Annotated in this window: 48 protein-coding genes and 2 pseudogenes (1 of these 50 running past the window's edge); 27 read left to right on the top strand and 23 right to left on the bottom strand. The window is 68.1% G+C overall.

From position 1 onward, the window contains the following. Positions 1-263 precede the first annotated feature (263 nt). Both HV742_RS26975 and HV742_RS26980 read right to left on the bottom strand, forming a co-directional pair. Positions 264-1,601: a sigma-54-dependent transcriptional regulator gene (locus HV742_RS26975; RefSeq protein WP_175146836.1), complete on the bottom strand. Its 1,338-nt coding sequence runs from the start codon at positions 1,599-1,601 to the stop codon at positions 264-266. Further along, positions 1,586-2,962 carry a sensor histidine kinase gene (locus HV742_RS26980; RefSeq protein WP_254601268.1) on the bottom strand — a complete coding sequence of 459 codons (1,377 nt, stop codon included), beginning with the start codon at positions 2,960-2,962 and terminating at the stop codon, positions 1,586-1,588. The genes HV742_RS26975 and HV742_RS26980 overlap by 16 nt, the downstream gene beginning before the upstream one ends. A gap of 77 nt (positions 2,963-3,039) precedes the next feature. On the opposite strand from HV742_RS26980, the gene HV742_RS26985 reads away from it, so the two are divergent. Further along, on the top strand, positions 3,040-3,408 hold the full coding sequence (locus tag HV742_RS26985) for a VOC family protein (protein ID WP_049076044.1): 369 nt from the start codon (positions 3,040-3,042) through the stop codon (positions 3,406-3,408). 47 nt (positions 3,409-3,455) lie between these two features. Here the strand turns inward: HV742_RS26985 and HV742_RS26990 are convergent, their stop codons facing one another. The 4 genes from HV742_RS26990 to HV742_RS27005 are packed head-to-tail and all read right to left on the bottom strand — an operon-like array spanning position 3,456 to position 7,559. Beyond that, positions 3,456-4,595 carry an acyltransferase family protein gene (locus HV742_RS26990; RefSeq protein ID WP_175146837.1) on the bottom strand — a complete coding sequence of 380 codons (1,140 nt, stop codon included), beginning with the start codon at positions 4,593-4,595 and terminating at the stop codon, positions 3,456-3,458. Positions 4,596-4,608: 13 nt separating this feature from the next. Next, the gene (gene blaOXA / locus HV742_RS26995; RefSeq protein ID WP_059272547.1) at positions 4,609-5,433 is read right to left on the bottom strand and encodes an OXA-258 family carbapenem-hydrolyzing class D beta-lactamase; all 825 of its coding nucleotides are present in this window, start codon (positions 5,431-5,433) and stop codon (positions 4,609-4,611) included. A 36-nt stretch (positions 5,434-5,469) separates the two neighbouring features. Continuing rightward, the gene (locus HV742_RS27000) at positions 5,470-7,173 is read right to left on the bottom strand and encodes a M56 family metallopeptidase (protein ID WP_175146838.1); all 1,704 of its coding nucleotides are present in this window, start codon (positions 7,171-7,173) and stop codon (positions 5,470-5,472) included. Further along, positions 7,170-7,559: a BlaI/MecI/CopY family transcriptional regulator gene (locus HV742_RS27005; RefSeq protein WP_054415121.1), complete on the bottom strand. Its 390-nt coding sequence runs from the start codon at positions 7,557-7,559 to the stop codon at positions 7,170-7,172. The genes HV742_RS27000 and HV742_RS27005 overlap by 4 nt, the downstream gene beginning before the upstream one ends. A 205-nt stretch (positions 7,560-7,764) precedes the next feature. Here HV742_RS27005 and HV742_RS27010 point away from each other — a divergent pair, with 205 nt between their 5' ends. Further along, complete coding sequence (locus tag HV742_RS27010; protein WP_175146839.1) at positions 7,765-11,037, top strand: hypothetical protein; 3,273 nt, start codon at positions 7,765-7,767, stop codon at positions 11,035-11,037. Positions 11,038-11,095: 58 nt separating this feature from the next. Here the strand turns inward: HV742_RS27010 and HV742_RS27015 are convergent, their stop codons facing one another. Together HV742_RS27015 and HV742_RS27020 are read right to left on the bottom strand one after the other, a co-directional pair. Beyond that, positions 11,096-11,677, bottom strand: coding sequence for a hypothetical protein (locus HV742_RS27015; RefSeq protein ID WP_059272550.1), 582 nt, complete (start codon positions 11,675-11,677; stop codon positions 11,096-11,098). A gap of 168 nt (positions 11,678-11,845) precedes the next feature. Further along, entirely contained in the window at positions 11,846-12,496 is a 651-nt protein-coding gene (locus HV742_RS27020) for an imm11 family protein (protein WP_254601269.1), read from the bottom strand. Positions 12,497-12,801: 305 nt separating this feature from the next. Between HV742_RS27020 and HV742_RS27025 the strand changes: the two genes are divergently transcribed. Beyond that, positions 12,802-13,617, top strand: coding sequence for a hypothetical protein (locus HV742_RS27025; RefSeq protein ID WP_175146841.1), 816 nt, complete (start codon positions 12,802-12,804; stop codon positions 13,615-13,617). Here HV742_RS27025 and HV742_RS32395 read toward each other — a convergent pair. The 6 genes and pseudogenes from HV742_RS32395 to pgi all read right to left on the bottom strand — a co-directional run. Further along, positions 13,592-13,810 (bottom strand): annotated as a pseudogene (locus HV742_RS32395) (DUF2000 family protein); the annotation flags it as partial. The gene HV742_RS27025 and the pseudogene HV742_RS32395 sit on opposite strands and share 26 nt — an antisense overlap. Before the next feature lie 109 nt (positions 13,811-13,919). Next, a pseudogene (locus HV742_RS32555) lies at positions 13,920-14,087 on the bottom strand (HipA N-terminal domain-containing protein); the annotation flags it as partial. Positions 14,088-14,098: 11 nt separating this feature from the next. Further along, positions 14,099-14,845, bottom strand: a complete 747-nt coding sequence (locus HV742_RS27040; RefSeq protein ID WP_254601270.1) for a Crp/Fnr family transcriptional regulator — start codon at positions 14,843-14,845, stop codon at positions 14,099-14,101. 20 nt (positions 14,846-14,865) lie between these two features. Beyond that, positions 14,866-15,594, bottom strand: coding sequence for a Crp/Fnr family transcriptional regulator (locus tag HV742_RS27045; protein WP_175146844.1), 729 nt, complete (start codon positions 15,592-15,594; stop codon positions 14,866-14,868). A gap of 175 nt (positions 15,595-15,769) precedes the next feature. Continuing rightward, positions 15,770-16,057: a BON domain-containing protein gene (locus HV742_RS27050; protein ID WP_175146845.1), complete on the bottom strand. Its 288-nt coding sequence runs from the start codon at positions 16,055-16,057 to the stop codon at positions 15,770-15,772. A gap of 112 nt (positions 16,058-16,169) precedes the next feature. Beyond that, complete coding sequence (gene pgi / locus HV742_RS27055; protein WP_175146846.1) at positions 16,170-17,846, bottom strand: glucose-6-phosphate isomerase; 1,677 nt, start codon at positions 17,844-17,846, stop codon at positions 16,170-16,172. A gap of 246 nt (positions 17,847-18,092) precedes the next feature. On the opposite strand from pgi, the gene HV742_RS27060 reads away from it, so the two are divergent. Beyond that, positions 18,093-26,708 carry a glycoside hydrolase family 94 protein gene (locus HV742_RS27060; protein ID WP_254601272.1) on the top strand — a complete coding sequence of 2,872 codons (8,616 nt, stop codon included), beginning with the start codon at positions 18,093-18,095 and terminating at the stop codon, positions 26,706-26,708. Positions 26,709-27,258: 550 nt separating this feature from the next. Here HV742_RS27060 and HV742_RS32485 read toward each other — a convergent pair. Further along, positions 27,259-27,393, bottom strand: a complete 135-nt coding sequence (locus HV742_RS32485; RefSeq protein ID WP_302478818.1) for a hypothetical protein — start codon at positions 27,391-27,393, stop codon at positions 27,259-27,261. A 311-nt stretch (positions 27,394-27,704) separates the two neighbouring features. On the opposite strand from HV742_RS32485, the gene groES reads away from it, so the two are divergent. The 3 genes from groES to HV742_RS27075 all read left to right on the top strand — a co-directional run bounded on the left by groES (position 27,705) and on the right by HV742_RS27075 (position 30,927). Continuing rightward, the gene (gene groES, locus HV742_RS27065) at positions 27,705-27,992 is read left to right on the top strand and encodes a co-chaperone GroES (RefSeq protein ID WP_006221616.1); all 288 of its coding nucleotides are present in this window, start codon (positions 27,705-27,707) and stop codon (positions 27,990-27,992) included. 38 nt (positions 27,993-28,030) lie between these two features. Continuing rightward, the gene (groL, locus tag HV742_RS27070) at positions 28,031-29,671 is read left to right on the top strand and encodes a chaperonin GroEL (RefSeq protein WP_006391317.1); all 1,641 of its coding nucleotides are present in this window, start codon (positions 28,031-28,033) and stop codon (positions 29,669-29,671) included. Positions 29,672-29,928: 257 nt separating this feature from the next. Then, entirely contained in the window at positions 29,929-30,927 is a 999-nt protein-coding gene (locus tag HV742_RS27075) for a YihY/virulence factor BrkB family protein (protein ID WP_049076086.1), read from the top strand. 60 nt (positions 30,928-30,987) lie between these two features. Here HV742_RS27075 and HV742_RS27080 read toward each other — a convergent pair whose 3' ends face one another. Further along, a complete protein-coding gene (locus HV742_RS27080) occupies positions 30,988-31,473 on the bottom strand; it encodes a MarR family winged helix-turn-helix transcriptional regulator (RefSeq protein ID WP_254601274.1) in 486 nt (161 codons plus the stop codon). 232 nt (positions 31,474-31,705) lie between these two features. Between HV742_RS27080 and HV742_RS27085 the strand changes: the two genes are divergently transcribed. The 10 genes from HV742_RS27085 to HV742_RS27130 all read left to right on the top strand — a co-directional run bounded on the left by HV742_RS27085 (position 31,706) and on the right by HV742_RS27130 (position 41,076). Continuing rightward, positions 31,706-33,163, top strand: a complete 1,458-nt coding sequence (locus HV742_RS27085) for a 2-hydroxymuconic semialdehyde dehydrogenase (RefSeq protein ID WP_175146849.1) — start codon at positions 31,706-31,708, stop codon at positions 33,161-33,163. A gap of 26 nt (positions 33,164-33,189) precedes the next feature. Then, a complete protein-coding gene (locus HV742_RS27090) occupies positions 33,190-33,621 on the top strand; it encodes a RidA family protein (RefSeq protein WP_059273102.1) in 432 nt (143 codons plus the stop codon). 84 nt (positions 33,622-33,705) lie between these two features. Continuing rightward, a complete protein-coding gene (locus HV742_RS27095) occupies positions 33,706-34,671 on the top strand; it encodes a LysR substrate-binding domain-containing protein (protein ID WP_054415108.1) in 966 nt (321 codons plus the stop codon). Between the two features lie 152 nt (positions 34,672-34,823). Next, positions 34,824-35,375 (top strand): 3-hydroxyanthranilate 3,4-dioxygenase, encoded by a 552-nt coding sequence (locus HV742_RS27100; protein ID WP_054428910.1) that lies wholly within the window; start codon positions 34,824-34,826, stop codon positions 35,373-35,375. 28 nt (positions 35,376-35,403) lie between these two features. Further along, positions 35,404-36,405 carry an amidohydrolase family protein gene (locus HV742_RS27105; RefSeq protein WP_175146850.1) on the top strand — a complete coding sequence of 334 codons (1,002 nt, stop codon included), beginning with the start codon at positions 35,404-35,406 and terminating at the stop codon, positions 36,403-36,405. 50 nt (positions 36,406-36,455) lie between these two features. After that, a complete protein-coding gene (locus HV742_RS27110) occupies positions 36,456-37,631 on the top strand; it encodes an ABC transporter substrate-binding protein (RefSeq protein ID WP_054500721.1) in 1,176 nt (391 codons plus the stop codon). A 35-nt stretch (positions 37,632-37,666) separates the two neighbouring features. Further along, positions 37,667-38,587, top strand: a complete 921-nt coding sequence (locus tag HV742_RS27115; RefSeq protein ID WP_049076096.1) for a branched-chain amino acid ABC transporter permease — start codon at positions 37,667-37,669, stop codon at positions 38,585-38,587. A 19-nt stretch (positions 38,588-38,606) separates the two neighbouring features. After that, positions 38,607-39,593 (top strand): branched-chain amino acid ABC transporter permease, encoded by a 987-nt coding sequence (locus HV742_RS27120; RefSeq protein WP_059272557.1) that lies wholly within the window; start codon positions 38,607-38,609, stop codon positions 39,591-39,593. Then, complete coding sequence (locus HV742_RS27125) at positions 39,590-40,369, top strand: ABC transporter ATP-binding protein (protein WP_175146851.1); 780 nt, start codon at positions 39,590-39,592, stop codon at positions 40,367-40,369. The genes HV742_RS27120 and HV742_RS27125 overlap by 4 nt, the downstream gene beginning before the upstream one ends. Beyond that, positions 40,366-41,076, top strand: a complete 711-nt coding sequence (locus HV742_RS27130; protein ID WP_175146852.1) for an ABC transporter ATP-binding protein — start codon at positions 40,366-40,368, stop codon at positions 41,074-41,076. Before HV742_RS27125 ends, HV742_RS27130 begins: the two co-directional genes overlap by 4 nt. A 25-nt stretch (positions 41,077-41,101) precedes the next feature. On the opposite strand, the gene HV742_RS27135 is transcribed toward HV742_RS27130, so the two are convergent. Then, positions 41,102-42,730 (bottom strand): mannitol dehydrogenase family protein, encoded by a 1,629-nt coding sequence (locus HV742_RS27135; protein ID WP_175146853.1) that lies wholly within the window; start codon positions 42,728-42,730, stop codon positions 41,102-41,104. Positions 42,731-42,998: 268 nt separating this feature from the next. Here HV742_RS27135 and HV742_RS27140 point away from each other — a divergent pair, with 268 nt between their 5' ends. The 3 genes from HV742_RS27140 to pyrF are packed head-to-tail and all read left to right on the top strand — an operon-like array spanning position 42,999 to position 45,597. After that, entirely contained in the window at positions 42,999-43,397 is a 399-nt protein-coding gene (locus tag HV742_RS27140; RefSeq protein ID WP_006385962.1) for a diacylglycerol kinase, read from the top strand. A 53-nt stretch (positions 43,398-43,450) separates the two neighbouring features. Continuing rightward, the gene (locus HV742_RS27145) at positions 43,451-44,770 is read left to right on the top strand and encodes an NAD(P)/FAD-dependent oxidoreductase (protein ID WP_059272561.1); all 1,320 of its coding nucleotides are present in this window, start codon (positions 43,451-43,453) and stop codon (positions 44,768-44,770) included. Positions 44,771-44,778: 8 nt separating this feature from the next. Then, complete coding sequence (gene pyrF / locus HV742_RS27150; protein WP_175146854.1) at positions 44,779-45,597, top strand: orotidine-5'-phosphate decarboxylase; 819 nt, start codon at positions 44,779-44,781, stop codon at positions 45,595-45,597. Positions 45,598-45,666: 69 nt separating this feature from the next. On the opposite strand, the gene HV742_RS27155 is transcribed toward pyrF, so the two are convergent. The 6 genes from HV742_RS27155 to ribBA form a co-directional block, all read right to left on the bottom strand. Further along, a complete protein-coding gene (locus HV742_RS27155) occupies positions 45,667-46,233 on the bottom strand; it encodes a CinA family protein (RefSeq protein ID WP_059272562.1) in 567 nt (188 codons plus the stop codon). Then, positions 46,230-46,736 (bottom strand): phosphatidylglycerophosphatase A family protein, encoded by a 507-nt coding sequence (locus HV742_RS27160; protein WP_049076110.1) that lies wholly within the window; start codon positions 46,734-46,736, stop codon positions 46,230-46,232. The genes HV742_RS27155 and HV742_RS27160 overlap by 4 nt, the downstream gene beginning before the upstream one ends. A gap of 145 nt (positions 46,737-46,881) precedes the next feature. Beyond that, entirely contained in the window at positions 46,882-47,847 is a 966-nt protein-coding gene (thiL, locus tag HV742_RS27165; protein ID WP_175146855.1) for a thiamine-phosphate kinase, read from the bottom strand. Positions 47,848-48,085: 238 nt separating this feature from the next. Further along, entirely contained in the window at positions 48,086-48,577 is a 492-nt protein-coding gene (gene nusB / locus HV742_RS27170; RefSeq protein ID WP_049076116.1) for a transcription antitermination factor NusB, read from the bottom strand. After that, a complete protein-coding gene (gene ribH / locus HV742_RS27175; protein WP_006391339.1) occupies positions 48,546-49,076 on the bottom strand; it encodes a 6,7-dimethyl-8-ribityllumazine synthase in 531 nt (176 codons plus the stop codon). Before ribH ends, nusB begins: the two co-directional genes overlap by 32 nt. 10 nt (positions 49,077-49,086) lie before the next feature. Then, positions 49,087-50,262 (bottom strand): bifunctional 3,4-dihydroxy-2-butanone-4-phosphate synthase/GTP cyclohydrolase II, encoded by a 1,176-nt coding sequence (gene ribBA / locus HV742_RS27180; protein WP_049076118.1) that lies wholly within the window; start codon positions 50,260-50,262, stop codon positions 49,087-49,089. Between the two features lie 146 nt (positions 50,263-50,408). Here ribBA and HV742_RS27185 point away from each other — a divergent pair, with 146 nt between their 5' ends. The 7 genes from HV742_RS27185 to HV742_RS27215 all read left to right on the top strand — a co-directional run. After that, positions 50,409-51,215: an HAD-IIB family hydrolase gene (locus HV742_RS27185; protein ID WP_049076120.1), complete on the top strand. Its 807-nt coding sequence runs from the start codon at positions 50,409-50,411 to the stop codon at positions 51,213-51,215. 10 nt (positions 51,216-51,225) lie between these two features. Then, positions 51,226-52,041 carry an IclR family transcriptional regulator gene (locus tag HV742_RS27190; RefSeq protein WP_049076122.1) on the top strand — a complete coding sequence of 272 codons (816 nt, stop codon included), beginning with the start codon at positions 51,226-51,228 and terminating at the stop codon, positions 52,039-52,041. Positions 52,042-52,254: 213 nt separating this feature from the next. Further along, a complete protein-coding gene (phnD, locus tag HV742_RS27195) occupies positions 52,255-53,262 on the top strand; it encodes a phosphate/phosphite/phosphonate ABC transporter substrate-binding protein (RefSeq protein ID WP_049076124.1) in 1,008 nt (335 codons plus the stop codon). A gap of 5 nt (positions 53,263-53,267) precedes the next feature. Beyond that, complete coding sequence (phnC, locus tag HV742_RS27200) at positions 53,268-54,038, top strand: phosphonate ABC transporter ATP-binding protein (RefSeq protein ID WP_175146856.1); 771 nt, start codon at positions 53,268-53,270, stop codon at positions 54,036-54,038. Next, on the top strand, positions 54,038-54,937 hold the full coding sequence (phnE, locus tag HV742_RS27205; protein ID WP_175146857.1) for a phosphonate ABC transporter, permease protein PhnE: 900 nt from the start codon (positions 54,038-54,040) through the stop codon (positions 54,935-54,937). Before phnC ends, phnE (HV742_RS27205) begins: the two co-directional genes overlap by 1 nt. Further along, entirely contained in the window at positions 54,934-55,758 is an 825-nt protein-coding gene (gene phnE / locus HV742_RS27210; protein ID WP_049076129.1) for a phosphonate ABC transporter, permease protein PhnE, read from the top strand. Before phnE (HV742_RS27205) ends, phnE (HV742_RS27210) begins: the two co-directional genes overlap by 4 nt. Before the next feature lie 349 nt (positions 55,759-56,107). After that, on the top strand, positions 56,108-57,671 hold the 5' portion of the coding sequence (locus HV742_RS27215) for a CYTH and CHAD domain-containing protein (RefSeq protein WP_175146858.1). Its footprint extends 95 nt past the window's final position; the window shows 1,564 of its 1,659 coding nt (coding positions 1-1,564); its start codon is at positions 56,108-56,110; its stop codon lies beyond the right edge, outside the window.

A 57,671-nucleotide genomic window follows, 5' to 3' on the forward strand; every position in this document is an offset into this window, starting at 1 on the left:
ACCGCGCCGGCAGGGGTCGGGGGCTCCGCGGCGGCGGGCGGCGGCACGGCGCGGGCCGCGCCCGCGGCCAGGGCAAGCGCGATGGCAAGCACGGAAGACGTGTATCGGGACATGATGGACTCCTTGAGCCGTCGGTGAACACATCAGGCTTGGACGCAAACCGTGTGCCAACCAGGAGTTCCCGAAAAAACAAGGGCTTGCGCGGTCCGGCGGCGCACCGGTGTCCGATCCGGCGACACGCGGGCGTCACCGGATCGGACACCTCATTGCAGACCGTGCTCGGCCAGCTTGCGATACAGCTGTTGGCGCGACAGCCCAAGGCGGCGGGCGGCCTCGGCGCGGTTGCCGGCCGTGGCCGCCAACGCGCGACGGATCATGGCGCGTTCCAGCGCGGCCACCGCCTCGGCCAGCGGTCCGTCCAGCGTAATCCCGCCTCCGGCCGCGTGGGCGGCGTCGGTGGACCGCAGACCGACGTGCCCCGGCTCGATGGTCATGCCATGGCAAAGCACCGCCGCGCGCTCCATGGCATTGCGCAGCTCGCGCACGTTGCCGGGCCAGTCGTGCGCCAGCAACTGCTGCGCGGCCGCAGGGGAAAGGCGCTTGGGCGCGCCGCCGCCGATGCGCCGCAGGAAATGCTCGGCCAGCAGCACCACATCGCCCAACCGCTCGCGCAGGGGCGGCAATACGATCGGCACCACCTGCAGGCGATACCACAGGTCTTCGCGGAACCTGCCCGCCGCCACCGCCGCCGGCAGGTCGCGATGCGTCGCCGCGACGATACGCACGTTCACCGGCACCACGCGGCCGGCGCCCACCGGCGTGATTTCCCGTTCCTGCAGCGCGCGCAGGATCTTGGCCTGCGTCGCCAGCGGCATATCGCCGATCTCGTCCAGGAACAGGGTTCCGCCCTCGGCCTCGCGCCAGCGCCCGGCGCGGTCGCTGGTGGCGCCGGTAAACGCGCCCTTGACGTGGCCGAACAGTTCACTTTCCATCAACTCGGCGGGAATCGCGGCGCAATTGACCGCGACGAAGGGCCGCGCCGCGCGCGCGCTGCTGCGATGCAGGGCGCGGGCCACCAGTTCCTTGCCGGTGCCGGTTTCGCCCAGGATCAACACCGTGGCATCGCCGCGCGCCGCCATGCCGATGCGCTTGAAGACATCGCGCATGGCCTCGCTGGCGCTGACCAGTTCGAAATCGTCGACCGGCCCGGCGTCGGGACTGGCGGCGGCGTCGCCCCCCGCCATGACGCTGCTCAGCGCCCGCTCCAGCGTCTCCACCAGGGCGGCGCGCGCCACCGGCTTGGTCAGATGATCGAAGGCCCCCAGGCGCATGGCGTCGATGGTGTTGCCGCCGCTCGCATAGGCGGTCAGCATGATGCACGGAACGGCGGACACTTCGGCCGCCTTGCGCAGGAACACCAGGCCATCGTCGCCCGGCATGCGCAGATCGACGATGGCCAGGTCCACCGGCTCGGTGCGCAGGCGGTTCAGGCCCGCGCTGGTCGAGGCGGCCTGCAACACGGCATGGCCCAGGTCCTGCAGCGTTTCCGTCAGGCTGTCACGAAATGCCGCGTCGTCGTCGACGATCAGGATGCGGGCCATGGCAGCTCCATTTCGATGCGGGCGCCGCGCGCGGTGGGCGCCAGCCTGACCTGCCCGGCGTGCGCCTGGATGATTTCCCGCACCAGGGCGAGCCCCAGTCCGGACCCGCCTGTGCGCGCTGTCGCGAACGGTTCGAACAGGGTGTCGCGCAATCCGTCCGGCACGCCGGCGCCATCGTCAGCGACCCATAGCAGCAAGGCGCCACGGGGGCCACGGGCCGCGCCCAGTTCCACCGCGCCGCCATTGCCGGTATGCGCCAGCGCGTTCAATAGCAGGTTGTCGAACACCCGCGCCATCTGTGCCGGATCGAACCATGCACGCGCACCCGCCATGTCGGGCGCGGTCACCGTCAGCCGGACTCCCGCCTTTTGCGCGGCAGCCGCGTGCGCCTGCACCCGTTCCTCCAGGAAAGCGGGCAGATCGAGCGATTGGCGCTCGACGCGGAATGGCTGCGTCAGGGCCAGCAGGCTCGACACCAGGGACTCGAGCCGCTCGGTCTGCGCCAGGACGGCCTCCAGGGCGCCGGCCACCCGCGCCTGGCGCACGGGCTCGGGCGCGGCCAGCGCGTTCTCGACTTTCATGCGCATGGTGCCCAGGGGGTTGCGGATTTCATGGGCCAGGCCCGCGGACATGCGCCCCAGGGTCGCCAGCCGTTCGGCCTGTTGCAGCTGCCGCTGCATGTCTTCCGATTGCCGGCGCCAACGGGTGAAAGTGCGGCCAAGCCAGAGGCCGGAAACCACCACCATGGCCAGCAGCAGGCTGATCGCCAGGATCAGCGCATTGATCACGTCGCCGCCGATCAGCGGCACGCGCGTCAGGGTCCAGGCCGCGAGCGGGCGGTTCCCGATCTCGGCGGGACACGCGGCGAATACCACGGCTTCGCGCAGGCCCGGCCGCATGTCGGTGACCAGCCCGGCCCCGTCCAGGGCGCGCTGGGCGGTGGCGCCAATGCGCTCCAGCTCCGCGCTGGGCGGGTCGCGCTTGATGCCGGTGCCGTCATAGGTGGGAAAGGCATAAGCCACCACGCCCGCGCCCGGCTGCCAGAACCCGCCTTCCATGCCGACGCGATCACGCAAGACAAGATCGAGAATCGCCTGGGCGCCGGGCAGTTCGGCGGCTGGCGCGCGCGGGCCGGGCGGGGCGACCCGTGGCAGGCGCGCCGCCCCGGCGCGCAAGGCCTCGCAACTGACCGCCGCCAGGTCACGCGCGCGGGCCACCTGGGCCCCGGCGCCTTGCCGGCTGAGCGTGACCAGCAGCCCGGCCAGCACCAGCGCGACGATGGCGATCCAGAACCAGAGGATCGCCAGGTCTCGACGAATCGATTTCTGCGGTGACAGGATCGCGCTCCTTCGCGGGTACACGCCGGCAGGATACCCGATCGCGCCGCGCGATCGATAGTGTTAAAACCGGATGCTCACCGTAGCGTCGGAGACACCGCATGTTCGATCACATTGGCTTTGGCGTCAGCGACATCGACCTCAGCCGCGAGTTCTTTCTCAAGGCGCTCGCGCCCCTGGGCGTGAGCCTGGCCATGCAAGGCCCGGCCAGTATCGGCCTGGGCCGGCAGGGGAAGCCTTCGCTGTGGCTCTATCCACAAGCCCGTGTCGCCGGGCCCTTGCACATCGCCATCGCGGCGGACACCCACGCCCAAGTGGACGCGTTCCACGCCGCCGCGCTCGCCGCCGGCGGCAAGGACAATGGCCCGCCCGGCCTGCGCCCCCACTACCATCCCCACTACTACGCCGCGTTCGTCATCGGCCCCGATGGCCACAACGTGGAAGCGGTGTGCCATCGGCCGCAGGCGTAATGGCCTGTCCCGCGCGGCGGCGGCCCCGCCCTGACGGCACGGCTGCATTACCCGTTCCGGGCGGGCCCCAAGGACGCATCGGCCGTCCGCGTCAGGCCCAGCGATTGCCTCAGGCCGCGGTTCAACGGCGTGGAATACGCCCGCGACACCAGCGCGCCCAGCAGGCACGCGCCAACGACACTGGCCAGCAGCAAACCGAGCCTGGCGTCGCCCACATATTGCGCGGGCGGCAGCCAGGTGCGCAACAGGCCCAGCACCAGCAGGTGCAGCAGGTAGATCTCGTAGCAGTCGCGGCCGCAGCGTCCGAGCAGGCGTCGCGCCAGGCCGGGTGAAGACGGGACGATGGCGGGCCGACCAAGCAGCAGCAGCGCCGCGCCCAGCGCCATTGCACTGACGCCCAGCACATTGCTCTGGCTGATCGGCCATGCCAGGTAGAGCACGGCCATGCCAAGACCCGCAAGCCTGCGCACGCCGGGCCGCCGTACCGCCGGCCACGCCTGGCGCCGCGCCAGCACCGCGGCGCAGCAGCCGATGGCGATCGCGTCGAAACAGGCGAGATAGCCGTACAGCCAGGCCTCGCCATCGCCCTGGTTCGCCAGCCGGTAGAGCGGCCCCGCAACGATCAGCAGCGCGGCCAGCGCCCGCAGCCAGGCGCCACGGAGCAGCACGCAGGCCAGCGGAAACAGCAGGTAGAAGGCCATCTCGACCGACAGGGACCACATCACGCCCAGCGCATAGTTGATCCATCCCTCGCGGATGACCAGCACGTTCATCCAGGCGCCCAGCGCGGCGGCGTTGGCGGTCCAGAGCGACACCCCGCTGCCCGCGCGGTTGCCGAACAGCGGCAGGCCGGCCAGCGCCAGCGCGTCGACAGCCGCCAGTGTCAGCGCCAGCGTGGGCAGGATACGCGCCAGGCGCAGCAGCCAGAAAGGCGCCGGCCGGATGGCGTCCAGACGGCCCCAGCGCTCGAGCGCGTTGCGGGTGATCAGGAACCCCGAAATGACGAAGAAGATCGTCACGCCGTAGTTGCCATTGCGCGCGATGGCCTGCAGCAGGGGCCAGCCCAGCGCGCTGGCCAACGCCGTATCGCGCAGCGGATAGGCGATGTTGAAATGATGCAGCAACACCAGCAGGATCGACAATCCGCGCAGCATGTCGATGCCGTCGTCGCGCGGCGGGGCGTTCATGGCCGGCGCGGGTCTATTTGCGGGGCGCCGCGACCATGGCGGCCCAGTCGCGCATCAGGCCGTCGCGGGCGCGCAGGCCGGCATTGGGCTGGGTCGCCCCCTCGTCCTGCAGCAGGCGGGCAAACACCAGTTGGCGGTCGTCCTTGCGCGCCCAGCCGACGAACCAGCCATAGGCGTTGGCCGGCGTGTAGACGCCGTGGCTGCCGGGCGAGCCGGTTCCGGTCTTGCCGTACAGGCGCCAGCCGTCGGCTTCGCCGACCTCGAACAGGTTCTCGGCCAGGTCATAGGCAGCCGCCTTGACGGGCAGTTGCCGGTTGACGAACTTGCGCAGGAAGTCCACCTGCTCAAACGGCGAAATGCGCAGCGAGGAGATGATCCACGCGCCATCGGTGCCGTTGTGCTTGCCGGGTTCACCCGAGACGTCCGCGTTGCCATAACCGAACGCGGAGGTGTAGCGCTGGAAGCGCTCCTGCCCCAGCGCCCTGGCGGTCAACTGCGAGTACCAGACCACCGAATACTTGATCCAGCGAGCCGGATCGGTGGGCTGGCGCCAGGCCTCGCCGCCCCAGTCGGGATAAGCGGGCTGGTAGTTCCAGACGGGCTGGTGCGGGCCCTGCAGGATGCCGGCATCCGCGCCCATCAGGGCGATGGGCAGCTTGAAGGTCGAGGCGGGGGTGTAGCGCTGCGTGCAGTCCTGCCGCGTGCCCTGCTGGAACAGGATGCGGCCGTCGGCGGCGTCGGCCACCAGGGTGCACAGGACGTCCGCCCGGGCGGGCAGGGTCAGGGCGGACGCAAAGAGGACTGCGCCCAGGGCGCGCGAAACGAGTCGAATTGTCATGGTCGATAGAACCGGATGGGGAAGAACGGGAAAGACTCAGGCATGGTCGGGACGGCCATCGAGCAGGACCAGCGTCAGGTCGCGATCCTCGACATGGATGCGCATGGCCAGGCAGCGGCCGGCCGCGGCCGAGTTGCCCGTCTTCGACAGGCGCACGTCCCAGCCTTGCGTCCCGACCAGGGGATTGGTATTGCGAAAGCGCTGCCTGGTGCCGGCCGCATCGACCGTCTCGGCCAGCGTGGTGGTGTCGCGCACGATGCGCGGATACGCGGCGGCGGCGCTGACGATCCGGCCAATGTCCACGGCGCTGGCGCGATTGCCGTCCGACAGGCCGGTCGGATCCTCCAGCGTAGTGTGCTCCAGGCGCAGCGCGGCGCTCTTGCGCCGCAAGGCCTGGGCGAATGCCGCTTCGCCGCCGGGATAGGCGCGGGCCAGGGCGTGCGCGGCGCGGTTGTCCGATGCCATCAACGCCAGCTTGAGCAGGGTGTCCAACGTGACGCTGGCGCCCACCGGCAGCGGCGAAGCGGCGCCAGCGGCGGTGGCGCGCGCATCGCGCTCATCGATGCGCACGGTGCGTGACAGGTCAGGCGCGGCATCCAGCACCACCATGGCGGTCATCAGCTTGGTCAGCGACGCGATCGGCACGGCGTCGTTCTCGGCGCGGCCCAGCAGCGTCGCGCCCGACCGGGTGTCCAGCACCAGCACATGAGAGGCGCCGCTGGCCTCGACCAGGGCACGGATCCCCGGCAGGCGCGCCATCAGGCGTTGCGCTTCCTGCGCCGACAGGGGCTGCGCCGGCCCGGCCGTCAGCGCCGACCAGGCGCCAAAGCCGGCCACCGCGCACGACAACGCCAGCACGGGCACGGCCACCGCGCGGCGGGCGGCGAGCGTGTCGGGACGCGCCAGGCGGCGGATGCGGTCGAGCAGGTCGCCGTCCCGCGCGGCGGGCGCCACCGGAGCCGGCGGCGCGGCGGCGGCGACACGCTCCAGGGCGTGCAACGCGCGCGCCAGCGGCATGGGGCCGCCGATCACGTCCGCGGCGATCTGGTCGGCGATGCGTTCGCGCTCGATCCTCATGCGGCGCGACAGCCACCAGATGGACGGATGAAAGAACAGCAGCACCTCGGCGGCGTGCTGCAGCAGGTTGAACAGGTAATCGTGGCGCCGCACGTGCGCCAGTTCATGCGCCAGGAGCGCCGCCAGCAGGTCCGCCGGCATGCCGGTGACGAGCGAGGCCGGCACCAGGATCACCGGCTTGAACCAGCCGGCGGTGACTGGCGTGGACAGGGTGCGCGCCAGGCGCAGGCCGACGGCGCGCGACAGCCGCAGGTGGCGGGCCATGTCCGCCACGCGCGCCTGCCAGGCGGGATCGTGCCACGGTTCGCTGGCGCGCAACGCGCGGCGCACCCAGCCCAGCCCCAGCAACACCCGCAGCGCCGCGAGCGCGCTGCCGGCCAACCAGGCCAGCGCCAGCCACAGCGGCCAGGCCGTGGCGGCCGCCGCCGCTGGCGACACGGCCGCGGCGGGCAGGCCGCGCCAGGCGAACACCACCCCGGTCACCGCGATGGCCACGCCAGCGGCCAACGCCGCGCCCAGCAGCGCATAGCGCAGCCGGGCATCCTCGGGGCGCGTCAATGCCAGCAACGCCAGCGTGGCGGCGTGCAGGCACAGGATTTTCCAGGCCACCGCCGGCAGGCTGCCGCCGAGGGTCCAGGCCGTGGCGAGCAGGAAGTCGGTCACAGCTTGTCGTCGCGCAGCAGGGCTTCGATTTCAGCGCGTTCCTTCTTGCTGACGCGGCCTTCGCGCAGGGCGGCCAGCACCAGTGCCTTGCCGGACCCGGCGAAGGCCTTGCCGATCAGATCCCTGACCAGCCCGCCCTGCGTCGCCTTCTGGCTCTGGGCCGCGGCATAGACGTGCGAGCGCTGGCTTTCATCGCGCGTCAGCAGGCCCTTGCCGTGCATGATCTGCATCAGCCGCAGCACGTTGGCGTAGGTGAGGCTGTCGCGCCCGGCGGCCATGGCGGCGTGGACCTGCTTGACGGTGGCGGGGCCGGTTTCCCAGAGCGCCTGCAGCACGTCGAGTTCGGCGCTGGTCGGCTTGGCGATGGCGGAGGTGCGGGAAATCATGAAGCAAGGGGGTCGGCAAACGTTGAAACTAGAATAAACGTTCTAGAAAATTTTGTCTACTTACATCGAATCCAATACCCGCACGCGTGGGCCAGGCGCGGGGTCCAATCGGAAAGCCAGCGGGCCGAATCGATTTACTATCCCCGTTGCGGATTCCCGCCGCGCCGTGCGAATGGCGCCCTGCCCACCCTACGACTGCCTGCCCATGACCATGACGCCCCCACGGAAAGAACACCGCCCGTCCACGCGGCGCATCCTCGCGGAGGTCGCCCTCCTCGGCCATGATCAACGTTACGGGCGGATGGTGGCGCTCGGTCGTGAGTCCATCGCGGATGCGCGGCTTGCCGAAGACCTGAAGTCGCTGGCGCAATCGGAGATCCACTACGAGCGGCTGCTGGCGCTGATGTCGGCCAGCGGCTCGCGCGCGACGGATCTGATCGTCACGCTGCTCGCCGACCCCTCGCCCATGCTGGTGTTGCGTGCCGCCCGACTGGCGGCGCGTGTGGTGCCAGACGAGATCCTGGTCCGCCTGATGCCCGACATGACAAAGCCGTGCCGCCGGGAGCTCGCCCGCCAGCTCTGGCGAGCCGGACGCGGGCAGGTCAACGATGCCGTCTATCCGACACTCGAAGGCGCGGCGCGCCGCCATCTGCTGCCTTGGACGACGGATGCATTCATCGGCGCCAGCCTGGATGCCGAACAGGTTGCATTGCTGGAGGCGCCGCAGTGGGCGGCGCTGGCGCAGCGCCTGCCGGGGCTCGTGCGCGACAGGCTGGCGCACGAACTGGAGCAGTCCGGCAATCCCTCCTATGCATTGCGCGTTGCCATCAGGGCGGCGCTCTATCGCATGCTGCGCAGCGACCGGGCGGCCGGGTTGAGCCTGTTGCGCGTGGCGGTCGCCCGCATTCCCGTCCAGGATTTGCCGCTGGCGCGCTATGCCTCTTTCTTCCCGGCGCAGATCGCCGCCATCGTCGAGGACCTGGGCGGCAGACAGCGCATTCCCTTCACCCTGCAGACCCTGCGGCGCCTGGATGCGTCCGCGCTCTGCAAACTGTTGTCGGTTGACGCGCTCCCCGACCTGCACGCGGTCTTCCAGCAACTGCATGCAAACCAGCGGGACGCGCTCTATCGCCAGGGCGGCGAAGCCTGGCGCGAGGACAGCGGGGCCTTGCCGTTCGAGTTCGTTCGGGAGCTATCCAGCGCTGCCCGGCAGGCCGAAGCGCGCCGCGCGTTCTCGTCGCCACGCCTCGCCGCCGAGCCGCTGGTCCGGCTGCCGTACCTGTCCTGCCTGCCATTCCAGGAAGCGCTGGCCCTGGCCCAGCCGTTCCTGTCGCAGCCCGATGGCGAGCTGCGCGCGCAGGCCGTTGCGGCGGTGGCAGGGACAGGACGATACGAGGCATCGAGCCTGGCCGCCATTCTGGATTTCTGCCGGGCCCGCGAAAACGAACAGGACCCTGTGCGACTTGCCATGCTGACGGCCCTGGCGGCACTGCCGCCTTCGCGCTGGGAAGCCGGGCACCTGCCCGGGTTCACCGCGCTCATCGATGCCGCATTGCGCGCCCGCGACTGCTCGCACCAGACCATGCTGGCGGCCATGCAATGGTTGATGTCCATCATCACCCCCCACACCGCATTTGTCGTGGCCGCGCTGCCCGGCCTTGTCGAGCGCATGGGCGGCATGGGCAACCTGCGCCAGGGGCACTGGGAATCCCGCATGAGCGATGGCGAACTGCGCCGGATCGCCCCGCACCTGATGGGGCTGCTCGAGACCTGGATCCGGCGCGATCGCGCCCAGGTGGCGCTGCAACTCGTCTTTGGCTTCGGATGCCGGGCGAAGGCCGTGGACCTGTTTGTCGACATGATCTCCGACCTGGCCCGCGACAAACGCGGCCATGTGGCGCGTTCCGGGCTGGACGCGCTGGTGCGGCTCGGACTGCGCAAGCGCGCGGCGGAATTGATTCCCCAACTGCTGGGGGCCGATCCGAGCTGGATCCAGGTGTCCGCGGTCTCCTCGCATCTGCATCGTCGCAGGCAAGACCTGCTGACGCCGTTTCTGACCGCCCGCGTCTACAAGGGGCGGTTTCCCAGCGGCAAGGCGGCATTTCTCCCCGCCTACGAAGACGGATTCTTCCGGTGGACGGCGGCCCAGCAGCAATGCTATGCCGCCGAACTGCTCGATATCCTCACCAGCACGCAGCGCAACGCCTGGGAACTCTACGGCTGCGTCCAGCGCTATGCGGCCATGCCATCCATCGACCTGGCGCCGCTGGTCGACCTGGCGCGCCTCGACACGCCCGACCAGGCGCTGCGTGACAAGGCGCTGGAAGCGCTCGGACGCGCCGACGCCGGACGCGGAGTGGCGGCGCTGATACAGGCACTGGATGACGGCCGGGCCCGGGTCGCCATCTACGCCTTGCGGCGATCCTTGATGAACCTGCGCCCCGCGCAGGTGCTGGAACTGCTGGACCGCGCGCCGCGAAGCAAGATCACCGTCGCCAAGGAGATTGTCCGCCTTGCCGGCGACCTGAGAACGGATGGCGCCTTCGCATTTCTCGCCCGGATCGAAGCCGAGCCCAAGCTGCATCAGGACGTGGCGATCGCCTTGGCGCGAGCGTACTGGAACTTCCTCGACCGCCCCGAGGTCTGGCCCAGATTGCACGCCGCCGCGCGCAGCGGGCCGCCGGCCCTGGCGCGCACAACCATCCGCATTCCGCCGACGGGCCTTTCTCCGGATGGCCAGCGCGCCCTGAGCCAGCATCTCGCCTTGCTGCTCGGGCATTCCGATGCCCAGATCCGCAAGGAAACGCTGGAGCGACTGATCGCGATGCCTCCAGGGCAAGGCGCACCCGCGTTGCACCAGGCGCTGGCCGCGCGGCTCGGAGATGTCGATGTGTCGCTGGTCGAACTCGCGGCAGGCGCGCTGCTGGGCATTTATGCGGGAAGCCTGCCGCGCGAACTGGCGGACAGTTTCGCAGGCCTGACGCGGGCGCATGCATTGGCCGCGGTTGTCGCCGCGTACCAGCAGCAACGGCAGCGTGGCCAGCTGGAACTGGCCGCGTCGGCGGACATGCTGGCCGCGGCCCTGCTGGCCAGGCGCTGGCATCCGGGACTGGCGCTACGACTGGCGTTCTCGGTGTTGCGTCCAGAGGCGGCGCTGGCGCTCGCGCGGCAATCCGCAGCCTCGGATTTACTGCATCCCGGCGTCGTTGCCGACGTCCTGGATGCGCTCGCGGACACGGTGGCTGGCGCGCGCCTGGACCAGCTCACCCAGGTCGAAGCGTGGTTGGGCGCCGAAGGCAATGCCGGCATGCGGCGCATCGGCCTGGGCTTGCTGTGCGCAATGTCGGCCCGGACCGGATGGACGCCAGAAATGCGCCAGCGGCTGGATTTGTATCGGCACGACAAGGATGGCTGGGTTTCCGACGCCGCCGACCTGGTCACGTATCCGGATGCGTTTTCCCCGCGCGCCGGCGGATGACGCGCATACCGGGCGGGCGGCATGCCGGCAACCGGATCCGCCCGCGCCCCGCTGCCCGCTATCCCGGCAGCTTGCCGAGTTTTCCCTTGGCGCGTTCGGCCAGCCGCAGCGCCATGTCCTGCTGACGCCGCATCAGGTCGGCGATCTGCTCGGCATAAAGATCGATGAGATCGCCGCCCACCGGCTCCGGATCGGCCCAGTCGTCGATCGCCACGACGGCCCCCGCCTGGTCCACACCCCAGATCCGGCTGCCGTCGCCCACGATCTTCAGCACCGGCAGGATGCCAGGCAGACCGGCCTCGGCAAGCTGGCGCTGCTGCGCCGAAATGCTGGCCCATTCGGGCAACTCCGGCGCATCGATGCCCAACAGCACCACGCCGCGCCAGAAGGTCCAGGCGGGGCCGACGTCGAACTCCTTGGCGCGCGGCCAGACTTCCTCGCGCGCCATCACGCACAGGCCATTGGTGCGCTGGCAGAAGGCCGTGAACGCCGCCGGCAGCGGGAACCCGACAGCCGCCTCCAGGCTCGCGATCGCGGCCGCGTCGGGCGCGGGCGCGGCCACCACCTCGAAATACGCGGTGTCCACGGGGTCCAGGATCTCCCAGATGCGTTGGTGGAACTGTTCGGCGGTCATGGTCATGCAAGCTTCCTGAATCAAAAGACAAGTCCCGGCCCGCCGCCAGGACGGAAGGCCGGAACGACGCAACACTATAGCCGCGAGCCCGCCCGCATGATCCGTGGCTCCGGTTCGACGATCGATGGCGGTTGGCTGCGCGGAGCGGTTCACGGCGGGTCGTTCAGAACATCCTCAAATATCGGCGACATCGCGCAGCCGCACACCAGAGAAGCTGGCCGCGCGCAATGCGTCAAACATCGCGCGGTCACAGATGGGAGGCGCTCCCAGGCGATCCTGGCGGAAGATATGGGCGCCTCCCACAACCTCGGGTTTGAACACCAAACTGGCGCCGCCGACGAGGCTATAACGCTTCTCGTCCTCGCCGGTCTGATAGTTGTGGTCGAGCTTGATCCTCACGCGAGAAGAGGCTTCATCCAGGGCATCGAGTCTGCGCAGCACATTGCCCAGGTAGTACCGAGGACCGGGGCTGCCGTCGGCAAGGCTGAAGTCGCATGCCACAAACGCAAACGCCTCGGCGTCCAACTGCTCAAACAACCGCTTCAACGGCTCCGACACAATCCATATGCCAGCGAGTTCTTCCAGATCGCGGGGCATTGCGCCCTTTTGCGGAACATGGACCAGGTGGGGACGCGCCGGATACTGATCTGGCATTCCATTCGGGCGCGAGATGACGTTCATCCCCGGATCGATCAGCGTCTCTTCGTTGGCGATTTCCAAGCCGGGAACCCTGCCGTCTTCCAGGAAGCCGGCGTCGATCAGGAAAAACTTGCCCTTATGCGATGCGGCTTCGGCTGAAAGTGCAATGGCGGTCGGTTCGGTCACGGCGGCTTCCATCATGGATGCGGGGAGGCGGAATAGAACAGCGGTTCAACCGATGCTAGCCGGATTTGAGCGCAGCCAAAAGGCCCGCCCCGGGCAAAGCCCTTGGCTGAGCGCCAGGATGGCCCCTACACGGTGAGAGCCGGACGTTTACCATCAACCGCCATAGCCTCGGGTCCTCCATCCTGCCGCTCAAGGTCACTTCCATCGGGTCTCCCCTCTTTTGGTAAAGGCTTGCAAACGCTGATGTCCGGGCGGCCCGGCTGCGGTATAAACAAGGCCCTGTCGATTGCACACAGAGGAACGACTTGTCGAACGCACGCGGAGCGCTTTCATTCTTCAACGCAACGGCTGGCGCCATCCGGCGCCATGGCCGCGCGATGCTGGCGGCCGCGCCGTGGTCGCTGGCGGTGTTCCTATTGTCGCTGCCGTTCGCCATTCTGGCCGCGTCGCTGTACTGGCTTAAGGGCGGCCTGTTCCTGCTGTTCGCGCTGGTCAACCTGATTGCATTCTCGCGCATGACGTACGCCTGGCACCGGGTCATCGCGCGCGCGGACGATACGCGGATCGATGCCCCCGGCAGTACGGCGCAAGCCTGGCACCTGGTGATGCTGGGCCTGCTGGCGGTGGTCGTGACGACGCTGGCGCGCGCCACCGGCGACCTGCCCTACGTGTTGTTCGCGCTGATGAACGGCCCGGACTCGGGCCTGTTTTTCGCGGCGCTGGTGCCCGTGGCGCTGGTGCTCTGGCTGCCGATCCTGTACGGGTTGGCGCTGCTGGCGCCCGCCCTGCCGCGCGCCGCCGTGACCGGCGCAACCGGCTTGCGCGGTGTGCGTGCCGCCATGCCCTACCCGCGCTGGCCGCTGATGCTGGCCCTGGGCATCCTGGTGAGCGCGGGCGGCCTGGCCCACAGCGCGCTGTACGAGTACCTGGGCTACGCCCTGGACGGCGGGCCGTATTGGATCGTGGCCTATCTGACGCTCTTCATCGTGATGACGTTCGTCGTCGGCGCCATGGTCTCGGTGGCCTACCGGGACGGCGCGCCGGCGCGTCCCGCGTCCGACAGCGACAGCGACAGCGACAGCGACAGCGACAGCATCAAGGATGCAGCGGCAGCCCCTTGACCGCCTTGTCCACCGCCTTTTTCGGACCGCGCAGGGCGATGCCGACCAGGTCCAGGTCGTTGGCCGGCTGGGCGCGGAACACCACGCGGTTGGCCTCGTGGTGGCCGGTGGCGAACATGGCATGGACGAACGGCGCCAGCGTCAGCTCGCGGTCGCGCGCGATCCGGTGCGCCACCTGCTGGCCGACGCGGTCCCCTCGAACACCAGGATAAGAAGAAGAAGAAGAAGTGATGGGGAGGCTGGCTGGGTGGGGTAAACGTCCGGCTCTCACCGCCCAAAGCCCTTGCCTGAGCGCCAAGATCTTCAAGAATTCGCAGCGGCGTTGCTTGTAGGCCGACCGCCGCTAGCGTGTTCTCGACCTGGTGCAGCAACCATCCTTCTGGCATCGACACTTGAAACGCGGGGAACAGTTCCCTGCTGCGCCATGACCGCTGGCTTGTAGGCATTCGCAGGGAGAACGGAAAGCTCATTATTCACGAGATCACTGTAGCAATTTACGTCCCACCGGGCCTTGGTGGGGGCCCCTCCTGAGTTGGCCGTAGCTGAGCTGGTCCGCAGCGTAGCAATCGCATGCCGCCTGCTCCAGGCCTGGCCTATTCAGGATCTCGATGTTTCCGCGGTGATACGCGATCAGCTTGCGGTGCTGCAAGGCCGAGGCCGCCACCGTCACGCCGACCCGCCGCACACCCAGCATATAGGCCAGGTATTCATGAGTGAGGTGAAAGCTGTCCGAGTGCGCGCGGTCTTGCGTCATCAGCAGCCAGCGCGCAAGTCTGCCCTCGAGCACATGGGAATGCATGCAGGCCGCGGTCTGGGCGAGCTGCTGCAGGATGACCACGGTATAACGGCTGATCAGGCCGCGCAGCGCGGCACTGGCGTCCAGTTCCCGCCGGAACAGATCCGCTTTCATGCGCAAGGCGGACCCTGCTCCCTGCACGACTGCGCGCAGTTGCGAGGTATCGGCGCCCAATGGGACGTCAACGCTCCACATCCCTTCATTGCCGACCAGGCCCACCTCCAGGGAAGCGCCGCGCTTCTGCGGCAGAATCAGGGAGATATAGCCCCCACCGGGGAAGTAGACGTCGTCGATGCGATCGCCGGGCTGAAGCAGGCATTGCCCGAAGACCAGGTCGACAGACTCGAAGCGATCCAGCAAACGAGGCCGTTCCCGGTTGGGCAACGCGTCGAGCAGGCGGTTGGGAACATCGGCGATCGTGGGGTGCGGCAAGTTCTGCTCCAGGTTCCATCTCAGGCGCGGACCGGGCCGCCAGGCTGACTCAACAGGCGCTGATATTCCTGCCGCACGACCATATAGCATTCGCAGACACGTGCCTCCAGCCCGACGCGGTCCACCACGGTGATATGGCCGCGGCGATACCGGATCAGACCGGCCTCCTGCAGGTGGCCGGCAGCCTCGGTGACTCCTTCGCGCCGCACGCCCAGCATGTTGGCGATCAGTTCCTGCGTCATGACGAGTTCGTCGGATTGCAGTCGGTCCAGGCTGAGCAGCAGCCAGCGGCAAAGCTGCTGGTCCAGCGAATGATGTCGGTTGCACACCGCTGTCTGGGCCATTTGCGTGAGCAGCGCCTGCGTGTATCGAAGCAGCAGGTGCTGCATGGCCCCACCCCGGTCGAACTCGTCTTTCAGCGCCTGACCCTTCAACTGATAGGCTGACCCCGCGCTTTGGACGATCGCGCGGCTTGGCGTGGTTTCTCCACCCATGAACAAGGAAATGCCAACGATGCCTTCGTTGCCGACCACGGCGATTTCGGTGGAGGCGCCATCTTCCATGACGCATAGCAGCGAGACAATGCAATCGATCGGGAAGCAGACATGCCGCATTCGGCCGCCCGGTTCGTACAAGGCTTTTCCCAACGGCAGGGAAACGCGCTCCAGCAGCGGAAACAATCGCTCCGTCTCCTGCGGGGGCAGCGCCGCCAATAGATAATTCCGGGTGGGATCGTGTAAATCAGGCATGATGAGTCCCTCCAACAAGCCCAGTTGCAACGGCCCGATCCAGGGCCGCAATCCGAAAATCCTCCGGCACACTTTGCCCACTCGGCAGGGGCAATCGCCACGCGTTATGTACGGTGGCGAACGGAGTCTTTCCCAGAGTAACGCACTATTGGTCGCTAGCCCCGCTAAGCGGGCGCTACTTGATCTGCATGCTGTTTTTCACGCTCGTCACGCCGCCGACGCCCCTGGCCATTTCGACCGCGCGGTTAGCGTCGGCCTGCGAGGTCACGAATCCGCTGAGCTGAACCACCCCTTTGAAGGCCTCGACATTGATCTCCGCCACCTTGAGGCCGGGTTCATTGAGAATCGCGGCCTTGACCTTGGTCGTGATGACGCTGTCGTCCACATATTCGCCCGTTCCCGCCGTCTTGGAGGTCGAAGCGCCCCCCGCCACTGGAAAGCGCGATGAACACCGCGCATGCATATTTTTTGAATGATTTCATGAGTGATAGATCCTTCCCTACTACGTGAACCTGGCCCGGTCGGGTCAGGATTCTTCCCTGCGATGACCCTGTCACGCTATGGGAAGCCCAGACTCAAGTCCGTTCGCTGGCGTGCATAGCGCCAGAGGCCTTGGCATCCAGGTATTTCTGCATCAGCGCGCGCGTGGAACTGTCCAGCCCTTGCGCGCCCCCCTCCCCGGCCCCGAGCGCTTGCGCGATATGAGCGGCCAGCGTCTTGCCCAGCTCCACGCCCCATTGATCGAAGGAATCGATGTCCCAGATCACACCCTGGGTGAACGCGCTGTGCTCATAGATCGCGACGAGCGCGCCCAATGTCCGGGGCGTCAGCTTTGCGGCCAGCAGCGTGTTGCTGGGGCGATTCCCCTGCACCTCCCGGTGCCCTTCTGGCTCCTGCGTATCGCCAGGCCCGCCCCCCTCGTCCCGGAGGCGTCCGAACGCCAGCGCCTGGGCCTGGGCGTACATGTTCGCCAGCAGTTCTTCATGGCCGCCCGCCGATGATGGCAGCGGCGACAGAAATCCGATGAAGTCGCAGGGCACGATCTGCGTGCCCTGGTGCAGCAACTGATGGAACGAATGCTGGCCATTGGTTCCGCAGCCCCCCCAGTAAACCGGGCTGGTTTGGGTGGCGACCGGGGCCCCGTCCTGGGCCACAGACTTGCCGTTGCTTTCCATCATCAATTGCTGCACATATGAGGGGAACCGTCGCAAATAGTGGTCATAAGGCAGAATCGCAACGGATCGCGACTCAAGAAAGTTGTTGTTCCATATCGCCATCAAACCGAGCAGAACGGGAAGATTCTGTTCCATCGGCGCAGACAGGAAATGCACGTCCATATCATAGAAGCCCGCTAACATCTCGCGGAAAGCGGCGGGCCCGATGGCGGTCAGCAGGGCCAGGCCCATGGCGGAACACAACGAATAGCGGCCGTTGACCCACTCCCAGACGTCGAAAACATGCTCCGGCGCGAAGCCGGCCTTGATGGCGGCGTCGCGATTGCCCGTAACAGCCACGAAATGCGCCCGCAGCGCGCCTTCGTCCTGGATGTCTTCCAGGCACCAGGCGCGCGCAGCGGCCGCGTTTCGCAAGGTTTCGGGCGTGTGGAAGGTTTTTGAGCAGACGATGAACAACGTTTCGCGTGGGTCCAGGTCGCGCGTGGCCTGAAAGAAGTCCGCCCCGTCCACGTTGGACACGAAGCGGAATTGCATGTCTGGCCGTGCATAGTGCTGCAACGCCGCCCAAGCCATGCCCGCACCGATCGCAGAGCCGCCTATTCCCAGGTTCACGACATTCCTGATCTTTTTCCCGGTTCCGCCAAGCCAGGATCCGCTGCGCACCTTGCCGGCGAAGTGTTCCATGCGGCGCAGCACCCGCTGGACGTCGGGCACGACGTCCCTGCCCTCCACTCGGACGCTGGAACCGGCAGGCATGCGCAGTGCGACATGCAGAGCCGCACGCCCTTCGCTGACGTTGACCGGATCGCCATTGAACATGGCGTCAATCCGCGCCGGCAGACGGCACGCGCGGGCCAGGCGCAGCAACAGCTCGACAGTCCTCGGGGTGATCCGGTTCTTGGAATAGTCCAGATACCAGCCCGGAGCCTCCACGCTGAAGCGCGGCCCCCTATCCGGGTCAAGCTGGAACAGATCGCGCAGATGCTGCGGCCGCACCTCTTCCACGTGCCCGGCCAGCGTTTGCCAAGCTGGGGGCAGCGACACGTTGCGCAAACCACCCGTTGCTTGTCTGTCCATTGCTATCATCTCCATGCCGCCCGACGAGAACTTCCCGAATTCCGGGCCTTTAGCCGGTTATGCCACAGGCGATGAAGGGCGTCCGTGCGGTAGCGTACAGAGCCTGCGGCCATGCTCGGTCAATCTATGGTCATGAAACCCATTGATTGGCCCTCGCTCGAAGCCGCGCCCGAGTGGATAGACCTGTTTACCCGAAGCAAGGCCACGCTGCACTCCGCCGAAAGCGAGCCGCCGTTGCGCGCGGAGTTGTTCAGCGCCCTGCAGATGGAGCAGCACGGCCAGGCCTTGGCGCACGCGCATCTGGTGGGCACATCGCGCCCGCCGGACACTTTGCTGCCGCGGTTGACTGAAAGCCAGACGTTGCTGGCCCAGGCCTGCGCGCTGCTGATGGAGTCCATGCGGCAGAACCGCCAGATCACGCCGGCCGACGAATGGCTGCTGGACAATTTCTACCTGATCGAAGAGCAGATCCGGCTGGCCAAGCGGCACTTGCCCAAAGGCTACAGCCGCAGTCTGCCAAAACTGGACACGGGCCCCTCCAAGGGGCTGCCGCGGGTTTACGACATTGCGCTGGAGATGATTTCCCATAGCGACGCGCGGATCGATGCCGCGGGGATCCAGGCATTCGTGGCCGCCTATCAATTGGTTGCGCCGCTGCAACTGGGGGAATTGTGGGCGGTTCCCATCATGATGCGCCTGGCCCTGATCGAGAACCTGCGCCGCGTCGCCATCCGCCTGGCGTACGCGAACATGAACCGCGGGCTGGCGGACACCTGGGCCGACACCATGCGCAAATCGGCCGAGGAGGATCCCACCGGCCTGATTCTTGTCATCGCCAACATGGCGCGGTCGAATCCCCCCATAGACGGTTCGTTCGTCGCGGAACTGGCCAGGCGGCTCCAAGGGCACGGCCCGGCGCTGGCGCTGCCCCTGACGTGGTTCGAACAGCGGCTTGCCCAGTCCAACCTGACCATTGAACAAATGGTCGTTGCCGAGAACCAGCAGCAGGCCGCCGACCAGGTGTCGATCAGCAACAGCATCGGCAGCCTGCGCACTTTGTCGACGACGAACTGGAATGATTTCGTGGAAGCCGTCAGCATCGTGGACCGGACCCTGTGCCAGGATCCCGCCGGCGTCTACCGCGGCATGGACTTTCCCACCCGAGACCACTACCGCCATCGGGTAGAACGGATGGCGCGCAATTCCGACCATGCCGAAACCGAAATCGCCGCCATGGCGATCAACCTGGCCGCTGCGGCGGCGGCCGACCCGGACCCTGGCGCCGATCCGCGGCGCGGGCACGTGGGCTTCTACCTGATCGACCAGGGCCAGGACGAGCTGGCGAAACAGGCCAAGGCCAAATCCAGCTTGGCGGAAAGGTTGGCCCGCATTTCCCCCCGCGCCGCGCTACGCCTGTATGCGGGCGTCATCATCCTGCTGACGGGCGCGGTCAGCGCGCTGCTGCTGGCGATGGCCCATGGAGCGGGAGCCGGCCTCTGGGCCATGGCGGGTTTCGCCTTGCTGTCCGTTCTGGCCGCCAGCCATCTCGCCGTGGCGACCGTCAACTGGTCCTTGACATGGCTGGTGCGCCCCCAGCGCCTGCCGCGCATGGATTACGCCAAGCGCATCCCCGACGATGCCCGCTGCCTGGTCGCCGTCCCAACGATGCTGATCGACCTGGATGACGCGGACACGCTCGCCGAAGCGCTGGAGATCCGCTTCTTGGCGAATCCCGGGGACAACCTAAGCTTCTGCCTGCTGACGGATTTCGCGGACGCCGCGTCGGAGCATCTGCCGTCCGACGCCCTGCTGCTGGAGCGCGCCAAGGCGCAGGTCCAGGCCCTGAACAAGAAGTATCGGAGGCTGGGACGCAGCCCGTTCTACCTTTGCCACCGCCCCCGCCGCTGGAACGAACAGGAACGCGTCTGGATGGCCTACGAAAGAAAAAGAGGAAAGCTGGCCGATCTGAACGGCCTGCTCCGCGGCCAGGGCACGGACGCGTTTTCCTGCGTGGTGGGCGACTTGGCGGCGCTCGCCGGCATCAGGTACGTCATCACGCTGGACACCGACACCGACTTGCCTCGGGAAACCGCCTGGAAGCTGGTCGGCGCGATGGCCCATCCGCTCAATCAGGCGCAGTTCGACCCGGCGACGCGCCGGGTAACCCGCGGCTACGGCATCCTGCAGCCCAGGGTGGCGGTGAGCCTGACCGACCTGACGGCGTCGCCGTATGCACGCCTCAATGGCGGCGATCCGGGCATCGATCCCTATACCAACACGGTCTCGGACGTTTACCAGGACATCTTCAAGGAGGGGTCCTTCATCGGCAAGGGTATCTACGACGTGGACGCCTTCGAAGCGGCATTGAAGGAGTGCTTCCCGGACAACCGGGTCCTGAGCCACGACCTGCTGGAAGGTTGCTACGCCCGCTCGGGCCTGCTAAGCGACGTCCAGCTATTCGAAGGGCAGCCCGCCCGCTACGCCGCGGACGTCAGCCGCCGGCACCGTTGGATACGGGGAGACTGGCAGTTGCTGGGCTGGCTGTTCGGCCGCGCGCCGGCGGCCCCGGGCGCGGAACGCGGACCGCCCCTGCCTGCGCTGGCGCGCGCGAAGATCCTGGACAATCTACGCCGCAGCCTGGTCCCGGCCAGTCTTGTGCTTTTGCTGGCGCTGGGCTGGATGCTGTTGCCGGCCCCGTACCTGTGGACGGTCGCCTGCGTGCTTATCCTGTTCCTGCCCGCCCTGTTCGCCTCCGCCTTGAGCGGGGTGAGGAAAGAAGAAGACGTCGTGCTGTCGCGGCATCTGGTCGGCTGGATGGCGCCCACGCTGCGGCAGTTCACGCAGGCGGCGTTTTCCTTGACCAGTCTGGCTCACGAAGCCTTGTACAGCCTGGACGCGGTCATCAGGACGCTGTACCGGCTGACGATCTCGCGCCGGCGGCTGCTGGAATGGAAGCCGTCAAGCATCACCAACCGGGACGGCGGGACGCGTTCCGGGCCGTTCCTGCTTTCCGTCCGGGGCTCGCCCGTGCTCGCCGCCGCCATCGGCACAGGCGTGATGCTGCTGAACCCATCGGCCTGGGTGGCCGCCTTGCCGGTTCTGGCACTTTGGGTGGCGATGCCTGCCATCGCCTGGCGCTTGAGCCGCCCGCCGGTGCTTGCCCGGATCGACTTGTCCCTCGACCAGAACCAGTTCCTGAGAGTGCTGGCGCGCAAGACCTGGTCATTCTTCGACGGCCACGGCGGCGCGGAAGACAACTGGCTAATACCCGACAACATCCAGGACCAGCCATCCCCGGCCATCGCCCACCGCACCTCGCCCACCAACCTGGGGCTGGCGCTGCTGGCCAACCTGGCCGCCTACGACTTCGGGTACCTCCAGGCGGGCCGCCTGCTGGAAAAGACGCAGGCGTCGCTGGGCACCATGGCGACGCTGGAGCGCTATCTGGGTCACTTCTACAACTGGTACGACACCGTCACGCTGAAGCCGCTGGCCCCGCTCTACATTTCGACCGTGGACAGCGGCAACCTTGCCGGCCACCTGCTCACGTTGCGCCCCGGCCTGCTGGAACTGGCGCAGGCGTCCATCCTGCATCCTCGGACATTCGAGGGTTGCGCCGACGCATTCGCGGTCTTGCGGGAAAGCGTCCCGGCCGACGATTCGCCCGAACTGGAGGCGCTGGCCGACGCACTGGCGTCCGCCACCCTGGCAGACCCCGCGAACTTGGGGCAAGTCAGGCAGCATCTCGACCGGCTATGCCGGCTGGCCGCCGACCTGACCGCACGCTACGCGGCGCCGGACTTCGCGCAGGCGCTGTGGCACGGCGAGGCATTGCTGCGCCAATGCGAGGCCGCGCGCGACGAGCTGGCTCTGCTGGCGCCCTGGCGAGGCTCGCCCCCAGGCGTTGCATGGCGGGACATGCCCGAATTGAACGCCATGCCGACCCTGCAGCAGGTCGCGGGCCAGGCCACGGGATTGCTGCCCGCCTTGCGCGAGCGGCTGTCGCTGCCGGAGGCATCCTCCGACGAGCGGGCCTGGCTGCTGGAGACCGAGCTTGCCGTGGTCGTGGCGGGCGAGCGGGCCCGCGAACGCCTAGCCTTGATTGCCCTGCTGGCCGACACGCTGGCCGAGATGGCGGTGGCCAATTACGGGTTCCTGTACGACAAGGGCAGCCGCCTGCTGGCCATCGGCTACAACTTGACCGAGCGCAGGCGCGACGAGGGCCTGTACGACCTGCTGGCCTCCGAGGCCCGCCTTTGCAGCTTCGTGGCTATCGCGCAAGGCCAGCTCCCGCAGGAAACGTGGTTTGCCCTGGGCAGGCAGCTCAGCGGCGCCGCGGGCGGCACGGTGCTGCTGTCGTGGAGCGGCTCGATGTTCGAATACCTGATGCCGCGGCTCGTCATGCCGTCCTACGCGCATACTCTGCTGGAGCAGACCTGCAAGTCGGCCGTGCGCGCCCAGATCGAGTATGGCGACAAGCTCGGCATTCCCTGGGGCATGTCCGAAAGCGCGTACAACCTGTTCGACATCGGCATGAATTACCAGTACCGGGCGTTCGGCGTGCCGGGCCTCGGTCTGAAGCGGGGGCTGGCCGATGACGTGGTGGTGGCTCCGTACGCGTCCATTCTGGCGCTGATGGTGTCGCCCGACGAGGCGTGCAGGAACCTGCAGCGCCTGGCCAAGGAGAACCTGCTGGGCCGCTACGGATTCTACGAGGCCATCGACTACACGCCGCGCCGCCTGCCGCCGGGCAAGACCGGCGCCATCATTTATGCCTACATGGCGCATCACCAGGGAATGGGGTTCCTATCGATCGCAAGCGTACTGCTGGGACGCACGATGCAGGCGCGCTTTGAAGCCGATCCGTCCTTCCAGGCCACCCTGCTCCTGCTGCAGGAGCGGATCCCGCGCGCCGCGGCGGCCTACACCAAGGCCGTGGAACTGTCGGTCATCCGCAGCACCGCGTCGGGACAGCCAGAGGCGTCGGTGCGCGTGTTGGATACCGCTGACAGCGCCATTCCCGAGGTGCAGCTCCTGTCCAACGGACGCTATCACGTCATGGTCACCAACAGCGGCGCGGGCTCGAGCCGTTGGAGAGACCTGGCCGTGACCCGCTGGCGCGAAGACGGTACCTGCGACAACTGGGGCACGTTCTGCTACCTGAAGGACAAGGACAGCGGCGCCATCTGGTCCACGTCGCACCAGCCTACCCTGACGCGGCCGGACCACTACGAAGTCATCTTCTCCGAGGGACGGGCCGAATTCCGCCGCACCGACTATCAGATCGACACGCACACCGAAATCGTCGTGTCGCCGGAAGACGATATCGAGCTGCGGCGCTGCCACCTGACGAACCGGAGCCTCGAACGGCGGACCATAGAAATCACCTGCTATGCCGAGGTCGTCATCGCGCCGCCCATGGCGGATGAACTGCATCCGGCGTTCAGCAATCTCTTTGTGCAGACCGAGATCGTTCCGTCCGAACGCGCCATCCTGTGCTCGCGCCGGGGCCGCAGCCCAGCGGACAATCCGCCGTGGATGTTCCAGCTTCTGGCGATCCATGGCGGCAATCCCGGCACGACGTCCTATGAAACCGACCGGTCTATCTTCCTGGGCCGAGGCCGCTCGGCAGCTGATCCCCAGGCGCTGGAGGGCGACGCGCCGTTGACGAACAGCCAGGGTTCGGTGCTGGACCCGGTCTCCGCGATTCGCTGCGAGATCACCCTGGAGGCGGAGGAATCCGCGGTCATCGATCTGGTGCAGGGCGTGAGTGACAGCCGCAGCGCCTGCATGAACCTGATCAGCAAATACCGGGATCGCCACCTGGCCGACCGGGCCCTGGAACTGGCGTGGACGCACGCGCAGGTAATCGTGCGCCAATTGAACGCCACCGAGGCGGACGCCCAGCTCTATGCGCGGCTTGCCAACGCCATCGTCTACCAGAACCCGGCCATGCGCGCGGAGGCGGCGACGCTGCTGAAGAATCGCCGCGGACAATCGGGTCTGTGGGGATACGCCATCTCGGGCGACCTGCCCATCGTGCTGCTCCGGATCAAGGATCCGGCAAACTTCGAGCTGGTTCGCCAACTGGTCCAGGCGCATGCCTACTGGCGGCAGAAGGGCGTGGCGGTGGATCTGGTGATCTGGAACGAGGACACGGGCAGCTACCGCCAGGCGCTTCAGGACCGCATGATGGGCCTGATCTCCGCGGGCGTGGAGGCGCACATCATCGACCGCCCGGGCGGTATCTTCGTGCGACCCGGCGACCAGATATCGGAAGAGGACCGCACGCTGCTGCTGGCGGTTTCGCGCATATCGCTCAGCGACGCGCTGGGTACGCTGGCGAACCAGGTGAACCGCCTGGGCCTGCCGGAGATCCGCACTCCGCCCCTGGTGATCTCGACGCCGCCCCTGCCGCCTGCCGCGCAAGCGGCCGCCGCGCAGGAGCCGTCCGCGCTACTGCATCACAACGGGCTGGGCGGTTTCACGCCCGACGGAGAGGAATACGTGATCACCACAAGCCGGGGCCAGCGCACGCCGGCGCCCTGGGTGAACGTCATCGCCAATGCCGGCTTCGGCACGGTCGTGTCCGAGAGCGGACAGGCCTATAGCTGGAGTGACAACGCCCACGAGTATCGGCTCACTCCCTGGCACAACGACGCGGTTAGCGACGCCTGCGGCGAAGCCTTCTACCTGCGCGACGAGATCAGCGGCCACTGCTGGTCCCCCGCGCCCTATCCGGCGGGCGGCGAGTCCGCCTACGTCACGCGCCACGGCTTTGGCTACACCGTGTTCGAACACTTGGAGAACGGCATCGAATCCGAACTGTGCGTCCATGTCGCCCAGGATGCGCCGGTGAAGTTCTACGCGTTGACGCTGCGCAACCGGTCGGGGCGGCGCCGTCGCCTGTCGGCAACCGGCTACGTGGAATGGGTGCTAGGCGACCTGCGCGCCAAGACCTCCATGCACATCACGACCGAGATCGATCCCGACACCGGCGCACTGCTGGCACGCAACAGCTTCAATACGGATTTTTCCAGGCACATCGCGTGGTTCGACGCCAGCAGCGCAAGCCGGACCATGACCGGCGACCGCAAGGAGTTCATCGGCAGAAACGGCACCCTGCGCCACCCGCAAGCGTTGCGCCGCAGCCGGCTTTCGGGCAGGACGGGCGCGGGACTTGATCCCTGCGCGGCCATCCAAGTCCCCGCCACGCTGGAGGACGGTCAGGACGTGCGAATCCTGTTCCACCTCGGCGCGTCGGCGCAGGGAATCGAACAAGTCAGGCAACTGGTGCGCCAATACAGCGAGCAGGGCGCGGCCGGCAGCGAACTCCAGGCGGTCAGGCAGTATTGGCGAGACACGCTGGGTGTCGTGCGCATCGACACCCCGGACGCGGCCGTGAATACGCTGGCCAATGGCTGGCTGCTCTACCAGACGTTGGCCTGCCGGCTGTGGGCACGCAGCGGCCACTACCAGTCGGGTGGTGCCTACGGCTTTCGCGATCAACTGCAGGACGTCATGGCGCTGGTGCTCGCCCGCCCCGCCCTGGCACGCGAGCACCTGCTGCGCTGCGCGGCCCAGCAGTTCGTGCAGGGGGACGTGCAGCATTGGTGGCACCCGCCCACGAACCGCGGCGTGCGTACGCGCTGCTCGGACGACTACCTGTGGCTGCCGTTCGCCACCTGCCACTATGTGAAGGTGACGGGGGACACAGGCGTGCTGGCGGAAGAAGCGGGCTTCATTGAGGGCCGCCTGCTTAACCCCGGCGAGTCTTCCAACTACGACCACCCCATTGCGTCCAGGGAGTCCGCAAGCCTGTACGCGCACTGCGCCCTTGCCTTGTCGCATGCCTTGAGCGCCCGCGGCGCGCATGGCTTGCCGCTGATCGGCTCCTGCGACTGGAACGACGGCATGGACAAAGTCGGCGAAGCCGGACGCGGCGAAAGCGTCTGGCTCGGCTTCTTCCTTTACGACACGCTGACGCGGTTCGCGCCAGTGGCCCGTGCGCAGGAAGACCTGGCGTTTGCCGCGCACTGCGAATCGGAAGCCGCCCGGCTGCGCCTGTGTCTTGAAGCGTCCGGCTGGGACGGCGGGTGGTACAGGCGAGCCTATTTCGATGACGGCAGCCCCTTGGGGACTGCCGAGAATCCGGAATGCCAGATCGACGCCATCTCGCAAAGCTGGGCCGTGCTGTCGGGCGCCGCCCTGGAAGACCGCGCCCGCCTGGCCATGCAGGCCGTGGACGACCGGCTGATCGACAACGAGCGCGGACTGATACGGCTGCTGGATCCGCCTTTTGATTCCTCCGCCCTGAATCCCGGCTACATCCGAGGCTATGTGCCTGGCGTGCGCGAGAACGGCGGCCAGTACACCCACGCCGCCATCTGGACCGCCATGGCATTCTGCGGCCTTGGCGACGATGCGCGCATCGGTGACCTGCTGACGATGCTAAACCCCATCAGCCATTCCGACTCCCCAGCAAAAGCCGCCGTCTACAAGGTGGAGCCCTATGTCATGGCCGCGGATATTTACACCACGCCCGGGCAGCGAGGCCGTGGCGGCTGGACCTGGTACACCGGCTCATCGGGCCTGATGTACCGCCTGGTCCTGGAATCGGTGCTGGGGATGCGCCGGCGCGGCGCATCCATGAGCTTTCACCCCTGCCTGCCCGCAGACTGGAACACCTTCAAGCTGCACTACCGGCACGGGGCTACGATGTACTCCGTGACCGCCCTGCGCGGACAGTCCGAGAATGGCGCGGGGTACGTGACGCTTGATGGCGTGCTGCAGAAATCGGGTGAAATCCCCTTGCTGGACGATGGAAGGGATCGCGAGGTCATGATCGTGTTACAGGCGTGATCTCTGCGCCGTTGGACCGTAGCGATGGTGCCTAGAAAACAGTGAAAGGTGGGACAACAAGGGACCTTCCTGAAGATGCCCGCCAACGATTACTAAACACCGAAATGGCTCAGGCGTCCTTCGACAAGGCCGTGCTGAAAGAACATATAGCCAAGCTGACGGGCGAGGCTAAGTCAAGGAAGGAACACCATGAAACATGACCTTAGCGATTCGGATATCGAACGTTGGCTTAACGAAGGCGGCGTTCACTTTCCCATAACGACGGAAGTATTGGACCCAGGCGTGCTGGATGAAGCGGAAAGACGAGTAATTGCTTGCTTGGGAGCCGCCGTTATTAGCACCTGGAGCCTTTTCCCCACGGAGACGAGGCGAACGATCCTGCAAGCCGCAATCAAATCATCGACGTATGACGCAACGATGTTGAAACAGAACGTGGCAGGCTTTCTGCGAGGCCGGCAAGGACCGCTCCGGTGAATGGCACTTAGCGGTCAAGCACTTGGGGAGGTCCGCTCCATTTCCGGCATTTCGCGCGCGCGCAACGACGGGCCGCTTAGGGCTCCAATCCCGCCACCGGCAACGCGAACAGCACGATCGCCGGATTCGCCACGACAAACCCCGTGCCAGCCAGGAAGATCACAGGCGACAGGGCGCACGCCATGTCCGCGCTACCGTGCGAGTCTTGCATACCCACCTGCTTCGCACCGACACGTCAAATCGTTATCCACGCCGAAAGAGGCGACGACACGCGTATCGTTTGATCAGGCGCCAACGTGGGTGAATCAAATCTCAAGTTCAATGAACTTCGACAGCGGCACATAAAAAGGGACGCACCACCTCACCTTAGGACGCCTCGTCCCGTCAGATGTAACAGCCCCTCCTCCCCCCTTGAACCCCACCACATCATCCCTATAATTAGCACTCGACTCCGGTGAGTGCTAACAATCCTCCCGGGCCCAACCGATCATTCACTTTCTTCTCTAGTAACAGGAGTTCCTCATGGCCTTGCGTCCCCTGGGCGATCGCGTGATCGTCAAACGCCTCGAAAACGAGCGCAAGACTGCGTCGGGCATCGTCATCCCCGACAGCGCCGCTGAAAAGCCCGACCAGGGTGAAGTCGTGGCCGTCGGCCCCGGCAAGAAGACCGAAGACGGCAAGATCCTGCCGGTCGACCTGAAGGCTGGCGACAAGGTTCTGTTCGGCAAGTACGCCGGCCAGTCGGTCAAGGTTGACGGCGAAGAGCTGCTCGTCATCCGCGAGGACGAAATCCTCGCCGTGGTCCAGTAAACCCTGCCTCAAAACGAATTTTCGAAGGAAGCTAACAAATGGCTGCCAAGCAAGTACTGTTCGGTGACGACGCCCGCGTGCGCATCGTCCGTGGCGTGAATGTCCTCGCCAACGCCGTCAAGACCACCCTGGGCCCCAAGGGTCGCAACGTCGTGCTGGAGCGCTCGTTCGGCGCCCCGACCGTGACCAAGGACGGCGTCTCCGTCGCCAAGGAAATCGAACTGAAGGACAAGTTCGAGAACATCGGCGCCCAGCTGGTCAAGGACGTCGCCTCCAAGACCTCCGACAACGCCGGTGACGGCACCACCACCGCCACCGTGCTGGCCCAGGCCATCGTTCAGGAAGGCCTGAAGTACGTTGCCGCCGGTTTCAACCCGATCGACCTGAAGCGCGGCATCGACAAGGCTGTCGCCGCCGCCGTCGCCGAACTGAAGAAGCAATCCAAGCCGGTCACGACCAGCAAGGAAATCGCCCAGGTCGGCTCGATCTCGGCCAACAGCGACTCCTCGATCGGCCAGATCATCGCTGACGCGATGGACAAGGTCGGCAAGGAAGGCGTCATCACCGTCGAAGACGGCAAGTCGCTGGAAAACGAGCTGGACGTCGTCGAAGGCATGCAATTCGACCGCGGCTACCTGTCGCCCTACTTCATCAACAGCCCGGAAAAGCAAGTCGCCGCGCTGGAAGACCCGTTCGTCCTGATCTTCGACAAGAAGATCAGCAACATCCGTGACCTGCTGCCGGTGCTGGAACAAGTCGCCAAGTCGAGCCGTCCGCTGCTGATCATCGCCGAAGACGTCGAGGGCGAAGCCCTGGCGACCCTGGTGGTCAACAACATCCGTGGCATCCTGAAGACCACCGCCGTCAAGGCGCCTGGCTTCGGCGACCGCCGCAAGGCCATGCTGGAAGACATCGCCATCCTGACGGGCGGCACGGTGATCTCCGAAGAAACCGGCATGTCGCTGGAAAAGGCCGGCCTGGCTGAGCTGGGCCAAGCCAAGCGCATCGAAGTGGGCAAGGAAAACACCACGATCATCGACGGCGCTGGCGACAGCAAGTCGATCGAAGCGCGCGTCAAGCAGATCCGCATCCAGATCGAAGAAGCCACGTCCGACTACGACCGTGAAAAGCTGCAAGAACGCGTGGCCAAGCTGGCCGGCGGCGTTGCCGTGATTCGCGTTGGCGCTGCCACCGAAGTCGAAATGAAGGAAAAGAAGGCTCGCGTCGAAGACGCCCTGCACGCCACGCGCGCTGCGGTGGAAGAAGGCGTTGTGGCCGGCGGCGGCGTGGCCCTGCTGCGCGCCAAGCAAGCCATCTCCGACCTGAAGGGCGACACGCCTGACCAGAACGCCGGCATCAAGCTGATCCTGCGTGCCGTCGAAGAACCTCTGCGCACCATCGTCACCAACGCCGGCGAAGAAGCCAGCGTGGTGGTCAACACCGTGCTGCAAGGCAAGGGCAACTACGGCTACAACGCCGCGACCGGCGAGTACACCGACCTGGTCGAGCAAGGCGTGCTGGATCCCACCAAGGTGACCCGCACCGCCCTGCAGAACGCCGCCTCCGTCGCCAGCCTGCTGCTGACCGCCGAAGCCGCCGTTGTGGAACTGGCCGAAGACAAGCCCGCTGCCCCGGCCATGCCCGGCGGCATGGGCGGCATGGGCGGCATGGACTTCTAAGTCCCGCTTCCCTTGCATGGCCTCCCCGGCTTCGGCCGGGGAACGCAGTACCCCGAAAAACCCCCGGACCTTCGCCCCGGGGGTTTTTCTTTTTTTGGGCCGATCCGCCCGTGGCCAGCCTGCCCATGAGCGTGCCCAGGCCCGGCTTGCGGGCGGCCACCTGCCCGCGACGCCGGAACGTTTGCCAACAAGTTCATGGTTTCGCGCGGACGCATGCGTCCCTACAATGAAGGTTCCCCCAGCCAGAGCCCAGACCCATGCGCCTTCCCCAAAGCCTGCGTGCCCTGCGTCCGTCCGAGATCGGCGGCCTGTTGATGGATTCCGCCAACCAATGGTCCACCCACCGCGCCTCCAGCAAGGGCGCGGCGCTGGCGCTGTACATGGTGTTCTCGCTGGCGCCGATGCTGATCCTGGTGATCGCGGTGGCCGGCGCCTTCTTCGGCGAGGACGCGGTGCGGTCCGAGCTGTTCGCGTCGCTGCGCGACCTGACCGGCGAGCGCGGCGCCGAAGTGATCCAGACGGTGCTGGCCAGCGCCCATGAATCCGGCGGCGGCTGGATCGCGGCGCTGATTTCAATCTTCGTGCTGATCTTCAGCGCCACCACGGCCTTCGCCGAGCTCAAGGCCAGCCTGGACGAGTTGTGGGAAGTGTCCGGCAACCAGAAGGGCGGCATCCAGGGCATGGTGCGCAGCCGGATGCTGTCGTTCGGCCTGGTGCTGGTGCTGGCGCTGTTCCTGTTGGTCTCGCTGACCGTGAACGCGGCCCTGGGCGCCGCGCGCAAGTACTACGGCGACCTGTGGACCGCCTCGGCCTTCGCCACGGCGGCCGACTGGGCGTCGAGCCTGTTTTCGTTTTCGGTGGTGGTGGCGCTGTTCGCGGTGATCTTCAAACTGTTGCCGAGCGCGCGGATCTCCTGGCGCGACGTGATTCCCGGCGCCATCGTCACGGCGGCGCTGTTCCTGGTGGGCAAGTGGGGGATCGGCGTATACCTGAGCCGGGGCGCGGCGGTGTCGGCCTACGGCGCGGCCGGCTCGCTGATCGCGCTGCTGCTGTGGATCTATTACTCGGCGCAGATCTTCTTCTTCGGCGCAGTGTTCACGCGGCAGTTCGCGCTGCGGTTCGGGCGCGAGGCTCGGCCCAAGACGCCCGCGGCCTCCAAGGCTTCGGATGCGGATCCAGCGTCCGCCGTGCCGACATCGTCGGCGTCCGTGCCGGCATCGGCGCCGCCGGCATCACCGCCGTCGGACACGCCCTGAACCAGGCGCCGCGTCCGTCACTCGCTGCGCTGGACGCGAGCCTTTCCCGCTCCTTTTCCCTCACGGCGCCTCGGGCGATTCCAGCCCCGTCATCAGGCGCAGGCAGCGCACGAACACGGGCCGCAGTTCCTCCGGGATCGGCGCCAGCACCTGCGCCTCCACCTGCGCATCACGCGGCAGCACCCGCGCCAGCAGCGCCATGCCCTCGTCCGTGATCTCCAGCGCATAGGCGCGGCCGTCCTCGGCAGAGCGCGTGCGCCGCACGTACCCCTTGGCGCTCATGCGGGCGATCATTTCGGCGAAGGAATTGCGGTCTAGCGCGATCAGCTCGGCGACCCGGTTCTGGGTCGCGCCCGGATTCTGGTAGACCGTGATCAGCAGGGCCTTCTGGCGCGGCGTCAGGTCCTCGTCGGGAAACGCCTGGGCGAACAGCGCTTCGGCCCGGAAATGGGCGCGGCGCAGCAGGTGCGAGGCCACGTGGGTCAGGTCGAATTCGCGCAAGGCGCGGGGCGGGGCCGGACGTGAGGTCGAACGGGAAACGGTCATCGGGCGTTCCATGGAGAGGGCCTGGCGATTGTAGGCGGAGGCACTCGTTGCCCCGCGGGTCCCGCGTGGCGGCCAGCCCGCGCCGCGGCAGGCGGCCTGCCCACCCACGCCGGCCCTCCTGGGGCAAAACCCTGCATTGACTTCGCGCCGGGCGCTGCCTAATATCCGCATAATAGTACGTATACGTACATTATCGCCAGTCTCCCTCTCGGCCCTTCCCGGAATCCCGATCATGACGATCCGCCAGTTGCGCAACTACATCGATGGCCGCTTCGAAGACGGCGCGTCCACCTTCGACAAACACAGCCCGGTGGATGGCGCGCTGATCGCCCAGGCGCACGAAGCCGGCCGCGAGCAGGTCGACCGCGCCGTCGCCGCCGCCCACCGCGCCCTGCCCGCCTGGGCCGCGCTGCCGGTGGTCCAGCGCACCGAGCACCTGCTGGCGCTGGCCGACGGCATCAACCGCCGCTTCGACGATTTCCTGCAGGCCGAGATCGGCGACACCGGCAAGCCGGTCTCCTGGGCCAGCGAGATCGACATTCCGCGCGGCGCCGCCAATTTCCGGACCTTCGCCGAGCTGGCGCGCACGCTGGACATGGAAAGCTACATGACCGACACGCCCGACGGCCGCCAGGCGCTGAACTACGCCTACCGCAAGCCGCTGGGCGTGGTCGGGGTGATCTCGCCGTGGAACCTGCCGCTGCTGCTGCTGACCTGGAAGGTGGCGCCGGCGCTGGCATTCGGCAACACCGTCATCATGAAGCCGTCGGAGGTCACGCCCTCCACCGCCACGCTGCTGGCCGAGGTCGCGCACGATACGGGGCTTCCGCCCGGCGTGCTGAACCTGACGCATGGCTTCGGGCCGGGCTCGGCGGGCGAGTTCATCACCACGCATCCGGACATCGACGGCATCACCTTCACCGGCGAATCGGCCACCGGCGCGGCCATCATGCGCGCCGTGGCGCCGGGCGTGAAGCCGGTGTCGTTCGAGCTGGGCGGCAAGAACGCGGCGCTGGTGTTCGCCGACGCCGACTTCGAGGCGGCGGTCGACGGCACCGCGCGCTCGGTGTTCGCCAACTGCGGCCAGGTCTGCCTGTGCACCGAACGCGTGTACGTCCAGCGTCCGATCTACGAACGCTTCGTCGCCGCGCTGGCCGAGCGCGCGCGGGCGCTGCGCATCGGCTGGCCCGATGACGCGGACACCGGCATGGGGCCGCTGGTGTCGCGCGAACACCGGGAAAAGGTGCTGTCGTATTTCGCCCTGGCGCGCGAGGAAGGCGCGACGGTCGTCACCGGCGGCGGCATCCCGGTGTTCGGCGATGCGCGCGACGCCGGCGCCTACGTGCAGCCGACCGTCTGGACCGGCCTGCCCGAGAGCGCGCGCTGCATCAAGGAAGAAGTGTTCGGCCCGGTCTGCCACGTGGCGCCGTTCGACACCGAGGAAGAGGCCATCCGCCTGGCCAACGACACCCGCTACGGCCTGGCCGCCGCCGTCTGGACCCGGGACCTGACCCGCGGCCACCGCGTCGCGCAGGCCATGAAGGTGGGGCTGGCCTGGGTCAACTGCTGGTTCCTGCGCGACCTGCGCACGCCGTTCGGCGGCAGCGGCCTGTCGGGCATCGGCCGCGAGGGCGGCCGCCATTCGCTGCATTTCTATACCGAGCCCACCAACGTCTGCATCAAGCTGTGAGCCACAGCGCCTTCAAGGACACCGCCATGACCTCATCTTCCACCCGCGCCACCGTCGTCGCCGGCAAGGCCACGCCGCGCGGCAAGTATCCCCACATCAAGCGCGCCGGCGACTTCCTGTTCGTCTCCGGCACCAGCTCGCGCCTGCCCGACAACCGCATCGCCGGCGCCGAGGTTGACGCCATGGGCACCACCACGCTCGACATCCGCGCGCAGACGCGCGCGGTGATCGAGAACATCCGCGACATCCTGGCCAGCGCCGGCGCGGGCCTGGCGGACGTGGTCGAGATCAGTACTTTCCTGGTCAACATGAACGACTTCGGTGGCTACAATCAGGTCTACGGCGAGTTCTTCGACGCCGATGGGCCGGCGCGCACCACCGTGGCGGTGCATCAGTTGCCGCACCCGCAATTGCTGATTGAGATCAAGGCGGTGGCCTACAAGCCGCAGGCGCGCTGAGCGGCGCGCGCGGCCATGGCGTCCGACCGCCTTGCGGCTTTGCCTTCGAAACAGGATCGCCGCCCCGCCGGGACGGCCGCGCGCATGTCGAACTTCCGCATCACGCCCAACGCGCTCAGCCACAAACTCAAGCTGCACCAGCTGCAGATCTTCGAGCGCGTGCTGGCGCGCCGCTCGCTGTCGCGCGCCGCCAGCGACATGCACCTGACCCAGCCTACCGTCACCAAGGCCATCCACGACCTGGAAGCGTTCTTCGGCGCGACGCTGTTCGAGCGCTCCAACCGCGGCGTCACGCCGACCGAGCTGGCGCTGGTGCTGGGCCGCCGCGTGCACGCCATGATGGCCGAGATCCGCTACATGGCCGACGACATCGACGCGGTGCTGGGCGGCGCCAGCGGCCACGTGGTGGTGGGCACGCTGATCGCGGCCTCGGCCAAGCTGCTGCCCGAGGCCATCGCGCGGCTGATGACGGAGCACCCCGGCATCCAGGTCACCGTGCGCGAGGGCCCATCGGCGCAGTTGCTGCCGGCGCTGGCCACCGGCGACGTCGACATCGTGGTGGGCCGGCTGCCGGGCGCCGACATGGCGTCGATCTCGGGCGTCGCCGTCGACCACCACAAGCTCTACCGCGAGGATCTGTGCCTGGTGGCCGGCGCGCGCCATCCGCTGGCGGGCGCGGCGCGCGTGACGCTGGCCGAGCTGGCCGACCACATCTGGATCCTGCCCGCGCCCACCTCGCCGCTGCGCGCCTCGATCGAGCGCAGCTTCTTCGATGCCGGCGTGCGGCTGCCCACGCGCCACGTCGAATCGCTGTCGCTGCTGACCAATATCGGCATCCTGATGCACAGCGACGCGCTGGCGCTGATGCCGTATGACGCCGCGGCCCAGTTCCTGGCCATGGGCGTGCTGACGCGCCTGCCCACCGATGCCTTCGGCGCGTTCGGCGATGTGGGCTATTCGATCCGCGCCGACCGGCCGTTGACGCCGGCCTGCCTGCGGCTGGTCGAGTACCTGAAGCAGATCGCGGCGCAGCGGCCCGCCAGCGCCTGAACGCCGGCCACCGCATCCGGGATATCCCGTTCAGGGAAACCCCGCGATAGATACCCCGCATATCCAACCGCGCAATTTCTATTGTGCCGCGGCCCCTTCCCCCGCCTAGACTTGCCTTCAGCAAAGTCCGCAAGCGCCTCCCGGAGACCGTCATGCCCGCCTATGGCCCGCCCCTGAATTTCCAGCGTTGGATCCAGGACCATGCCCACCTGCTGCAACCGCCGGTGGGCAACCAGCAGATCTGGCAGGACGCCGATTTCATCGTCACCGTGGTCGGCGGCCCCAACCTGCGCACCGACTACCACGACGATCCGCTGGAAGAGTTCTTCTACCAGGTGCGCGGCAACGCCTGGCTGTCGCTGTGGATCGACGGCAAGCCCGAGCGCGTCGACCTGAAGGAAGGCGACATCTTCCTGTTGCCGCCGCATGTGCGCCATTCGCCGCAACGCCCCGAGACCGGCAGCGCCTGTCTGGTGATCGAGCGCCAGCGGCCGCAGGGACTGCTGGACGGCTTCGAATGGTATTGCCCGCATTGCGGCCACCTGGTGCACCGCGTCGAGGTGCAGCTCAAAAGCATCGTGACCGACCTGCCGCCGCTGTTCCAGGCCTTCTATGCCAGCGAGGAAAAGCGCACCTGCCCCGGCTGCGGCGCGATCCACCCCGGCAAGGCGCAGGCCCCCGCCGCGCAGCCGTCGCCCGCCTGACGCCCCCAACCTGTCATCCGCCCTCTTTATGACCCTGAAAATCGATATGCACGCGCACTTCTTCCCGCCCATCACGCGGCAGGAAGCGGCGGCGCTGGACCCGGTGGACGCGCCCTGGCTGCGGCGCGACGGCGACGGCTCGACCGGCCAGATCATGGCCGGCGACCGCCCCTTCCGCCCGGTCGACGCCACGTTGTGGGACCCGGCCCTGCGCATTGCACAGATGGACCGCCACGGCGTCGACCTGCAGATCCTGTGCGCCACGCCGGTGATGTTCGGCTACGCCTATCCCGCGCAGGCCGCGGCCGACTGGGCCGCGCGCATGAACGACCTGGCGCTGGAGCACTGCGCCTTCGCGCCAGGCCGCCTCAAGGCGCTGGCGCAGGTGCCGCTGCAGGACCTGGACCTGGCCTGCCGCGAGGCCTCGCGCGCCCGCGCCGCCGGCCACCTGGGCGTGCAGATCGGCAACCACGTCGGCCCGCGCGACCTGGACGACGACACGCTGGTGCAGTTCCTGGTGCATTGCGCCAACGACGGCATCCCGGTGCTCGTGCACCCCTGGGACATGATGACCGACGGCCGCATGAAGCGCTGGATGCTGCCGTGGCTGGTGGCCATGCCCGCCGAAACCCAGCTGGGCATCCTGTCGCTGATCCTGTCCGGCGCGTTCGAGCGCATTCCGCGCAGCCTGAAGCTGTGCTTCGCCCACGGCGGCGGCAGCTTCGCCTTCCTGCTGGGACGCGTGGACAACGCCTGGCGCCACCGCGACATCGTGCGCCAGGACTGTCCGCAGCCGCCCTCGTCGTACACCGACCGCTTCTACGTCGATAGCGCCGTGTTCGATCCGCGCTCGCTGCGGCTGTTGATCGACGTGATGGGCGAGGACCGCGTGCTGCTCGGTTCCGACTATCCGTATCCGCTGGGCGAGCAGGAGGTCGGCCGGCTGGTGTCGAATTCCGACCTGCTGCCCGCGGTGCAGCACAAGATCCTGTCGGCCAACACGCAGACGTTCTTCGGGCTGGACCGCTGAACCGCCCGCCAACCATGACCGTGAGACACGGCAACGCAAGGGGATTCACCATGAAACGCATCCATCTGCTGGCCGCCGCCGCGGCCGTCGCCCTGGCGCCCGGCGCCGCCGCCTGGGCCGATGTGAAGATCGGCCTGTTGACCACCCTGACCGGGCCCGGCTCGGTGCTGGGACAGGACCAGCTCGACGGCTTCATGCTGGCCGTCGAACAGGGCGGCGGCAAGCTCGGCGGCGTGCCGGTGCAGGTCATCAAGGAAGACGACCAGTTCAAGCCCGAGGTCGGCGTGCAGGCCGCGCGCAAGCTGGTGCAGAGCGACAAGGTGCCGATCATCACCGGCGTGGTGTATTCCAACGTGATGCTGGCGGTGGCGCGGCCGGTCACCGGCGCCGGCGTGTTCCTGGTGGGCTCGAACGCCGGCCCCACCAACCTGGCCGGCAAGGACTGTTCGCCGTTCTTCTTCTCGACCTCGTGGAACAACACCCAGCGCCACGAAGGCAGCGGCGAGATGGCCAACCAGATGGGCTTCAAGAAGGTCTACCTGCTGGCGCCCAACTACCAGGCCGGCAAGGACGCCATGGCCGGCTTCAAGCGCTTCTTCAAGGGCGAGGTGGTCAACGAGGTCTTCACCCAGGTCAACCAGCCCGACTACTCGGTCGAGCTGGCCGCGCTGGCCGACGCCAGGCCTGATGCCGCCTATGTGTTCTTTCCCGGCGGCATGGGCGTGAACTTCATCAAGCAGTACCGCCAGGCGGGCCTGTTCGACAAGATCCCCCTGCTGTCGGTCGACACCATCGACGGCGCCACCCTGCCCGCGCTGCAGAAGGACGCGCTCGGCGCGGTCACCAACGTGCCGTACTCGCCCGACCTGGACAACGCCGCCAACAAGGCCTTCGCCGCCGCCTTCCGCCAGAAGTACGGCCGCGAGCCGTCCAGCTACGCGGCCCAGTCATGGGACGCGGCGCAACTCATCGGCTCGGCGCTCAAGCGCACCGGCGGCAAGACCGACGACAAGGAAGCCTTGCGCAAGGCGCTGGAGGCGGCCGATTTCCAGTCGGTGCGCGGCGAATTCCGCTACCAGCCGAACCACTTCCCGGCGGCCGGCTTCTTCCGCGCCGACGTGGCGGCGGGCGCGGACGGCAAGGTCGGCTTCGTCAACAAGGGCCCGATCTTCGCCGACCTGTCCAAGGTCTCGGACCAGTACGCCGCCCAGTGCGCCATGAAATGACGCCGGCCTGCCGGGCAAGAACGAGGTAAGGCGCCATGTCCGCGACATTGCTGCTGGTGCAGGCCCTGAACGGCCTGCAGCTGGGTATCCTGCTTTTCCTGCTGGCCGCCGGCCTGACGCTGGTGTTCGGCATCATGAACTTCATCAACCTGGCGCACGGCTCGCTGTACATGATGGGCGCCTTCATCGCGGCCACCGTGTTCCGCCACAGCGGCTCGTTCCTGCTGGCCGCGGCCGCCGTGGTGGCGGGCATGGCGCTGCTGGGCCTGTTGCTGGACCGCATCGCGCTGGCGCGGCTGTATCCGCGCGAGCACCTGGACCAGGTGCTCGCCACCTTCGGCTTCATCCTGTTCTTCAACGAGCTGACCCGCATCATCTGGGGCCCGGCGCCGATCAGCATGGGCCTGCCGTCGTGGCTGTCGGGCACCATCGATCTGCTCGGCGTCACCTACCCGCTGTACCGCTTTCTCATCATCGTGGCGGGGCTGGCGGTGGCGGCGGGCTGCTACGCGCTGATCCACCGCACGCGGCTGGGCATGCTGATCCGCGCCGGCTCCACCGACCGCATGATGGTGGGCGCGCTGGGCGTGAACATCGCCCGCCTGAACACCCTGCTGTTCGTGCTGGGCGCGGTGCTGGCCGGCGTGGCCGGCCTGATGGCCGGGCCGATCCTGTCGGCGCAGACCGGCATGGGCGAACCGATCCTGATCCTGACGCTGGTGGTGATCGTCATCGGCGGCATCGGCTCGGTGCGCGGCGCCTTCCTGGCGGCGCTGATGGTGGGGCTGGTCGACACGCTCGGCCGCGCGCTGCTGCCGGCCTTGCTGCGCGCCGCGCTGCCGCCGGCCGCCGCCAACGCGGCCGGCCCGGCGATCGCCTCGATGCTGATCTACATCGTCATGGCGCTGGTGCTGGCGCTGCGGCCGCAGGGCCTGTTTCCCGTGCGGCACGGCTAGCGCCCAAGGAGGCCCCGACATGCTTCGACTCTCTCCCCGCACGCTCGCCGCCGGCGCGCTGTTGCTGCTCCTGGCGCTGGTGCCGCTGTATGCGCAATGGCAAGGCGAACCGTTCCTGCTGGCGCTGTTCGGCCGGGTGCTCGTGTACGGCATCGCCGCGCTGGCGCTGAACCTGCTGCTGGGCTACGGCGGCATGGTCAGCTTCGGCCACGCGCTGTACCTGGGCCTGGGCGCCTATGCCGTCGGCGTGCTGAACCACTACGGCATCGAGAACGGCTGGCTGCACCTGCTGGCCGCGCTGGGCGCCTGTGCCGTGGTCGGCCTGGTCAGCGGCTACGTGGTGATGCGCACGTCCGGCATCGCCTTCATCATGATCACGCTGGCGTTCGCGCAGATGTTCTATTTCCTGGCCACGGGGCTGGAGGGCTTCGGCGGCGACGACGGCATGTCGCTGTTCGCCGGCAGCGACTTTGGCCTGTTCCGGCTGGATACGCCGCTGGCGCTGTACTACACCGCGTTCGGCGTGCTGCTGCTGGCGCTGGCCGCGCTGCGCCGGCTGGTGCACGCGCCGTTCGGCATGGTCCTGCGCGGCTGCCAGGCCAACGAGCGGCGCATGCGCGCGCTGGGCTTCGCGACGCTGCGCTATCGCCTGGCGGCCTATGTGCTGTCGGCCATGGCGTGCGGCGTGGCCGGCGTGCTGCTGGCCAACCTGACGCTGTATGTGTCGCCCTCGTACCTGGCCTGGACCACCTCCGGCGAGCTGATCGTGATGGTGGCGCTGGGCGGGCTGGGCACGGTGGTCGGCCCGGTTGCCGGGGCCCTGGCCTTCCTGTTGCTGGAGGAAGGCCTGAAGCTGCTGACCGACCATTGGATGCTGGTGATGGGCCTGCTGATCGTGGGCGTGGTGCTGGTGTCGCGCCGCGGCCTGTATGGCGGTCTGTCGGACAAGCCGTTGCGCCTGCGCGCCACGCGCGCCCTGCCCCACCCCACCGGAGAACCGCGATGAGCGCGCTGCGCGTCGAACACCTGGTCAAGCGCTACGGCGGCCTGACCGTCACCGACGACCTGTCGCTGGACATCCGGCCGGGCGAGCTGCATGCCGTGATCGGCCCCAACGGCGCCGGCAAGACCACGCTGATCGGCCAGTTGAGCGGCGAGCTGCGGCCCGATGGCGGCCGCGTGCTGCTCGATGGCGAGGACGTGACGCGCCTGCCGGTCGAGCGGCGCGTGCGCCGCGGGCTGGCGCGTTCGTACCAGATCACCTCGGTGTTCAAGCCGTTCACCGCGCTGGAGAACGTGGCCATGGCGGTGCAGGCGCGGCGCGGCCACGGCTTCCGCTTCTGGCGGCCGCTGCTGGCCACGCCGGCGCTGCGCGAGCCGGCGCGGGAGGCGCTGGCGCTGGCCGGCCTGGACGCGCGCGCCGACACCCCCGCCGCCGCGCTGGCGCATGGCGAGCTGCGGCAACTGGAGCTGGCCATGGTGCTGGCCTGCCAGCCGAGCCTGCTGCTGCTGGACGAACCCATGGCCGGCATGAGCCAGCACGAATCCGAGGCCATGACACGGCTGCTGCAACGGCTGCGCGGGCAATACACCATCCTGCTGGTGGAACACGACATGCAGGCGGTGTTCGCGCTGTCCGACCGCATCACGGTGCTGGTGTATGGCCGCGCGCTGGCCTGCGGCGACGCCGACCAGATCCGCAACGATCCGCAGGTGCGCGAATGCTATCTGGGCAGCGAACGCGGCCACGCCGGCCGCCGCGCGCAGGGAGCGCCGGCATGAGCGCGCTGCTGTCGCTGCGCGGCGTGACCGCGCATTACGGCGCCAGCCAGGCGCTGTTCGGCATCGACCTGGATATCGGCCCGGGCGAGTTCGTGACGCTGCTGGGCCGCAACGGCATGGGCAAGTCGACCACGGTCAAGGCCATCATGGGCCTGAACCGCGCCAGCCGCGGCGCCATCACGTTCGACGGCGGCGACATCATCGCCCTGCCGGCCTACAAGGTGGCGCAGTGCGGCATCGGCCTGGTGCCCGAGGGCCGGCACGTGTTCCCGAACCTGTCGGTGCGCGAGAACCTGGTGGCCACCGCGCACAACCGCCAGGGGTTGGCGCAGCCCTGGACCCTGGAACGCGTCTACGCGCTGTTCCCGCGCCTGGCCGAACGCGCGCGCCACCTGGGCAGCCATCTGTCGGGCGGCGAGCAGCAGATGCTGGCCATCGGCCGCGCGCTGCTGACCAATCCGCGCCTGCTGATCCTGGACGAAGCCACCGAAGGGTTGGCGCCGGTGGTGCGCGAGGAAATCTGGCAGGCGCTGGAAAGCCTCAAGCGCACCGGACTGGCAGTGCTGTGCATCGACAAGAACCTGGAGCCCCTGCTGGCCACCGCCGACCGCCACGCCATCATCGAAAAGGGCCGGGTGGCCTGGAGCGGCACCTCGCAGGCCTTCATCGACGACGAAGCGCGCCTGCTGCACTACCTGGGCGTGTAGGGGCAGCGTCGTGGCCGGCGCGGGCTCACATACCCAGGCCGGCCGCTTCCCGTGAAGGCGGCGCGGCCGCGGCGGCCGTCGCTTCAGCCGCCTCCGCCACGCCCTCGCTGTCGGCCGGAACAATAGGCTCGGGGTCACGCGCCACGGCTTGCAGCGCATGCAGGACGCCATGTTCGCGCAGGGTCTCCAACTGCGCCGCCAGCGCCGCGACGAACACCGGTTTCTCGCCCAGGTCGCCGAACACGGGGCGATAGCCGGCCAGCACCAGGGCGCGGCGATGGGCCGCCTGCTTGGGCGCCGCCGCCCGCGCCGCCACATCGGCACGCGCCAACAGTCTGGCCAGGGGCGCGGCCAGCGGATCCTCGATCGGATAGCGCGCGCCGTTTTCGTCTTCGCCCCGCAGATAGTGCAGCCAAGCCGCCACCGTCAGCGCCAGGCGACGAATATCGTCGCCGCCGCGCAGGCGGTCGCGGATGGTGGCCAGCAGGCGCGGGGGCAGCTTGTGCGAACTGTCCATCGCCACCTGCCACGTCGGATGCGGCAGCGCCGCGTTGTCGACGCGCGCCAGGAAGCGCTGGCGGTAGCCTTCCAGGCCGGCATCCGGGATGCCCTTGAGCGTGGGCGCGATCTCGTGGCGCATCAGGTCGTCCACGAAGCCGCGCAACGCCGGCACCGCGGCCGCCTCATGCATGGTGGCCGCGCCCAGCAACGTCCCAAGGCAGGCCAGCGCCGAATGCGGGCCGTTGACCATGCGCAGCTTCAGCCGCTCATAGGGCGCGGCGTTGGCCACGAAGGTCACGCCCGCGGCTTCCCAGGCGGGGCGTCCGGCCGCGAACTTGTCTTCGATGACCCAGTTCAGGTAGGGCTCGGCCACCACCGGCCAGGCGTCTTCCACGCCCAGGCGCTGCGTGATGCGCGCGCGGTCTTCGTCGCGGGTGGCCGGCACGGTGCGGTCGACCATGGAATTGGGAAAGGTGCAATGCGCATCGATCCAGCCGGTCAGCGCCACGTCCAGCCGCAGCGCAAAGGCCAGCACCAGGCTGCGCAGCGTGTCGCCATTGGCCTGCAGGTTGTCGCAGGACAGCAGTGTCAAGGGCGGCAGGCCGCGCTCGCGGCGCAGCGCCAGGCCATGCACCAGCATGCCAATGGCGCTGCGCGGGCGCACCGGGTTCTCCAGATCGTGCAGGATGTCCGGGTCGTCCCAGCGCAGGTGGCCAGTGGCCGGTTCGTGGCAGTAGCCCTTCTCGGTGATGGTCAGGCTGACGATGCGCGTCTGCGGATAGGCGATGCGCTCGAGCACCGCTTGCGGATCCTCCTGGGCCACCATCACGCGTAGCACCGACCCGACCACGCGCAGGGATTCCCGCGCGCTGCCTGCCTCGTCGCCGTCGCGCAGCGACAGGGTGTACAGGCCATCCTGGGGCGTCAGCGCATCGCGCGTGGCCGGACTGCGCAGCGACACCCCCAGGATGCCCCAGGTCAGATCCTGGCTGGCGGCCATGGCCAGGTCGGTGGCCAACGCCTGGTGCGCGCGATGGAAGGCGCCCAGCCCCAGATGCACGATACCCGGCGTCAATCGGCCGCGGTCATAGGCGGGTTTCTCCACGTCTGCGGGCAGGCGCGACAAGGACTCCGTATTCAAGCGTTCGAGCATGGATTGCTGTGTCTCAGAGCGCCGTGATGCATCCGCCCCGAGACGGGCGCAGAGGCGCGTTGGTAGGGAATTGCACACGGCGGGCGTGGGCGAAAGCCAACGCCGCGAAGCCGCGCGCCGCCAGGGTATCGCATGGCCGCGACGAAGGCAAAAAGTAACTTAGTATTACCGGCAGAACCTGGCGCATGCTTGACCTGCCTCATGTCGCATCACGCCGGCAATCCATATCTGTTAAAAAGCCGCCACACCCGGCCTTATTACGCTTCCCATGTCGACCAATCCGCACCACTCGCCCTACAAAAGCACCGGCGGCCTGCGCCGCATCCTGAACGCGCTGCGCTATTCGCTGCAGGGCCTGCAGGCCGCCATCAAGTATGAGGCCGCCTTCCGCCAGGAACTGGCGCTGGCCGTGCTGCTGATCCCGGCCGCGTTCTTCCTGGGGCGCACCACGGTCGAGGTGTTTTTCCTGATCGGCACCGTGGTGCTGGTGCTGGCGGTGGAACTGCTGAATTCGGCGGTCGAGGCGCTGGCCGACGCGCTGTCGGTCGACACCCATCCGCTGCTGGGCCGGGCCAAGGACCTGGGCAGCGCCGCCGTCATGCTGCTGCTGCTGTTCACCGTGGCGGTCTGGGTGGGCGTGGCCGTCAGTCGCTTCGTGATGCACTGAATCCCGGCGCGAGGCTTGCCCGTCCAGGGGCCCGCGCCTCTATACTGGGAGCCATGATGCCCAATTCGACGCCAGCCACCTCGGAACGTATCGTCATCGTCGGCGGGGGTGCCGGCGGCCTTGAACTGGCCGCCAAGCTCGGCCGCATCCACGGCCGCCAGCACGTCACCCTGGTCGACAGCCGGCCGTTCCACATCTGGAAGCCGTCGCTGCATGAAGCGGCGGCGGGCACGTTGGACATCCACCAGGAAGGCCTGTCCTACCTGATGCTGGCCCACCTGAACGGGTTTTCCTTCGCGCAGGGCCAACTGGTCGGCGTCGACCGCGAGCGCCGCCAAGTCACCGTGGACGCCGTGGCCGACAGCCAGGGCCAGGAAGTGCTGCCGCGCCGCGAACTGGCCTACGACACGCTGGTGCTGGCGCTGGGCAGCACCTCCAACTTCTTCAATACCCCGGGCGCGGCCGAGCACGCCGTCACGCTCGACACCACCGAGAACGCCGAGCAGTTCCGCCTGACCATGCTCAAGGCCATGGCGCTGGTCGACCAGGCCAAGGTGCGCGATCCATCGGCGCGGCTGGACCTGGTGATCGTCGGCGGCGGCGCCACCGGCGTCGAGCTGGCGGTGGAACTGGTCGAGGCCAGCCACGTGGTCAGCGCCTACGGCCTGCCGAATTTCCGCGCCGAGCGCGATCTGGCGATCACGCTGGTCGAGGGCGCGCCGCGCATCCTGTCGGCCCTGCCCGAAAAAATCTCCACCGCCGCCACCGCACGCCTGACCGAACTCGGCATCCGCGTCGAAACCGCCTGCCGGGTCTCGGAAGTCACGGCCGATTCGGTCAAGACCGCCGACGGCCGCGAATTCCCCGCGCGGCTGTGCATGTGGGCCGCCGGCATCAAGGGCCCGGCCCTGCTGGCCGAGCTGGACCTGCCGCTGAACAAGCTGGGCCAGGTCGAGGTCAACGAACGGCTCGAAACCACCGATCCGCACATCCTGGCCCTGGGCGACTGCTGCGCCGCGCCCTGGCGCGACGGCCGCACCGTGCCGGCGCGCGCCCAGGCCGCGCACCAGCAGGCCGACTACCTGTGCAAGAAGCTCACCGCGCGCCTGCGCCGCGCGGCCGAGCCCACCGCCCCCTATGTCTACGAGGACCACGGCTCGCTGGTCTCGCTGGGCCAGGACGCCGGCGTGGGCAGCCTGATGGGCAAGCTGGCCGGACGGGGACTGTTCGTAAGCGGTACACTGGCGCGCCTGATGTACATGAGCCTGCACCTGATGCACCACAAAGCGGTGCTGGGCATCTCACGCACCGCCTCCCTGGCCCTGGCCCGCCTGCTCATGCGGCGCACGCGCCCCCGGGTCAAACTGCACTGAACTCCCCCATGAATTTCCTCCAAAGACTCGAACACGCCTGGACCACCAGCAACTCGCTCCTGCAAGTCGGGCTCGACCCCGACCCGCAGCGCTTTCCGCGCGAACTGCAGGGCAAGCCGGACGCGATCTTCCAGTTCTGCCGCGACATCGTCGACGCCACCGCGCCCTACGCCTGCAGCTTCAAGCCGCAGATCGCCTACTTCGCCGCGCACCGCGCCGAAGACCAGCTCGAAGCGCTGTGCCAGCACATCCGCGACAAGCACCCCGACCTGCCCATCGTGCTGGACGCCAAGCGCGGCGACATCGGCTCCACCGCCGAAAACTACGCCCGCGAAGCCTACGAGCGCTACCAGGCGCACGCGCTGACGGTCAGCCCGTACATGGGCCTGGACTCGGTCGAGCCTTACCTGGCCTGGCGCGACCGCGGCGTGATCGTGCTGTGCCGCACCTCCAACCCCGGCGGGTCGGACCTGCAGTTCCTCAAAATGGATAACGGCGAGCCCCTGTACCTGCACGTGGCGGGGCTGGTGGCCGACAAATGGAATGCCAACGGCCAGTGCGGCCTGGTGGTGGGCGCGACCTTCCCGAACGAGCTGGCCGCGGTGCGCCAGCGCATCGGCGACGCGGTGCCGCTGCTGGTGCCGGGCATCGGCGCCCAGGGCGGCGACATCACCGCCACGGTCAACGCCGGCGCCAACGCCGCGCGCAACGGCATGATGATCAACTCGTCGCGCGCCATCATCTACGCCAGCGGCGGCGATGACTGGCGCCAGGCCGCCGGCGAGGCCGCGCGCGGCCTGCGCGACGCGATCAACGCGGTGCGCTGAGCGGCGCTCGCGGGGGCCAGGCGGCTCCCGCGGTATCCCTGGACCGCGCCATTGCGCGCGCGCTCTTCCTCAACGCCGGTTGACCGGCGCCCCCAGCAGTTCCAGCACCCCGCGCAGCGCGAATTCGACCGCCTGCTGGCGCACCTGGGCACGGTCGCCGCTGAACACATGGGTGACGGCGCGACTGCTGATGCCGTCGCCGACCCGCTGCGCGAAGCCGAAACACACCATGCCCACCGGCTTGCCCGGCGTGGCGCCGCCCGGACCGGCGATGCCGGTGGTGGACACCGCCACCTGCGCCGCCGGCGATGCCAGCAGCACGCCGTTGGCCATCTCCAGCGCCACCGGCTCGCTGACCGCGCCGAAGTGATGCAAGGCGTCCGGCGACACATCCAGTTCGCTGACCTTGGCGTCGTTGCTGTAGGTGACGAAGCCACGGTCGAACCACTCGCTGGATCCGGCCACCGCCGTCACGGCGCCCGCCAACAGCCCGCCGGTGCAGGATTCGGCGGTGCCCAGCACTAACCCCAGGCGCCGCAGCGTGTCGCCCAGCCGCTCGGCCAGCCCGTATACGGTGGCCTGCGCCAGTTGTTCAGCCGACAGATTGGACCGCGGGTTTTCGTGTTGCTGGTTCATCCCAAGACTCCTGTGCGCACGGCCAGCGCCATGATCAGCAAGGCGTATCCGGCCGCGACGATATCGTCCCACATTACCCCGAAACCGCCCTTCAGGCGGGCATCGAAGAACTTGATGGGCGGCGGCTTGACGATGTCGAACGTGCGGAACAGCACGAACGCCAGCGCCTGCGACAACCAGCCGGCCGGCGTCAGCCACAGCACCAGCCAGAACGCCACCATCTCGTCCCACACCATTCCGACATGATCGGGCTGCTGGAGTTCGCGGCCGACGCGGTCGCAGGCCCAGCAGCCGTACAGGAAGGCCAGCGCCAGGAAGATGCCGATGGCCAGGTCCGACGCGGCCGGCGCGGCGGCGACCCAGATGAGCCAGGCCAGCAGCGTGCCCCAGGTGCCCGAGGCGGGGCGGATCAGGCCGCTGCCGAAACCGAAGGCGATCAGGCGGCCCGGATCGCGGCACACCCAGGACAGCGCGGGATAGACCGCGCGCGAGCGTTCGCGCATGGACGGGGAATGAGGGGAAGAGGACGACATGGATAAGGGCCCGGGAGTGGCGGGGATAAGGCCGATGGGAAGGATGGCGTTCAGGAAACAACCGTGGCAGCGATTGTGACAGGGTTTGCCTGCGTCCGGCGCAAGGCCGGCGCTCTCAGACCGAGGGAAAGTGATCGAAGCCGGCGGGCAATCGTGCCAACGGCTGCCCGGCGGCGTCCCGCAGCACCAATCCCGGCTCGGCCACGATATTGCCCACTTGCGTCACGCGGACGCCGGCCGCCTGCGCGGCCGCCCGCACGGCGTCGCGGCGGGCGGGCGGCGCGGTGAAGCAGAGTTGGTACACGTCGCCGCCGCCCAGCACCGCTTGGCGCACGACGTCAGCGGGCATGCCGGCCAGCACGGCGGCCACGGGCATGCGGTCTTCATGCAGCAACGCCCCCACCCGGCTGGCCGCCAGGATGTGGCCGAGGTCCTGCAACAATCCGTCGGAAATATCGATGGCGGCATGCGCGATGCCGCGCAACGCCAGGCCCAGCGCCACTTGCGGCTCGGGCCACTCCAGCGCGCCGCGGGTCGCGGCCAGCCGCGCCGCGTCGGCCGGATACTGCCCGTCGAGCAGGCGGTAGGCCACGTCGGCCGCGCCCAGTTCGCCGGACACCCAGATATCGTCATCCGCCCGCGCGCCGTCGCGGCGCAGCGCGGCGTCCGCCGGCACGGCGCCGAACACGGTCACGCTGATGGCCAGGTCATGGGCGCTGCGGGTGGTGTCGCCGCCGATCAACGGGCAGCCATGGACCTGCGCCAGCGCATGGAATCCCTCGGCAAACGCCGCCAGCCACGCCTCATCCAGCCGCGGCAGCGCCAGCCCCAGCACGCAACCAATGGGCCGCGCGCCCATGGCGGCCAGGTCCGACAGGTTCACCGCCAGGGCCTTGTGCCCCAGCGCCTTCGGATCGACATCGGGAAAGAAATGCCGGCCTTCCAGCAGCAGATCCGTGCTGGTGGCCACCTGTTCGCCGGCCGGCACCGGAAACAACGCGCAGTCATCCCCCACGCCCAACAGCCCCGCCGGCGCGGCGCGCGTGAAATAGCGCGCGATCAGATCGAATTCGGACGCCACGACAACTCCGCAGTCCGGCGCAATGCGCCGGTATTGCCCCCCCGGCAGGAGCGACGCTCCAAGGGAAGATTCGCGCCAAAGAGAGGCCCGCACCAAAGGAACGGAAAGGTAGCTCCGAAAGAAAGGAGACCGATCCAAAAAAAAGTGCCTCCCCAGACCCGGGCCGCGCGGATCCGGCTCCGCCGGTCCGCAGCGGCGCCCCCCTGGGGGGGAAGCGCGCAGCGCTTCGGGGGGGTATCTACTTCTTCATTTCATGCGAGCGCACGTCCGCCGCCAGCTTGTCGAGCACGCCGTTGACGAACTTGAAGCCGTCGGTGCCGCCGAACGACTTGGCCAGTTCCACGGCTTCGTTGATGGCGACCTTGTACGGCACTTCGACGTGATGGATCAGTTCGAAGCTGCCGATCAGCAGGATGCCATGCTCGACCGGCGACAGCTCGGCCAGCGGACGGTCGACGTAAGGCGTGAAACGCTCGCGCAGCGCGGGCGCTTCGCGCAGAACGCCATGCAGCAAGGTCTTGAACCACTGCGCGTCAGCCTCGGAGAAGTCCTCGGTGTCGCGCAGATGGGCGTCGATCTCGCCGGCGTCCTGCGTGCCTTCGCCGCCGCGCAGCAGCCACGCGTACACGCCCTGCAGCGCGAATTCGCGCGCACGGCGGCGCGCGCTGCGGGCGTTGGCGCGGGCTTGCGCCGCGCTATCAGCGCTGGTCGTCGTCTTCTTCGTCGTCAAAATCTTCGTCCTCGTCTTCGTCGTCTTCGTCTTCTTCCTCGGGCTCCAGGGCCGCCACCAGGTTGGCCATTTCGACGGCCACCTGGGCGCAGTCGCGGCCCTTGCCGGCGGCGCGGGCTTGCGCCTGCTCGTCGGTGTCCACGGTCAGCACGCCGTTGGCGACCGGGATGCCGGTCTCGAGGGAGATGCGGGTGATAGCAGTGGCCATTTCATTGCTGACCACTTCAAAGTGATAGGTCTCGCCGCGGATGACCGCGCCCAGCGCGATCAGGGCGTCGAACTCGAACGTCTCGGCCATGTGCGACAGGGCCACGCCCAGTTCCAGGGCGCCGGGCACGGTGGCGACCATCACGTCGCGCTCGTCCACGCCGAGTTCGGCCAGTTCCTTCAGGCACGCTTCGAGTTCGGCCTGGCCGATCTCTTCGTTGAAGCGGGCGCGTACGATGCCGATGTGCAGCCCTTCGCCGTTCAGGTCGGGGGTGAGGATGTAAGGGTTCATGTGTCGGCCTTCAGTGTGTTGCGGGAGTGTTCGGAGGGTCGCAATCGTAACCCGTAATGGTGAGCGAGAAGCCCGCCATGCTGGGCATCTTGCGCGGCCGGGCCAGCAGCTTCATCTGGCCCACGTTCAGGTCGCGCAGGATCTGGGCGCCGATGCCATAGGTGCGCAGGCCGAAACGGTCGGCGTTGGCGGGGTTGGCATTGGCCTTGGGGTCGCTCCAGCCGGCGATCTGCGCGAACAGGTGTTCGGTGGACGACTGGCAGTTCATCAGCACCAGCACGCCGGCCGGCGCCTGCGAAATGGCCTGCAGGGCCTGCGCCACGCCCCAGCTGTGCGGGCTGGCGCCGGTATCCAGCACGTCCAGCACCGAGGCCGGCTCGTGCACGCGCACCAGGGTCTCGACGTCTGGCGCCACGGTACCATGCACCAGCGCCAGGTGGGCCGAGCCGGTGGCGGCGTCTTCATAGGCCACGGCCTCGAAGGTGCCCCAGGCGGTCTGCATGCTGCGCTTGCCGACGCGCTTGACGATGGATTCGTGCTCGCTGCGGTATTGGATCAGGTCGGCGATGGTGCCGATCTTCAGGCCGTGCTCGCGGGCGAACTGCACCAGGTCGGGCAGGCGCGCCATGGTGCCGTCCGGCTTGAGGATTTCGCAGATCACCGCGGCCGGGGTCAGGCCGGCCATGGCGGTCAGGTCACAGCCGGCCTCGGTGTGGCCGGCGCGCACCAGCACGCCGCCGGGCACGGCGCGCACCGGGAAGATGTGGCCGGGCTGGACCAGGTCGGACGGCTTGGCGTCGCGCGCCACCGCCACCTGGATGGTGCGGGCGCGGTCGGCGGCCGAAATGCCGGTCTCGACGCCTTCGGCGGCCTCGATCGACTGGGTGAAATTGGTGCCGTATCGCGTGCCATTGCGGGCCGCCATCAGCGGCAGGTCCAGCTGGCGGCAGCGTTCTTCGGTCAGGGTCAGGCACACCAGGCCGCGGCCGTGGGTCACCATGAAGTTGATGGCCTCTGGCGTGACGAACTCGGCGGCCATGACGAGGTCGCCTTCATTTTCGCGGTCTTCTTCGTCAACCAGGATGACGATGCGGCCGGCGCGCAGCTCGGCGATGATCTCGGCGACCGAGGCAATATCGAAGGATTCCGGCTCGGAGCCGGGCAACGGGGACAACTGGACGGACATGGCGGGCACGCAAACCAGGCGGGAAAGCCCGGATTTTACCGCCCCCGGCGCCATATCCCCTACCGGCCCGCGCCGCCCCCGCCCAAACAGGGCCATCCGGTTAAACTTTCGGCCGGAGAACACCCCATAAAACCAAGGAAAACGCCATGCAAGCCCTTGCGGCCATGCCTTTGACCGTCGCGGCGGGGATCCGCGTCGTGCTCACCGACATCGACGACACCCTGACCACCGAAGGCCGGCTGCCCGCCGACGCCTACGCCGCCCTGGAACGCCTGGAACAGGCCGGCATCCAGGTGGTGCCGATCACCGGCCGCCCGGCCGGCTGGTGCGACCACATCGCCCGCATGTGGCCGGTGCGCGCGGTGGTCGGCGAGAACGGCGCGTTCTACTACGCCTACGACCGCCAGGCGCGCCGCATGGTCACGCACTACTGGACCGACGCGGCCTCGCGCCAGGCCAGCCGCAAAAAGCTCGACGCGATCCGCGACCGGGTGCTGGCCGAGGTGCCCGGCGCCGCCGTGGCCAGCGACCAGGACTACCGCGTGGCCGACCTGGCCATCGACTTCTGCGAGGACGTGCCGCCCCTGCCCGAGGCCGACATCGGCCGCATCGTGCGCATCTTCGAAGACGCCGGCGCCCAGGCCAAGGTCAGCTCGATCCACGTCAACGGCTGGTTCGGCGACTACGACAAGCTGACCATGACGCGCACCCTGTTCCAGCGCGAATTCGGCATCGACGTGGCCAGCGCGCTCGACAGCACCCTGTTCATCGGCGACTCGCCCAACGACGAACCGATGTTCGCCTACTTCCCCGTCTCGGTCGGCGTGGCCAACATCCAGTCGCAACTGCACCGCCTGACGCACCGCCCCGCCTACGTGGCCGCGTTCCACGGCGGCGCCGGCTTCACCGAGATGGCCGACCGCCTGCTGGCCGCCCGCGCCGTCACCGCCTGAGGCTCCCACCGTGGCCACCCCCAAACCCGCCGCCCCCGCCGCCAATGACGGCCGCCGCAGCATCCAGTCCATCGAAGTGGGCGTGCCGCTGCTGGCCGCCCTGGTCGATGCCGCCAAGCCGCTGACCCTGCGCGACCTGGCCGCCGGCGCCGGCATGACCTCGGCCAAGGCCCACCCCTACCTGGTGAGCTTCATCCGCGTCGGCCTGGTGCAGCAGGACAGCATCACCGGCCAGTACGAACTGGGGCCGTTCGCGCTGCAGATGGGCCTGGTCAGCCTGCAGCGGCTGGATCCGGTGCGCATCGCCATGCCCGAGATCGCCAAACTGCAATCCGAGATCGGCCACACGCTGGGCATCGCGGTGCTGGGCTCGCACGGCCCCACCATGATCCACATGACCGAGGCCAGCTATCCGGTGCACGTGAACATGCGCAAGGGCACCGTGATGTCGATGCTGCACACCGCCACTGGCCTGGTGTTCGCGGCCTGGCTGCCGCCCAAGGTCAGCGAGCACTACATCGCCCGCGAGGAAGGCGACACCGCCGTCATCGCCAGCGTGCCGCCGCCGCGCAAGGCCAGCCGCGCCAACATCGAAGCGCAACTGGCGGACATCCGCGTGCACGGCATGGCCCGCGCCCTGGGCAACCCGCTGCCGGGCGTCGACGCCCTGTCGGTGCCGGTGTTCGACAACACCGGCAACATCGTGCTGGCGCTGACCAGCCTGGGCCCCACTGGCCTGTTCGACGTGTCCTGGGACGGCGCCATCGCCCGTCCGTTGCTGGCCTGCGCGCACGAGATCTCGCGCAAGCTGGGCTACCGCGCCTGACCTTCCCTCCTCCCGCCTGAGCCGCGAGCCGCGCGACGGATCCCCCGATCCGCTCGCGTGGCCGCCGCGCCGTTCGCGCAAAAGCGAACTCAAAGCGAACAAAACGAACAAAACCCGAAAAGAAACACAGGGACTTTCCCGAGTGTGCCCCTGGCGCTTGTATGTTTGAATTCAGTTACTAGTCATATTCAGACCTATAAGAGGAGACATACGATGCGCGCATTGCGTCACCTGCAAGCGGCCTCGCTGGCCGCGCTCGTGTTCGGGACGTTCGGGGCGTCCACCGCCCACGCCGCAGACACCTGCCCCAACCGGGGCGACCTGGACCAGAACTACTGCGACGCCAACAAGGACCTGGTGGCCGACACGCCCACCGATCCGGCCAAGCTCAAGACGCCATCGACCCTGGTGTTCACCTACACCCCGGTGGAAGACCCGGCGGTGTATGAAGACATCTTCAAGCCGTTCACCAAGCACCTGTCCGAATGCACCGGCAAGCGCGTGGTGTTCTACCAGGTGCAGAGCAACGCCGCCGAAATCGAGGCCATGCGCTCGGGCCGCCTGCACGTGGGCGGCTTCTCCACCGGCCCCACCGCCTTCGCCGTGAACATCGCCGGCGCGGTGCCGTTCGCCGTCAAGGGCTACGCCGACGGCTTCCAGGGCTACAACCTGATCGTCATCGTCAAGAAAGACAGCCCGTACCAGAAGCTCACCGACCTCAAGGGCAAGAAGCTGGCGCACACCGCGCCGTCGTCGAACTCCGGCCACATGGCGCCCGTGGCGCTGTTTCCCAAGGAAGGCCTGACGCCCGACAAGGACTACAAGGTGGTGTTCTCGGGCAAGCACGACCAGTCCGTCATGGGCGTGAACTCGGGCGACTACGACGCCGCCGCCGTGGCCTCGGACGTGTTCAAGCGCATGATCGAGCGCGGCCAGGTCAAGGAAGCCGACTTCCGCGTCATCTACAAGAGCGAGAAATTCCCCACCTCGTCGTTTGCCTACGCGCACGACCTGGAGCCGAAGTTCCGCGACCAGATGCTCAAGTGCTTCTATGACTACCGCTTCCCGGCCGAGATGTCCAAGGCCTTCGACGGCGCCGACCGCTTCTACCCGGTGACCTACCAGAAGGACTGGGCCATCGTGCGCCAGGTCGCCGAATCCGGCGGCGAAAGCTTCAACCGCGCCGCCTACGACCGCGAATCCGCCAAGAGCAAGAAGTAATCAGCATGACGACGTCGCTACGCATTTCCGGCCTGGTCAAGGAATACCGGGCCGGCCGGCCGGTACTGAACGGCATCGACCTGCAGATCGCGGGACGCGGCCTGACCGCCATCATCGGCCCCTCCGGCACGGGCAAGAGCACGCTCCTGCGCTGCATCAACCGGCTGATCGAGCCGACCCGCGGCCAGATCGTGCTGGAGTCCGGCGATGGCGCGGTCGACCTGGCCCGGGTGCGTGGCGCGTCGCTGCGGCGCGCGCGCCGGCGCATCGGCATGGTGTTCCAGGAATACAACCTGGTCGAACGCCTGACCGTGATGGAAAACCTGCTGACCGGACGGCTGGGCTACACCGGCGCCTTCAAGGCCTGGACCCGCCGCTTCGAGGCCGAGGACATCGAGCACGCCTACCAACTGCTCGATACCGTGGGCCTGGCGGGTTTCGCCGACCAGCGCGCCGACGCCCTGTCGGGCGGCCAGCGCCAGCGCGTGGGCATCGCCCGCGCCCTGATGCAGCGCCCGCAGTTGCTGCTGGCCGATGAGCCGACCTCGTCGCTCGACCCCAAGACCTCGGTCGAAATCATGGAGCTGCTGGCGGCGCAGGGCGACGCCAGCGGCATCCCCGTGATCGTCAACATCCATGACGTCGAACTGGCGCGGCGCTACGCCGGCCGCATCGTTGGCATGTCCGGCGGCCACGTGGTCTATGACGGCAACGGCCAAGGCCTGGACGCCGCCATGCTCAAGACCATCTACGGAGGCGAGTCTTGGCTGGCGTAATGACTCCGCGTTCGTCCCACCCGCGTCCCTTCGCGCTGTCCGGCCGCGCCAAGGCCGGCGTGCTGCTGCTGGTGCTGTACACGGTCTACGCGGCCGCGCAGCTGGACTTCAGCTGGGCCCGCTTCGAAAGCGGCATGGGCCACGCCTCGACCTTCCTGGCGCGCATGTTCCCGCCCAATTTCGAGAAGCCCGCCACGCTGTGGAAGGGCATCGCCGAAAGCCTGGAGATCGCCGTGCTGGCCTCGGTGCTGGGCATCCTGTTCGCGCTGCCCGTGGGCCTGCTGGGCGCGCGCAACCTGATGCCGGCCTGGGTCTCGTGGCCGGCGCGCTCGATCGTGGCGCTGTGCCGCGCGCTGCATCCGGTGATCGTCGCCATCCTGTTCGTCAAGGCCGTGGGCTTTGGCGCGCTGGCCGGCATCCTGGCGCTGACGGTGGCCTCGATCGGCTTCATCGGCAAGCTGTTCACCGAGGCCATCGAGGAAATCTCGCTCAAGCAGGTCGAAGCGGTGCGCGCCACCGGCGCCTCGTTCGCCAACGTGCTCGCCTTCGGCGTGCTGCCACAGGTGTTCGCGCGCTTCATCGGCTTTGCCACCTACCAGTTCGACTCGAACCTGCGCAACTCCACCATGGTCGGCATCGTCGGCGCCGGCGGCGTGGGCGGCACGCTGTTCTCGGCCTTCCAGCGCTTTGACTACGACTTCGTCAGCGCCATCCTGCTGACGCTCATCGCCATCATCATGCTGGGCGAGATCCTGGCGGGCTTCGTGCGCGCCGTGTTCCTGGACAACCTGGGCTTCGACCGCATCCTGCGGGGCCGCTTCGCCGGCGCGCGCGGCATCGGTTCGAGCGCCTCGAAGGCAGCCTACCAGGCCGCGCGCAAGGCGGAGGCGGATCAATGAACACGCACGCCCCCACCCTGCCCGCCGCCAACGCGCCGCGCGTCTGGCACCGCTACAGCCTGGGCCAGCGGCTGCTGCGCTTCGCCCTCTACCTGCTGCTGGTGGCCGCCATCGTGCAGGCCATCCGCGGCGTCGAGATCATCCCGGAGTTCCTGTACGACGCGCCGGAACAGATGGCCGACCTGTTCCAGCGCATGTGGCCGGTGGACTGGGCCCACTATCGCGGCGGCGTGCACGACGCGCTGATCGAGACCCTGCACATCGCCACGCTCGGCACCATCCTGTCGGTCGTCATGGCGGTGCCCGTGGGCCTCTTGGCGGCCAACAACCTCACGCCCAGCAAGACCATCAACATGCTCGCGCGCCTGGTCCTGGTGTCGAGCCGCTCGGTCAACTCGCTGGTCTGGGCGCTGCTGTTCATCGCCATCTTCGGCCCCGGCGCGCTGGCCGGCACGCTGGCCATCGCGTTCCGTTCCATCGGCTTCGTCGGCAAGCTGGTGGGCGAAGCGATCGAGGAAGCGCAGCGCGGCCCGATCGAGGCCGTCACCGCCACCGGCGCCAGCAAGGCCTCGGTGATCTGGTACGCCTACTGGCCGCAGATCCGCCCGGCATTCTGGTCCATCGTGCTGCTGCGCTGGGACATCAACGTGCGCGAATCGGCCGTGCTCGGCCTGGTGGGCGCCGGCGGCATCGGCATGGCGCTGGACACCGCCCTCAACCTGTTCCAGTGGGACCGCGTCGCGCTGGTGCTGGCCGCCATCTTCGTGGTGGTGGTGCTGGCCGAGATCCTCATCACGCAGGCGCGCAAGCGCATCCTCTGACGCGCCCGCAACCGACGTTCCTTTGCGCCGCCCGGCAACGGGCGGTTTTTTTTGGCCGTCTCGCGCGGGGCAGCCTGCCGCCCCGCGCGCGTCCGGCCCGCCGAGGCACGCCCCGCCCGGGAATTTACAATTTGAAAGCCCGCCCCGGTCGCGTCTCTGCCTGCCCGGGTCATTGAGCGGACGCAATCAAAGCGGAAAATGTGCGGCGCCTGACGCGAGGATGATTGTTGATGCACCGCAACCGCGTCTATGCTCCGTGTGAGCGTTTGTGAAATAAATATGACCGGTCATCAAACCGCCCGCCCCGTTTGATTAAGATCTCGGCTTTTGCCGTTGGACACCCGCCGCCATGTCGGAACAGGAACTGAAACTGCACGTGCCCACGGCTTCGCGCCAGGCCGTGCTGCGAGAGATCAAGCAACGCGAGGCGACGCGCATCCGCCTGCATGCGATGTATTTCGACACGCCCGAGCGTGAACTGGCCCGCGCGCGCATCGCCATCCGCCTGCGCCAGGAAGGCCGCGACTGGGTGCAGACGCTGAAGATGCCCGGCATCAACGCCATCACCCGCATCGAACTGAACCACCCGCGCCCGGGCCCCGTGCTCGACCTGTCGGTCTACGCCGGCACCGAGGTCGAGGCCGCCCTGGCCGCCATCAAGGGTGAACTCGGCCTGCGCTATGAAACCGACGTGCAGCGCATGCTGCGCAAGGTGCGCACGCGCTACGGCACCGTCGAACTGGCCTACGACACCGGCATCCTGCGCGCCGGCGCGCTGGAGCTGCCGATCTCCGAGCTGGAATTCGAATTGGTCTCGGGCCGCCCCGCCGCCATCTTCGCGGTCGCGCGCGGCTGGCAGCAGCGCCACAACCTGGTGCTGGACCCGCGCAGCAAGTCCGAGCGCGGCGACGCGCTGGCGCAATTGGCGCAGCGCCTGGCCGATGTCGACGCCGTCCCGGGCGACGACCTCGACAGCCGCCGCGCCCAGGCCATCGCCCTGTTCTGGGCGCCGCGCGGCGCCGCGTCCGTCAAGCTGCGCGAGGACATGACGGCGGCGCAGGCCATGGGCCGCATCGCCGCCGAATGCCTCGACCAGATCGCCCGCAACGCGGCCGTGCTGGCCGAAGTGGACACCGAAGGCGTGTACCGCGCCGGCAATTCCGAGCACGTGCACCAGCTGCGCGTGGGCATCCGCCGCCTGCGGTCGGCCTGGAAGCTGTTCGACGGCTGGATCGGGCCGATCCCCGAGGCCATCATGCAAGGCGTGCGCGCCCACTTCGCCGCCTTCGGCGCCAACCGCGACCAGGACGTGCTGAACGAAACCGTGGCGCCCGCGCTGATGCGCGCCGGCATGCCGGTCATCCCGATGGAGGCCGCGCCGCCCGAACAGGACGCCCGCGCCATCGCCGGCGGCAAGGCCTTCCAGGCCTGGCTGCTGGAACTGCTGGAATGGAGCCTGGACGTGCCACCCGCGCTGCCCACCAGCGACGGCCTGCCCGTCGCCAACGGCATGCCCAGCGACGCGGCGCCCGAACCCGCCATCCGCCTGGAAGGCGGCATCGCCGGCCCCAGCGTCAAGCCCACCATCATCCCCATGCTGGCGCCCGAGCCCGATCCGCAGCAACTGCACAAGCAGTTGGCGCGGCGCCTGCACCGCTGGCACAGCAAGGTGGCCGACCAGGGCACCCAGTTCGCCACGCTCGACATCCCCACGCGCCACGAGCTGCGCAAGCGCGGCAAGCGCCTGCGCTATAGCCTGGCCTTCGCCGAATCGCTGCTGCCCCCGAGCAAGCTGCGCGGCTACCGCAAGCTGCTGTCGCGGGTGCAGGACATCCTGGGCGAAATCAACGACCTGGCCGTGGCCAAGGACTACTACGAGTCGTGTACGGCCACGCATCCACAGGCCTGGTTCG

The sequence above is a fragment of the Achromobacter ruhlandii genome (assembly GCF_902859695.1).
Lineage (GTDB): Bacteria > Pseudomonadota > Gammaproteobacteria > Burkholderiales > Burkholderiaceae_B > Achromobacter > Achromobacter ruhlandii.

Bases quoted from the DNA above. Each gene is read 5' to 3' on its own strand.
- phnE (WP_175146857.1), top strand. From the start codon at position 54,038: ATGACTCCGCGTTCGTCCCACCCGCGTCCCTTCGCGCTGTCCGGCCGC.
- blaOXA (WP_059272547.1), bottom strand. From the start codon at position 5,433: ATGACAATTCGACTCGTTTCGCGCGCCCTGGGCGCAGTCCTCTTTGCG.
- HV742_RS27185 (WP_049076120.1), top strand. From the start codon at position 50,409: ATGCAAGCCCTTGCGGCCATGCCTTTGACCGTCGCGGCGGGGATCCGC.
- HV742_RS27155 (WP_059272562.1), bottom strand. From the start codon at position 46,233: ATGAACCAGCAACACGAAAACCCGCGGTCCAATCTGTCGGCTGAACAA.
- HV742_RS27050 (WP_175146845.1), bottom strand. From the start codon at position 16,057: ATGCATGCGCGGTGTTCATCGCGCTTTCCAGTGGCGGGGGGCGCTTCG.
- HV742_RS27105 (WP_175146850.1), top strand. From the start codon at position 35,404: ATGACCCTGAAAATCGATATGCACGCGCACTTCTTCCCGCCCATCACG.
- phnC (WP_175146856.1), top strand. From the start codon at position 53,268: ATGACGACGTCGCTACGCATTTCCGGCCTGGTCAAGGAATACCGGGCC.
- HV742_RS27145 (WP_059272561.1), top strand. From the start codon at position 43,451: ATGATGCCCAATTCGACGCCAGCCACCTCGGAACGTATCGTCATCGTC.
- HV742_RS27125 (WP_175146851.1), top strand. From the start codon at position 39,590: ATGAGCGCGCTGCGCGTCGAACACCTGGTCAAGCGCTACGGCGGCCTG.
- HV742_RS27005 (WP_054415121.1), bottom strand. From the start codon at position 7,559: ATGATTTCCCGCACCTCCGCCATCGCCAAGCCGACCAGCGCCGAACTC.
- HV742_RS27110 (WP_054500721.1), top strand. From the start codon at position 36,456: ATGAAACGCATCCATCTGCTGGCCGCCGCCGCGGCCGTCGCCCTGGCG.
- HV742_RS26990 (WP_175146837.1), bottom strand. From the start codon at position 4,595: ATGAACGCCCCGCCGCGCGACGACGGCATCGACATGCTGCGCGGATTG.
- HV742_RS27115 (WP_049076096.1), top strand. From the start codon at position 37,667: ATGTCCGCGACATTGCTGCTGGTGCAGGCCCTGAACGGCCTGCAGCTG.
- ribH (WP_006391339.1), bottom strand. From the start codon at position 49,076: ATGAACCCTTACATCCTCACCCCCGACCTGAACGGCGAAGGGCTGCAC.
- phnE (WP_049076129.1), top strand. From the start codon at position 54,934: ATGAACACGCACGCCCCCACCCTGCCCGCCGCCAACGCGCCGCGCGTC.
- HV742_RS27140 (WP_006385962.1), top strand. From the start codon at position 42,999: ATGTCGACCAATCCGCACCACTCGCCCTACAAAAGCACCGGCGGCCTG.
- HV742_RS27075 (WP_049076086.1), top strand. From the start codon at position 29,929: ATGCGCCTTCCCCAAAGCCTGCGTGCCCTGCGTCCGTCCGAGATCGGC.
- HV742_RS26985 (WP_049076044.1), top strand. From the start codon at position 3,040: ATGTTCGATCACATTGGCTTTGGCGTCAGCGACATCGACCTCAGCCGC.
- HV742_RS27130 (WP_175146852.1), top strand. From the start codon at position 40,366: ATGAGCGCGCTGCTGTCGCTGCGCGGCGTGACCGCGCATTACGGCGCC.
- HV742_RS32485 (WP_302478818.1), bottom strand. From the start codon at position 27,393: ATGCAAGACTCGCACGGTAGCGCGGACATGGCGTGCGCCCTGTCGCCT.
- HV742_RS27085 (WP_175146849.1), top strand. From the start codon at position 31,706: ATGACGATCCGCCAGTTGCGCAACTACATCGATGGCCGCTTCGAAGAC.
- HV742_RS27160 (WP_049076110.1), bottom strand. From the start codon at position 46,736: ATGCGCGAACGCTCGCGCGCGGTCTATCCCGCGCTGTCCTGGGTGTGC.
- HV742_RS27015 (WP_059272550.1), bottom strand. From the start codon at position 11,677: ATGACCATGACCGCCGAACAGTTCCACCAACGCATCTGGGAGATCCTG.
- pyrF (WP_175146854.1), top strand. From the start codon at position 44,779: ATGAATTTCCTCCAAAGACTCGAACACGCCTGGACCACCAGCAACTCG.
- HV742_RS27045 (WP_175146844.1), bottom strand. From the start codon at position 15,594: ATGCCTGATTTACACGATCCCACCCGGAATTATCTATTGGCGGCGCTG.
- groL (WP_006391317.1), top strand. From the start codon at position 28,031: ATGGCTGCCAAGCAAGTACTGTTCGGTGACGACGCCCGCGTGCGCATC.
- HV742_RS26975 (WP_175146836.1), bottom strand. From the start codon at position 1,601: ATGGCCCGCATCCTGATCGTCGACGACGACGCGGCATTTCGTGACAGC.
- HV742_RS27090 (WP_059273102.1), top strand. From the start codon at position 33,190: ATGACCTCATCTTCCACCCGCGCCACCGTCGTCGCCGGCAAGGCCACG.
- pgi (WP_175146846.1), bottom strand. From the start codon at position 17,846: ATGGACAGACAAGCAACGGGTGGTTTGCGCAACGTGTCGCTGCCCCCA.
- ribBA (WP_049076118.1), bottom strand. From the start codon at position 50,262: ATGTCCGTCCAGTTGTCCCCGTTGCCCGGCTCCGAGCCGGAATCCTTC.
- HV742_RS27120 (WP_059272557.1), top strand. From the start codon at position 38,607: ATGCTTCGACTCTCTCCCCGCACGCTCGCCGCCGGCGCGCTGTTGCTG.
- HV742_RS27080 (WP_254601274.1), bottom strand. From the start codon at position 31,473: ATGACCGTTTCCCGTTCGACCTCACGTCCGGCCCCGCCCCGCGCCTTG.
- HV742_RS27095 (WP_054415108.1), top strand. From the start codon at position 33,706: ATGTCGAACTTCCGCATCACGCCCAACGCGCTCAGCCACAAACTCAAG.
- phnD (WP_049076124.1), top strand. From the start codon at position 52,255: ATGCGCGCATTGCGTCACCTGCAAGCGGCCTCGCTGGCCGCGCTCGTG.
- HV742_RS27010 (WP_175146839.1), top strand. From the start codon at position 7,765: ATGACCATGACGCCCCCACGGAAAGAACACCGCCCGTCCACGCGGCGC.
- HV742_RS27135 (WP_175146853.1), bottom strand. From the start codon at position 42,730: ATGCTCGAACGCTTGAATACGGAGTCCTTGTCGCGCCTGCCCGCAGAC.
- HV742_RS27100 (WP_054428910.1), top strand. From the start codon at position 34,824: ATGCCCGCCTATGGCCCGCCCCTGAATTTCCAGCGTTGGATCCAGGAC.
- groES (WP_006221616.1), top strand. From the start codon at position 27,705: ATGGCCTTGCGTCCCCTGGGCGATCGCGTGATCGTCAAACGCCTCGAA.